This window comes from Ralstonia sp. VS2407 (assembly GCF_052950655.1).
Genome location: NZ_JBRFVG010000006.1, coordinates 171,605 through 228,489, shown reverse-complemented (window position 1 = coordinate 228,489; position 56,885 = coordinate 171,605). Strand labels below are relative to the sequence as shown.

The following is a 56,885-nucleotide window of genomic DNA, read 5'->3' as shown; positions in this document are numbered from 1 at the left end:
GTAGATGTCGGTGGAGCGCGCACCGTCCGTATAGACGTCGGACGAACGGGCGCCCTCGGTGTAGGCATCCACCGCGCTCTGCACGGCGCGGGCGCCTTCGGTGTACGGGTCGCGTGCACCGACGGACGAAGCGGCTTGCGCGCCGGCAGCGGCCACAGCGAGGGCGACAACAGCGAGGGTCTTGGCGAGATTGCGGGTCATGATCGTTTTCCTTTGAACAGTTGGGTTGGGATTGCGCGGCCTGCCGATGTCTTGCTTTGCTTTGCGCTACGTTGCGTTCGACCGGCGTCTTGGCCACGGAATGCATTTAAGGCGCCTGACGTATCCAGCACGTAGCGACCTGCTGCCCGTTTTGTCTGGGCATGTACCAGAGCCGCTACCGGATACAAACGCATACAAAACCCCGTCCATCGATGCCCATTGCTACAAAGCAATACAAATCGGCGGCATCGTGAAACCGACCGGATACATCGGAGGCGCCCAATGCTGGAAACGAGGCGAGCAAGACCCCGCCTCGTCATCCATCCTTGATCACTGGAGCCCTCATGCAACCGACTCGATTGACCGCAACCTTGCTCGTACTGGCTGGCGCCCTGGGCGCGCACAACGCGTTTGCGCAAGCCGCAGGGCTGCATCGGACAGACCTCGTCCATCACGACCTGAGCGTGCCAGGCCGTGAAGCCCTGCAAGTGCGCGTGGATTTTGATGAGCGTGCGTTTGCCCCCGCGCATGTCCACCCCGGCGAGGAAATCGCCCACGTTCTGCAAGGCACGATCGAATACCGGCTGGATGGCCAGCCCCCTGTGACGCTGCAGACCGGCGATTCGTTGTTCATTCCGGCTGGCGTTGCGCACTCAGCAAGAAACGTCGGCAGCGGCAAGGCATCGGAACTGGCGACGTATGTCGTGAAGTCCGGTGAGCCGCTGGTCAAGCTCGTTCACTAACCCCCTGCCCCAACCACCGCAAAGAGAGAACCCCCATGTCGAACCCCGTCAACCTCCGCCGTCGCCGCCTTCTGGGCACCACCATCGCCAGTATTGGTGTGCTGGATCTCGGGCTGGCCGAACTTGTGCATGCGCAACCGGCACCATCCTCCAATGCAGGCACGCTGCTGGCCGGGCAGGCCAACCCGTTCGGCACGCTGCAGCAGATCGATGCCGGCGTGCTCAACATCGGCTACGCAGACCTGGGGCCGAAGAACGGCCCCGTGATGGTCCTGCTGCATGGCTGGCCCTATGACATCTACAGCTATGCGGAGGTGGCGCCCGCGCTTGCGGCGGCAGGCTATCGCGTGCTGGTGCCGTACCTGCGCGGCTATGGCACGACGCGCATCCGCTCGGCAGACACACCGCGCAACGGGCAGCAGGCTGCGCTGGCCGCCGACATCATCGCGTTCATGGACGCGTTGAACATCAAGCAGGCGCACTTTGGCGGATACGACTGGGGCGCGCGCACGGCAGACATCGTCGCGGCGCTGTGGCCGGAACGCTGCAAGACGCTGGTGTCCGTCAGCGGCTACCTGATCGGCAGCCAGGAGGCGAACCGCAAGCCGCTGCCGCCGGCTGCGGAATTTGCGTGGTGGTACCAGTTCTATTTCACGACGGAACGCGGCGCGCGGGGCTACGCCGCCAACTGCAAGGAATTCAACCGCCTGATCTGGAAGCTGGCATCGCCCACCTGGAAATTTGACGACGCCACGTACGACCGCAGCGCCACCGCGTTCAACAACCCCGACCACGTCGACATCGTCATCCACAACTACCGCTGGCGCCTGGGGCTGGCGCAGGGCGAATCGAAGTACGACGCGCTGGAACAACGTCTGGCCACGGGCCCGGCCATCACCGTGCCGACCATCACCATGGAAGGCGACGCCAACGGCGCACCGCACCCAGAGCCGTCGGCCTATGCGAAGAAGTTCACGGGCAAGTACCAGCACCGGAACATCGGTGGCGGTATCGGACACAACCTGCCGCAGGAAGCACCGAAGGCGTTTGTGCAGGCCATGCTGGACGTTGTGCACCTCTGAACCGGCAAGCCTTTTGACGCTTCTGGCTCACAGCGCCGAGAGCAACCCTTCGGGTAATCCGCGCGTCAGGGCCAGCAGCGTCATCACGGCCGGCATGGCTGCCGCGGCCATCACCGTCTGCGCCGCGGTGATGCCTGCCATGAGCGGCGCGTCACCGCCCAGCTGGCGCGCCATGATGTACGACGAAGACGCCGTGGGCAGCGCCTGGAACAGCAGCGCCACGATCAATGCAGCATCGGTCAGGCCCAATGCGTGGCCAACGGCCAGCGTCAACGCGGGCATGGCCAGAAACTTGATGATTGACGACACGACCACCGGCTGCGCCCACGAACGCACGCCGCTGAAGTTCAGCGCAGCGCCCACACACAATAGCCCCAGCGGCATCGATGCCAGGCCGAGCGCCCGCACCGCCGGCTCGATCGCCCCAGGCATCTGCAGCCCCAAGGCCTGCATGGCAATGCCCAGCGTGCAAGCCACCACCGGCGGATTCGTCACGATCTGACGCACCAGCGCACGCCCACCGAGGCGCACCGAGCCATAGCGGGCGAAGACCAGCACGCACAGCAGATTGACTGTTGGCACGATCGCCGCGTTGCATACCGCAGCCAGCGCAATCCCCTTGGCCCCGAAGAGGCCCGTGGCGAGCGACACGCCTACGTAGTTGTTGAACCGCACTGCGCCCTGAAACACCGACGTGAACGCCGCACCGTCCACCTGCATCCATGGCCGGGCCAGCATCAGTGCGACCGCCACCAGCAATGTCGCACCGATCAACGTCAGCACCAGCGGCAGCACGGGCAAAGACTGCATGTGTGCCGTGGCCAGACCATGCATGAATAGCGACGGCAACAGAACGTAGTAGCAGAGCCGCTCGGCCTGCGGCCAGAAGCTTTCGGCGAGGAAGGCGGAGCGCTTGAGCCAGTGGCCGAGCGCAACCAGAAGGGCGACAGGCGCGAGCGCGAGCAGGATGGCAGCGGTCATGGCCGTGCTCCCGCACCATGGCGTACCCGCAATGTGGATGAGAGGCAGAGGAACGTGCGGAACGACATGAGGCGCTCGAAGAAAATCAGGAACACCGCCAAGCTATCACGCAGTCACAGCAGCAATAATTGTTATTTATCTGGCAATCAATGAGAAATTCTCATTGCAGAAGCGACGACGGCGTCGGCCAATGCCTGGGTAAAGCGCTGCGAAGCCCGCGATTGGTGTTCAAGCAGCACCACTGCCCGATGCAATTGCGGTTGCCCGAATGGCAGACGGGTAACAGGCGGCAATTGCGTCAGCTCCGAATCGGAAAGGGCCACCACGGCGGCACCCAATCCGCTGGCCACCATGCGCACGATCGTGTCCTTGTTGTCGAGCACCATCTCTTCGCGCACCTTCACGCCCAGGCGCCGCAGCTCCGAGGCAATCATGCGGCCGGCCCAGGCTTGCGCATCAAAGCGGATAAACGGCAGCTCGGTCAGCAGCGCGCGCGCATCATGCTCGGCATATTGGGCGGGGGCGAGCAGCCAGAAGCGGTCTTCATAGAGCGTCGACCAGACCAGCTCCGCCGGATGCGGCCGCACAGGGTGCGACGTGATCGCGGCATCCAGCTCGCCGTCAGCCACGCGTTGCGCAAGCTCGGCCGACATGCCGGCGGCCACGTGCACGCGCAGGCCGGGATGCGCCGTCCGCAGGGCCAGCAGCGCATTGGGCAGCGGCCCCGATAGCGCGGTCTGAATGGCGCCAATGCGCAACCGCCCGACCAGCGCACGCTCATCGCTCAGCGCGTCGGGAATGCGGTCATACAGCGCGAGGATCTGTTCAGCCTGGGCGAGCACGATGCGGCCCGCCTCTGTCAAAGCGGGCTCGCGGCGTGAGCGGTCGAACAGGCGGACGTTGAACTCCTCCTCCAGCGACTTGACCTGCAGGCTGACAGCCGACTGCGTGAGCCCGATCGCCTCGCCAGCACGCGCAAACGTGCGGTGGCGGGCGATGGCAACGAGCGTTCTCAAGGCGCGGAGAGACATGGCGGAAGCGATGGCAGATCAGGCAGATAGCGCATCGTACCTCTGGCCACACCGGCCCGCCTTCCAGGGCGGTGAGACAACCCGCCTATGCCAGCATGGCAGCCAGCGCAGGAGGCAACCCGTGGTTGGGCTTGTGCGGCGGACGCGCAAAGCTGCCTTCCGCTGCGCCGTTCGGGGCAAGCGCAATCAGGCTCTCGCAATGGCGGATGGCGCTGGAGACGCCATCCACAACGGGCACGGGAATGCGGTCCTTGAGTGTGCGCGCCAGCCCGGCAAGCGGTGCGCCGGCCACGATGATCACGTCTGCGCCGTCTTCACGCACTGCCTGCAGGCTCAGTTCTTCAAGGCGTGCCGCGTGGTCTTCCTGCACGCTGCCGATGTCGCGCAGCGGCTGCTGCAAAGATCGCACGCTCGCCAGCCGCGACGCCAGCCCATTGGCCGCTACACATTCGCGGTACCACGCCTGGATACGGCTCGAAATCGCGATGATTGAAAAGCGCTGACCAAGCAGACAGGCGCTGGCCAGCGCCGCTTCGGTCATGCCGACCACCGGCACGTTGCACAGCTCCTTGATGCCAGCCAGGCCGGGGTCTCCAAACGCCGCCACGACCACGCCGTCGAATTGACCGGCGTGTTCGGCAACGACGCACGCGGTGGCATAGCCGCCCACCAGTGCCTCAAAGCGCGTTTCGATATAGGCCACGCCAAATGGCGCTGTCGCCATCGTGAGCGTGGTACCGGGTGAAACGGAGCGACGCGCCTCGGCATGAATCAACTCCGTCACGCTCTCGGAGATATTGGGATTGACGACCAGAATACGCATGATGAAATTTTGAGAACCCAACCAGAAACGTCAGACCAGGGACGGGGCACCCGCCGGCAGGAACTGCCCCCGCCCAGGGGCCGGTTCGAGGTACTTGCCGTTTTCGACCAGCATCTCGCCGCGCGAGAAGCAATGCACCGGCCAGCCCATCACTTCAATGCCTTCATAGGGCGTGTAGTCCACCGCGTGATGCAACGCATCGTTGGTGATGCGCACGCGGCGCTCCGGATCCCACAGCGTGATGTCGGCATCGGCGCCCACGGCGATCGTGCCCTTGCGCGGATACAAACCGTACAGCCGTGCCGGGCGATACGACGTCAGTTCCACAAACTGATGCAGCGACAGCTTGCCCCGCGCGATGCCATCAAACAGCAACGGCAATCGCGTCTCGATACCGGGTACGCCGTTCGGAATATGGTCGAACGGTTGCGCCTGACCGCCAAGCTTCTTGCCTTCCGGGTCGTCATAGTTGAACGGGGCATGGTCGGAAGAGAACACGCTGAACACGCCTCCTGCAAGCGCGCGCCATACGGCCGCCTGGTTTTCCGGATCGCGCGGCGGCGGGCTGCAGACGCACTTGGCACCTTCGTAGCCATCGTCACCTTGCAGGCCCATGTCTTCGGCGGTCAGGTAGAGGTACTGCGGACACGTCTCGGCCAGGATCTGCAAGCCGCGGCTTTGTGCCCAGCGAATCTGCTCGATGGCTTCTTTGCCCGACACATGCACGATCAGGATCGGCACGTCCACCAGCTCGGCAAAGGTGATGGCACGGTGCGTGGCTTCACGCTCCACCGCTGCCGGACGCGACAGGCCGTGGAAGCGCGGCGAGATGCGGCCCTCGCCCACCAGCTTCTCGGTCAGCCACGAAATGCAGTCGGCGTTTTCCGCATGCACCATCACCAGTGCGTTGTTCTGCTTGGCGACGTTCAGCACGTCCAGCATTTCGCGGTCGGACAGTTTCAGGTCGTCATAGGTCATGTAGACCTTGAACGAGGTGTAGCCCTGGCGGATCAACTCTGGCAGTTCGTGCTTCAGTACGTGGGGCGTGGGGTCGGCCACGATCAGGTGGAAGCCATAGTCGGCCACCGCGCGGCCCTCGGCACGACGGTGGTAGTCGGCCACCGCCGCTTTCAGCGAGCCGCCCTTCTCCTGCGCCGCAAACGGGATCACCGTTGTCGTGCCGCCGCAGATGGCCGCGCGCGTGCCGGTGAAGAAGTCGTCGGCCATGCGCATGCCGTCGGGCATGGGCTGGTCGAGGTGGCAATGGCCGTCGACGCCACCGGGCAGCGCCAGCAGGCCACTGGCATCCATCTCGCGCGCGCCGCGCGGCAAGCCGTGGCCGAGCACGGCGATGCGGCCATCGCGCACACCAATGTCGCAGGTAAAGCGGTCGGATGCGGTGACCACATCCGCATTACGGATCACCAGGTCGAGTTCCGTGGACATGCTTGGCGCTCCCTCATTCCGTTAAGCAACGTCCGCGAACAGGCGACCCCAGCCGCGCAGCTCGCGCGTGTCGACACCCGCCAGCCGCAGCGATTTCCACACGACGGTCGAGATGGTGTCGTACACCGGGATGCCCGTTTCCGCTTCCAGTGCCTCCACCAGATGCGCCGCGCGCAGGTTCGTGCAGAACGTGGTGATGGCCGCCGGCTTTTTCTGTGCCACCTCGCGCACTAGGCTGCGGATCGTGTCTTCTTCCACGTCGGCAAAGCTGTGGTTGACGTGCAAGTCTAGATGACGCTCCGCCACGCAGTTGAAGCCGTGGCGCGCGTAGTTCTGCACGATGCGCTGCTGCACGTCATCCAGGTACGGCGTAACGAGGGCGAAATCGCGTGCGCCGGTCTTGGCCAGAATCTCGTTGAGCGCCAGCACAGACGTGGTGGCCGGAATGCCGGTGGCTTCCGTGATCTGGCGGCACAGCGCCTCGTCTTTCTCAAAGCCGAGCCAGCCGGACGACGTGCCGTTCCAGGCGATCACGTCGACGTGCGCGTCGGCCAGCAGCTTGGCGGCGTTCAGGATCTTCTCCAGATCGAACTGCCCCAGCGCCTGGTCGCGCAGCGAGATTTCCGTCACGGTGAAGCGCGAGAAATGCGCGCTCACGTTGGGCAAGCCGCTCACCATGGCGCTGGTAATGGGTTCCAGCGCCGTGTTGGACGATGGCGTGAGCATGCCGAGCTTGATGCGTTTTGTCATGGGAGTCTTCTTCGTGGTTTGCGCGCCCCGGCGCGCAACAGCGGCATCGGGGCCTGCTTGTTATGTTGATGAGTACGGTTGCAGCTTGTTGCCGGAAATCAGAAGCAAACGCCGCGCCGCGTGCGTAGATTTCGTTGGCCTACTCGAGAGTGCATCGCACCTCAGACCGGCAGCTTCTTGCTGTAGTCGATCAGCAGTGTCGAGCAGATGAACAGGCCGGCGCCGGCGGCAGCAAACAGCATCAGCGCCATGTCGTACGAACCCGTCGCCTGCACGATCAAGCCGACGATGATCGGCATGCCGACGCCCGCGAAGTTCCCGCCCAGGTTCATCGTGCCGCCCAGGAAACCCACACGCTTGCGCGTTCCCAGGATCGACGGAATGCACCAGAACAGGCCGCACCAGCGCAGGAAGAACAGCGTGGTCGACAACAGTGCCACCACGACCACCGGATCCTTGAAGCGCGCCACCGTGTAGATGGCAATCGTGGCCAGCACCGAAGCGACGCCAAACAGCGTCCGCAGCACCCGGGCGCGTGATGCCCCGGTAGCCATCCACTTGTCGGCAATCCAGCCGCCCACCATCTCGCCCACAAAGCCGGAGAAGAACATGGTGAAGACCGCACCGCCCATCTCCTTGATGTCGAGCCCATGCACCTTCGACAGATAGGTCGGCATCCAGGTCAGCAGCCCGTAAAACAGGGCGTTGAAGCACATCCAGCCGAAGAACATGCCCCACACCGAGCGGTACTTGAAGAAGTCGAGCACGTTGCCGCTTACGGCGGCGGGCTCTGCAGCTTGGTCGGCAGCATGAGCCTCCTCGATGTAGGAGGCTTCAGCATCATTGACGGACGGATGCTCGCGCGGGTGATTGCGGATGTACCACCACGCAAAGAGCCCCGCCACCATCGTCCCGATACCGGCCACCACGAACGACGTGCGCCACGAATTGAATTCGGCGATCAGCCCGGCGATGATGAGCGCGCCCAATGCCGCGCCCAGCGGCGCGCCGCCATCGAGCAGCGTGGCACCGCGGCCGCGTTCGTTCTGCGTCATCCAGATGGCGTTGAGCTTGCCGCCGGCGGGGTAGATGGGCGCCTCGGCCGCACCCAGGCCAAGACGCGTGATCAGCAGCGGAACCCAACCGGTACACAGCGCCGCAATGGATTGGAAGAAGCCCCAGCCCAGCGTGGCACCGGCAATCACCACGCGTGGCCCAAAGCGGTCGGCCAACATGCCGCCCGGAATCTGCATGAGCGCGTACGTCAGAAAGAACGAACTCAGCAGTAAGCCTTGCACCGCGGGGCCGATGTTGAACTCCTTAGCGATCAACGGCATCGCGACTGACAGCGATGCGCGGTCGACATAGTTGATGGATATCAGCATCAACATCATCAAGAAAATCTTCCAGCGCACAGAGCTCTTCGTCTCCGTTAGCGCCATGGCCGGGGCCGGGCTTGCGGTTTCCATTACGCGTGTCTCCTGGTAGCTCCAGAAGTCGTTTCGGAAAACGGGCTTGGGCGGCCGGTCTTGACGCCGGCCCGCTCCAACTCCGCCCACCGAAACGACCTCCTGAGTCGATTTGATTGGTTTGTGTTGCGCAACGTGGCCGAGTATAGGATACGTAATCTGTAATTACAACATCTGTAAGTTATTGATTTTATTGCCTCCCAAAAGCACAATCTCGGTGTGTGATAGCCTTTTGTGGTGCATCTTCCCCATTCTGGTGACGTCTGTGACCCAACCGCTGCTTCAATCCCCTCGCCTGCGAACGCTCGGCATGTCGGCCGAAATCGCCTCGCGCCTGCGCACCCTCATCGAAGAAGGCGAACTGCCGCCCGGTGCCCGCATCGACGAGCGTGCTTTCAGTGAAATGTTCGATGTCTCGAAGACGCCGCTGCGTGAGGCGCTCAAGGTGCTGGTGGCCGAGGGGCTGGTGCTGCATCGGCAGTACATCGGCTATCGCGTTGCACCGCTCGATCTGGATGAACTGCGCGCGACCTTCGAAACGTTGCATGGGCTGGAATTCACGGCTGGAGAATTGGCGGCGGCGCGGCTGTCCGAGGTAGCTCTGGCGCGTCTGGAGCGCAAGCACCAGGCAATGCTTGAGGCCCATGCGGCGGGCAGACGCACCGAGTACTTCCGCATCAACCAGGAAATTCACCAGCTCATCATCGACGGCACGGCCAACCCCGTGCTGGCTGGCATTTATGCGACCTTGATGAGCAAGGTGCATCGCGCGCGCGGTGCGGCCAATGCCGACACGCTGCGCTGGCAGGAATCGCACGAAGAACACGAAGCCATCATGGCCGCCCTTCGGGAGCCAGGGCGCCCGCGCCTGGCACAGGTGCTGCGCCTGCACTCGGAGAACACCGCCAAGGAAGTGCTGAGCGTCGTGGCAAACAGCCTGGCCGAGGCCGGGCGCCCTACCCGATCAACCAAGGAAGCCCCCAAGAAAGGCGCGCAATGAAACTCGTACGCGTGGGTGCGCCCGGCGCAGAACGTCCAGGCCTGATCGATACGCAAGGCCACGTGCGCGACTTGTCAGGCGTGGTTGGCGACCTGGGCCCGCAACAGTTGTCAGATGCCGCCCTCGCGCAACTCGCAGGCATAGACATCGCTGCCTTGCCCGTGGTGCAGGACACGCGGTTTGGCGTGCCATGGACGGGCATCGGCAAGATCATCGCGATCGGCCTGAACTATGCCGACCACGCAGCCGAGGCCGGCTTGCCGCCACCCGCTGAGCCCATCCTCTTCCTCAAAGCCAACAGCGCATTGAACGGCCCCAACGATGCCGTCATGCTGCCGCGCGGCTCGGCAAAGACCGACTGGGAGGTTGAACCCGGTGTAGTGATCGGCAAGACGGCGAGCGATGTTTCCCGCGAAGAAGCGCTCTCGCACGTTGCCGGCTATTGCGTGGTGAACGATGTGTCGGAGCGCGAGTTCCAGCTGGAGCGCGGCGGCACTTGGGACAAGGGCAAGGGCTGCGACACCTTCTGCCCCGTCGGCCCGTGGCTGGTCACACGCGACGAAGTGCCCGACCCGCAAGCGCTTGGCCTGTGGCTCGACGTCAATGGCGAACGTGCGCAGCGGGGCAACACAGCCACCATGGTGTTTGGCGTGGCGCATCTGGTGAGCTACGTCAGCCGCTTCATGACGCTGCACCCCGGCGACTTGATTTGCACCGGTACGCCGCCCGGTGTCGGCATGGGCGCCAAGCCGCCGCGCTATCTCAACGCGGGCGACACCATGCGATTGGGCATCGACGGCCTTGGCGTGCAGACGCAGACGGTGATTGCTTACAGCAAGGCCTAGGTACGCTTATCGCGCCTGCGCCGCCACCAGCTTGCGCATGGCATCCACCAGTTTCGGATCGACCGCGCCCAGCGTATTGGTGCGCGCACTGATGCGCCCTTCCGCGTCCAGCAGCAGGATCGTGCTCGAATGGTTGAAATCGCCATCGGCCAGACGGCGGTATTGCACGCCCAGCAAGGCCGCCACCTCACGCGTGCCGCTCGCGTCGGCACGGGCGACCTGCCAGTGCTCGCCAGCGTTGTGCGCGGCGGCGGTCTTCTTGAGCGCCGCAACGGAATCGCGCTCCGGATCGACCGTCACCATCAGCACCCGCACGCCGTCGTGCGCGGGCTTACCGCCCTTGGCCAGCGTCGCACGAATGGTCTCGAAGATCATCGGGCAGACCATCTGGCACGACGAATAGAACATGCTTACCAGCACCGGCTCGCCGCGCAGGTCTGCCAGATGAAAGACGCGGCCGTTCTGGTCGGTCAACGCCACGTCAGATTGATACAGCGAGCCCGAAGCGACGGGCCCGGCGGCAAGCGCGCCTGCGGCGGCCCCCGCCAGCACACATGCCACGAAGGCACGGCAAAGTTGCTTAAGAAGCGTCATGGACGTTCTCCATTGAGGGATCGGGCGCAGCGAAAGCCAAGGCTTCCCGTGGCATCGGCGCCTTCGAGTGATGACAGCAACGCCACGCGCATCAGCACGGCGTAGCTGTCGCGGCGCACGATGCTGATGGCACCGGCGCCGCAAAACTTCTGCTTGTCGGGGTCGCCCTGCGTGCGGCTGTCCCCGGCAATGAACAACGCGTTGAAATCGTCGACCCATTCCCAGATCAGGCCGTGCAGATCGCGCACGCCATGGACATCCGCTGGGCCGCCAACGGGCGGCAACACACGCGTGGCGGGACGTTCGTACCAGCCGAGAATGCGTTGCGCCCATTGCGGGTCGTCGCGGGCGTCTGCGCGGGTGGCGTCGGCCGCAGCGGCGGATTCCCACTCGAGCCACGTCGGCAGCCGCGCGCCTTCGCTTTCGCAATAGGCACGGGCGGCAAACCAGGTCACGCCAGTCACCGGCGCTTGCGGCGACGCCTGCGGATCGGCATGCGTCGCATCGGCCCAGTCGGCAAGGTAGGCCTTGCCGGCAAAGACCTGCGGCACACGGCCACGCTGCCAGGCCTCGTGGCGTTGCACGAAGGTCTGGAATTCGCCAATGGTGACGGGCGTGGAGCGCAACTCAAACGGTTCGATGCGCACCCGCTGCGGCTGCCCCGGTGCGTTCTGGGGCAGCACGCTGTCGAAGTCGCCGCCGGGCAACCGCACATAGGTGGCGCCCTGCGCTGCGGCGCCGGCCAGCGCCATCAACATGGCAGCAAGGTGCAAGGTCAGGCGGGACATGGTCGTGCGGATCCGGTCAATGTTCGGCCACAGCCTTGGCGGGCGCCGGCTGGGCACGCACCTTCTTGACCTCGTCTGCGCTCACGCGGCCGCCGGGGTTGTCCCAGCTGTTGAGCACGTAGGTCAGGATGTTGGCGACCTCGTCGTCATTGAGCTGCGTCATCGGCGGCATGACGGAGTCATATTCCTGTCCGTTGACCTTGATCTTGCCGTTCAGGCCATGCAACACGATGTTCATGGCGCGCTTCGGATCTGCTGCCAGGAAATCCGACTTGGCAAGCGGCGGGAACACGCCCGGCAACCCGGCGCCATTGCCCTGGTGGCACACCGAGCAGGTACCCGCAAACAGCGCGCGGCCAGCCTGCACCTGATCCTGCACGGTCAGCGTGCCGCTTACCGACGCCTGGGTCGCCTTGGTGACGGCGCTCATATTGGGTGCCGCACGATCGCCCAGGTACACCGAATCCAGCTCCTTGCCAGAGTAGACGAGCTTGTTCTCCGGGCCATCCACCTTGAGGATCGCCATGGCGCCCTTGTTGAAGGCGCGGAAGATCGAGTGGTCGACCAGCACATAGCTGCCGGGCACGCGCGCGGTAAACTTCACAACCGCCGCACCACCCGCCGGGATCAACGTGGTCTGCACGTTCTTCTGCACGTTGGTGCCGCCCTCGTAGCGCACCTGGTCGAAGATGGCGCCGATCACGTGGAAGCTTGAGACCAGGTTCGGCCCGCCGTTGCCAACAAAGATGCGGACCGTTTCACCCACCTTGGCGTGCAGCGCCTTGTCACCGGTGAGCGCACCTTCCGCACCGTTGAACAGGACGTAGCTCGGGCGTTCGTCAATGGCCTTCTCCATGTCGAACGGCTGCAGGCCCTTCTCGCGGTACTTGCCGGCGGTGTAGAAGTCGCCCTGCATGACGTAGTACTCGTGATCCACCTTGGGCAGGCCTTCGGGCGGCTCGACCAGGATCAGGCCGTACATGCCGTTGGCGATATGCATGCCCACCGGCGCGGTAGCGCAGTGGTAGACGTAGATGCCCTCGTTGAGCGCCTTGAAGGTGAACTGCGATTCATGGCCCGGTGCGGTGAAGCTCGATGCAGCGCCGCCGCCCGGTCCGGTCACGCCGTGCAGGTCGATGTTGTGCGGCATCTTGCTGCTCGGGTGGTTCTTGAGGTGGAACTCCACCGTGTCGCCCTGCCGCACGCGGATGAAGCTGCCGGGAACGGTGCCGCCGAACGTCCAGAAGGTGTAGCTGACGCCTTCGGAGATCTGCATTTCCTTCTCGACCACTTCCAGCTCCACGATGACCTTGGCTGGATAGTTCCGGTGGACCGGCGGTGGCACAAGCGGCGGGCTCGTGAGGACGGCGTGGATCGGCTCGCCGCGTGGCGGTCCGAAGTCACCGGGCAATTTGGCGCTCGCGGCGCGGGCTGCAGTGCCCGCAAGCAGTGCGCCCAGCACCACAGAAATCAAGCCCGCGCGCATCAGGCTGCGGACGGTGTGAAGACGGCTCATTTTTTCCCCCGTGTATCGGTCTGGTGTCGTCCGCTCCACGTTAGGCCCCGGCGGCCATTAGGGCTTTGATACAGCGCAAACGAAAACCGGCCCCGACCGGCACTTCCACCGCACCGCGTGGCACGCAAGCCCAGTCGTGGCGTGATTTGCCACATCAAGATACCCATAAAACAAGCATCTGATATACATCAATAACGGCGGAGATTCCGCTCACTAATATAGTTGCATCCTTAATGCATCTTTTGATGCGACACCCACAGAGGGAATCCCCATGACACAGTCCGCCTCCACCATCCAGCTCGACCTCCGCGTGCTGGCGCCGCGCGAGCGCCATCCGCTGATCTTCTCTGCCTTCGGGGAACTCGGCATCGGCCAGAGCCTGGAGCTGATCAACGATCACGATCCGCGCCCGCTGCAGTCGCAGTTTCAAGTGGAGCGCCCGGGCCAGTTTTCCTGGGACTACCTTGAGCGCGGCCCCGCCACGTGGCGCGTCGCCATCACCAAGGTGGCGTCTGCCGCCAGCGCCGGCCACTGCTGTGGTGGTTGCGGTGGTGGCGCCTGAATTTCCGATTGCATCCTGCAAGGAACCCTGTCATGAAAAACAACCAAAGGCTGTGGCGGTGGCTCGGCCTGATCTTCATCCTGTCGTTCGGGGCATTGGGCTATCTGGGCCGGCAGATCTATCTGGCAGCGCCGCCGATCCCGCATGCCGTCGTCACTTCTGTGGGCGAGGTGCTCTTCACCGGCGAACAAATCCAGCGCGGGCAAGAGGCCTGGCTGGCAGCCGGGGGCCAGCAGCTTGGCACCGTCTGGGGCCACGGCAGCTACGTTGCGCCTGACTGGTCTGCCGATTGGCTGCACCGTGAAGCCACGGCGTTGCAAGCGATTCGCGCGCATCAGCAGTTCGATACCGACGCGCCGTTGACGACCGTGCAGCAAGCCGCCGTCGACGCCAGCGTGAAGGAGGAAATGCGCCGCAATACGTACGACGCAAATCGCGACATCCTGACCGTGTCGCGTGAGCGCGCAGAGGCCATCCGCGGCGTGGCGCAGCACTTCGAGGCCCTGTTCGGCACCGATCCGTCGCTGGCAACGCTGCGCGATCAATACGCCATGGCCACGGGCGTGCTGCCGGAGTCGGCCGACCGCGAAGCGCTTGCGGCGTTCTTCTTCTGGACGTCGTGGGCCGCCGCTGCCGACCGCCCGGGCGAGACCGACATCTCGTACACGAGCAACTGGCCGCATGAACCCCTGGTTGGCAACACCATGACCGGCGGCGCCGCCATGTGGTCGATGGTCAGCATCGTGCTGCTGCTCGGCGGTATTGCCGCCATGTTGTGGCTGCACGGCAGCAGCAAGCACGAAGAGGAGGCTGCGCCGCTGCCGGCCGACCCGTTCCTCAACGTGGTTGCCACGCCGTCGATGAAGGCCACGCGCAAGTACTTCTTTGCCGTGATCGGCCTGATGCTGGTGCAGATCGGCATGGGCGCCATCACCGCGCACTATGCGGTGGAAGGTGAATCGTTCTTCGGGATTCCGCTGGCGCAGGTGCTGCCGTACGTGATCAGCCGGACCGTGCACACGCAGCTTGGCGTGCTGTGGATTGCCACGGCGTGGCTGGCTACGGGCCTCTACATTGCGCCGCTGCTGTCGGGCCGTGAACCGAAGTTCCAGAAGCTGGGCGTTGACCTGCTGTTCTGGGCGCTGATCTTTATCGTGGTGGGCTCCATCGCCACCGGCTGGCTCGGCACGCTGCAACATCGTGGTGCGGACTTCGGTTTCTGGGTCGGCAACCAGGGGCTGGAATACACCAGCATGGGCCGCGTGTGGCAAATCCTGCTGTTCGTCGGCCTGCTGTTCTGGGTCGTGCTGCTGGGCCGCGCACTATGGCCGGCACTGAAGACGCCGTCGGAATCGCGCGGACTGATCGCCATGGTGTTCCTGTCGGCCACGTGCATCGGCGGCTTCTATTCGACCTCGCTGGTGTGGGGCCAACACACGCACTATTCGATGATCGAGTACTGGCGCTGGTGGCTCGTCCACCTGTGGGTCGAGGGCTTCTTTGAAGTGTTCGCCACCGCCGTCATCGCGCTCATCTTCACGCGCCTGGGCCTGATTCGCGCCAGCAGCGCCAACCGCGCCATCGTGGCCGAGACGATCGTGTTCCTGTTCGGCGGCATTCTGGGCACGCTGCATCACCTGTACTTCACGGGTACGCCCACGTCGATCATCTCGGTGGGTGCGGTGTTCTCTGCGCTGGAAGTGGTGCCGCTTACGCTGATCGGGCTCGAAGCGCTGCAGAACTATCGCCGCACGCAAGGCACGCCGTGGCTCAACGCCTACAAGTGGCCCGTGCTGTGCTTCGTGGCCGTAGGCTTCTGGAACACCGTCGGCGCCGGCCTGCTCGGCTTTGCCATCAACCCGCCGGCTTCGCTGTACTACGTACAAGGTCTGAACATGACGGCCGCCCACGGGCACGCCGCACTGTTCGGGGTGTACGGCATGCTCGGTATCGGCCTGATGCTGTTCTGCCTGCGCGGCCTGTATGCCCGCAGCCTGCATGCCGACCGCCTGCTCAAGCCCGCGTTCTGGGGCCTGAATATCGGCTTGGCCATGATGGTGTTCATGTCGCTGCTGCCGGCCGGTATCTACCAGGCCTGGGCCAGCGTCACCAAGGGCATGTGGTACGCCCGCTCGCCGGAGGTGGTGCACTCGAAAGTGATGGAAACGCTGGTCTGGCTGCGCGTGCCGGGTGACATCGTGTTCGCCATCGGTGCACTTGTGCTGGCCTGGTATGCGCTGCGGCTGCTGCGCCGTCCGAAGGCACAACAGACTGAGCCGCTGCCGGCTTCGGCTCGCGCCACGCGTTAATTCTTAACTCAGCAGTTCTCTCAAAAACCCGCAGGGCCCGTGTCGATTCGACCGGGCCCTGCGGGTTTTCCTGTAATGCCAGCCGCTCGCAAGCTCCCTACAATGACAAATCATATAGATGAATAGTTGACCACTTCAGATACCTAATGCCCGCCGATCTCCGCCTGCCCCGCTATCAGCAATTGCGCGACGATCTGGCCGCGCAGATCGCCCAACAGCACTGGCGCCCGGGCGACGCCATCCCCACCGAAGCCGAGCTTGCCAAGACGTACAACGTGGCAGTCGGCACGGTCCGCAAAGCCGTGGATGTGCTGGTGGCCGAGGGCCTCCTGGAGCGCTTCCAGGGCCGCGGCACCTTTGTGCGCCGGGCAAGCTTTGCCAGCTCCTTGTTCCGCTTCTTCCGCTTCCAGAGTGAAAGCGGCGAGCGACGCATTCCTGAGAGCCGCATTCTCAAGCGCGATGTGCTGGATGCGCCGTCTGCCCCCGCAGCTGGCTTGCAGATCGAAACAGGCTCACCGGTCATTCGCCTGACCCGGCTGCGCCTGCTGGATGGCGCACCCATGCTGGCCGAAGAAATCTGGCTGCCGTACGACCGTTTCGCCCCGCTCGCCACGCTGGAACTCGACGCGTTTGGCGACCTGCTGTATCCGCTGTACGAATCCCACTGCGGCCAGATCATCGCCAGCGCTGAAGAAACGCTTACCGCCGAGGCCGTCAACGCAACGTACGCGCGGCTGTTGCGCATCCAGCCCGGCGATCCGGTGATGGTCATCGAACGCGTTGCGCGCGGCTACGACCGGGTGCCGCTTGAATGGCGGCGCTCGCGGGGCGCGGCGGCGCACTTCCGGTACCACGTGGATATCCGGTAACGCCCTCCCACGCTGCCACCCGACCCGACAAAAACACACACAGGAGACAACATCATGCAGGCCAACTCATCGACCGCGCCGCCGCTGCTGGACGTGCGCGGCGTCACGCTGCAGTACAAGACACGCCAGCATCTGGTGACGGCCACCTACCGCGTCGACTTTCAGGTCTACCCCGGCGAGCGCTACATCTTGTTGGGCCCATCGGGCTGCGGCAAATCGACATTGCTCAAGGCCATCGGCGGCTACCTCACGCCCACCGAAGGCGAGATCCGCCTGAAGGGCCAGCCCGTGACCAAGCCCGGCCCGGATCGCATGATGGTGTTCCAGGAGTTCGACCAGCTCCTGCCGTGGAAGACCGTGAAGGAGAACGTGCTGTTCCCGCTGCTCTCCACGGGCAAGCTGGGCGCGCGTGAGGCCGAAGAACGCGCCCTGCACTACATCAACAAGGTCAATCTCACCAAATTTGCCGACCACCACCCGCACATGCTGTCGGGCGGGATGAAGCAACGCGTGGCCATCGCACGCGGCATGGCCATGGAGCCCGACGTGCTGCTGATGGACGAGCCCTTCGCCGCGCTCGATGCGCTCACGCGCCGCAAGATGCAGGACGAGCTGCTGCAACTGTGGGATGAAACGCGCTTCACCGTGCTGTTCGTCACGCACTCGATTCCGGAGGCGATCCGCTGCGGCAGCCGCATCCTGATCCTTTCGCCGCATCCGGGCCAAGTCCGCGCCGAACTGCCGAGCCTTGCGCGCGGCGATGATGACCCCGAGCGCTTCAAGGCGCTGGAAGCCGAGATCCACGACATGCTATTCGCCCGCACGGTGGAGGAAACCCATGCAGACTGAAACCCTTTCCATGCCGGCCACCACCGACATCAGCAACCGCGCGCCCGTCTACAGCACGCCCGTGGCGTTCGAGCGCATCGGCGTGGTGGAAAAACCGCTCTCCATTGCCGAGCGCCTGTACGAGCAGGCATGGTTGCGCAAGCTCGTCATCCTCGTCGTGCTGGCACTCGTGTGGGAAGGCGGAGCGCGCTGGCTCGACAACCCGCTGCTGATGCCGACCTTCTCCGACACCGTGCAGGCGCTGTGGGCAGGGCTGGCCAGCGGCACACTGTTCGCTCGCATCGGCACGTCAATGCAAACGCTGCTTGCGGGCTACGCGCTTGGGCTGGCCCTGTCGTGCGCATTGGTGGTACTGGGCATCAGCAACCGGCTCGGGCAGGACTTCCTGGAAACGCTCACGGCCATGTTCAACCCGCTGCCCGCCATTGCGCTGCTGCCTATCGCACTCGTGTGGTTTGGTCTCGGCAACGGCAGCCTGATCTTCGTGATCGTGCATTCCGTGGTGTGGGCGGTGTCGCTCAACACGCATGCCGGCTTTCTGTCGGTATCGAACACGCTGCGCATGGTGGGCCGCAACTACGGGCTATCCGGCATGGGGTACCTGACCAAGATCCTGATCCCAGCCGCGTTCCCCTCCATCCTCACCGGCCTGAAGATCGGCTGGGCATTCGCATGGCGCACGTTGATCGCATCGGAACTGGTGTTTGGCGTGAGTTCCGGCCAGGGCGGCCTCGGCTGGTACATCTACGAGAACAAGAACCAGCTGCAGATTCCCGAAGTCTTTGCGGGTCTGTTGACGGTGATCATCATCGGCCTGCTGGTAGAGAACCTGGTATTCCGCACGCTTGAAGCCCGGACCGTCAAACGCTGGGGCATGCAGAACTAAGGGCGCGCTTGACTACCGAAACCGTCCAGGCGCTCACAGTCGCCCCTCGACGGTTTGGCCGTACCCTGCCCTATGCGGCGCCTTGAATTTTTGTGAGCGGGCGGAAAAAGGAAGGAGGCTTGTCTGAGCAAAGCGAGTTTGCCTCCTTCCCCGCACGGTCACAGAAATTCAAGGGGAATTCGCCGCATCGGGCGCGCCTTTCTTTGCTTGCTTTCCTTGGCAAGACAAAGAAAGTGAGTCGCCCCCGGCAGGGGGTGAAACAGGGAATACACCACCAACAAACATAAAGACCAACAGAGCAACAAGGAGACAACACATGCACAAACCCCGCCGTAACGTCCTCCGCCTGACCATGGCCGCCACGCTGGCCGCATCGCTCCTGGGCGGCACCATCAGCACCGCCCACGCAGAAGCCACCGAAGTCCGCATCTCCCACGGCTACGGCATCCTCTACCTCCCCATCATGGTGATGGCCAGCGAGCACCTGCTGGAGAAGCAAGCCAAGGCCGCCGGCCTGGGCGACGTGAAGGTCAACTACCGCATCCTCGATGGCGGCAACGTCATCAACGACGCCATGCTCTCGGGCGCGCTGGACATCGCCTCGCTGGGCGTGCCGGGCTTCCTCACGCTGTGGGACAAGACCCGCGGCAGCGCGATGGAAGTGCGCGGGCTGTCGTCGCTCAGCTCATCGTCGATGTACCTGATGACGCGCAACCCGAACGTGAAGACGCTGGCCGATTTCTCCGACAAGGACCGCATTGCCGTGCCCGGCATCAAGACCTCGCTGCCGGCCGTGGTGCTTCAGATGGCTGCCGCCAAGACCTTCGGCGACAAGCAATTCAACAAGCTTGACCCGATCACCGTGCCGCTGCCGCACCCAGACGCCACCGCCGTCATGCTGGCCGGCGGCAGCCAGATCAACAGCCACATGGCCTCGCCGCCGTTCTCGTACACCGAGGCGGCAGCCCCCGGCCTGCACCGCGTGTTCAACACGGTTGACGTGCTCGGCAACATCACGCTGGACATGACCTACACCAGCAAGAAGTTCTACGAGGCCAACCCGAAGCTGTCGGCGGCATTCGTGGCGGCGCTGGATGAAGCCAACGCCCTCATCGCCAAGGACAAGACCAAGGCCGCGCAGATCTACATTGCGCAATCGAAGGTGAAGAGTTCGCCGGAAGACGTGAAGAAGATCCTGGACGATCCGGATTCGCGCTTCACGACCACGCCGGTGGGCGTCGCGCACTATGCTGAATTCATGCAGCGCGTGGGCACGCTCAAGAACAAGCCCGCGTCGTGGAAGGATGTGTTTTTCCCGACGGTGCAGAACCGGCCGGGTTCGTAACACGAAACGCCTGAGCACATCGAGCAGCACGCAGCATCCGCACGGAGGTATTTTCATGGCACTACGCATCGTCCGGCTCGGCGAGCCGCGTCACCCCGGTGAGGGCTTGCGCATCGGCACCGTGCGGCGCCCACCGCGCGGTGTGCCGAAGGAAGAATTCGCCAGCCGCGATTTCTACGACGTGTGGATGCCGCTGCTCTCGCCCACGCCCGAACTGGTCAAGCAGGCGCAGGCCGCGCAAACCGCGCACGACAAGGATCAGCAAGACAAGGGCTGGCAAACCTTCGTACGCCACTTCCGCACCGAAATGCGCGACGGTGATGCAGCGCGCCTGCTCGACATGCTGGCCGCGCTATCGCACCAGACCAACCTGTCGGTCGGCTGCTATTGCGAGGATGAAGCGCATTGCCATCGGTCAGTACTGCGCGCGTTGTTGAAGGAGCGTGGCGCGAAGCTGGACGACTGACGGAAGGCACGGTAACGAACCGCGTACCCCACGCGGGTGACGACGCGCCGCTGCGGCAAACCTATAACGAACGTACGCGCGACCACACTCTCATCGCGTCGTGCCGTCGTCATTCGTCATTCCAGGAGCACCGCCATGGGCCGCCGCTACATCGATTGCCGCGCCTTCCCCAGCGAGACCAACTGCTCGGTCGCCATCAGCGCCGACAGCGATGCCGAACTGCTGGAGGCGGCCGTGCAGCATGCCGTTTCCGTGCACAAGCACACCGATTCGCCCGAGTTGCGGGCGCAACTGCAAACCCTTTTCCAGGACGGCACCCCTGCCGTGGCGCCACCAAAGATGGCCACTGCCTGATCAAAACGCGACCGCCGCTACCGACGCGCAGACAGCGCCAGCATCAGCCGCACCACATCGCACTGGCTGTGCGTGTTGGTCTTGCGATAGACGTGCTTGAGGTGCGTGCGCACCGTGTCGAGTGAAATGCCCAGCGTGCGGGCAATGCAGGCTGGGTCCGAGCCGCTTGCGAGCAGATCGGCCACATCGGCTTCGCGGCGCGTCAGGTGGAATGCATCGGTCAACCACAGGCTGGCCGGCTGCGCAGGCGAGAAGCCTGTGCGTGCAGCAACGCGTTGCCAGCACAACGGCAGTGCTTGCGCAAAGTGCGGCAGCAAGGCTTGTGGCGCCGCACCATGCTGCAGGTGTTGCGGCACGCCCGACTTGCGGTAATCGAGCCACACCACGCCGCGCACTTCGGCATCGGCCACGGGCCAGGTCTCCACACCATCACCGCGCACCGCATGCAGCAGCACGTCGGCCGAGCATGCGCCGCGTGACGCCGCCCAGTGCCACCTTCCATCGACGCGCCATCGGATCAGGGCCGCTGCATGGTTTGCGCCGCACGCATCGCGCAGCACGTTCATCACGCCCGTAGCATCGCCCGCGCACGCCGCCACGTAGCACTGGCGCAGCACGGTTGCCGAGGCATGCGATGAGGCAACAGAAAGATGCGGCATGAAGGAATACGGGCGCCGCGGCTTGCGACCGCGGCGCCCGTCTTGGAAGGGGACTTCATTATAGGAAGCGCATCACCTCCCGCACTGCCCCTTTTGCCCTAAGCCCATCGGGGATCAGGCCAGCGCTCGGCGCGACATCAAGCGCGCGCGCACGTGGTCATACGCAAGGTTGAAGAAGAACGTGTACGGCAGAAACAGCAGCATGATGCCGATGTCGAGCACAAACGCTTCCCACAGACCCACGTCGAGCCACCAGGCAGCCAGCGGCACCAGCATCAAGACTAACCCGCCCTCGAACAGGCACGCATGCACCACCCGCAGGACCACGGTACGCGAGAGCTTGTAGCGACGCTCCACGCGCTCGAAGATGGCGTTGAACACCATGTTCCACACCATCGCCACCGCCGCAAACATGAGCGTCATCACGCCCATTTCGGCCAACGGCAGATCCATCAGCCAGCTAAACAGCGGGGCACAGATCAGCATGGCAACCAACTCGAACGTCAGCGCATGGACAAGGCGCTCGGCTGGCGTTTTTTGTATGACTTGCATTGCACTTACCTCCAAAGAACAGCGCCATTTTCATCGGTATTAGCCGCATGATCCAGTTCATTAGCATCGGTTTTTCCGATATATTGAGCGCTATCTCGCCGTCCGGAGTACTGAATGCGTCATTCGCCCGAAGCCTTGCTGGCCTTTGCCGAAGCCGCCACGCTCGGTTCCTTTTCCGCCGCAGCCCGCAAATTGGGCAAGCGGCAGTCCACGGTCAGCGAGGCGATCGCCAATCTTGAAATCGACCTGGGCCTGACGCTCTTCGACCGCAGCACGCGCCAGCCCACGTTGACCGAAGCGGGCCACGCGATGCTCACCCAGGTGCGCCGCGTGCTCGACGCCAGCGCGCAGATGGACCGACTGGCGGCGCAAATGGCCGGTGGCCTGGAGGCGCGCCTGACGCTCGTCGTGTCGGACACCTATCAGTCGGACCGGTATGAGCAGACGCTCGCCACGCTAGAGCAGCGTTACCCCGACCTCGAACTCGAATGCCTGATCGCCGAACACGAAGACGTGGTCGATATCATCCAGCTGGGCCGTGCCCAGATCGGCCTGGTAGCGGCGCAGGCCGCATATCCGGCCGATATCGGCTGGGCCACCATTGCAGAGCAATCGGAGATCGGACTGTTCGTGGGGCTGCAGCACCCGCTCGCCCGATACGGTGAAGAGGAAGTGCCGCACGCCATACTGCGCGAGGCGCGCGAGCTACGGTTGAACACCTTCGTCGATCCGACGGGGCCGCGCACCGACGCGGTGCCCGTGCGCAGCCTGCGCCGCTGGTCTGCGCCGAGCTACCTGATGCTGCTGGAAATGGCCGTGCTGGGCTTCGGATGGACGGAGCTGCCGCGCTGGCTGGTAGACCACTTTGCGGCAGACCGATTGCATGAAGTGCGTGCACGGGGCTGGCCGCGCCTCGTGCCGGTCGACGCCGTATGGTCACGCAATCGCACGCTGGGGCAGGCCGGCGCCTGGCTGCTGGAAACGATGCTGGCGGGCTAGGCGCTCAAGCGTTTTCGTCGAGCCGATCGATGATCAGGTGCGAAAGCTGCGCCGTCTGCTCCTTCGACAATGAAAACTCCATGCCGAACGACGGAAACGCAGATGCAGGCGCCCCCAGCGCGGGCGACCCGCTCGCCACGCGGCCCGTCAGGGAGAACGACTCCAGCTGACCATCCACGTAGGCACTGAAATCGACAGACAGCCTGTCGCCGGGCTGAAATGCCGCGCTGGCACTTTGCACAAGCGCGCCATTCAGGCAGATATCGCGGATCACCGCCACGCGATCTGCCGCGGAAGCCGCCTGCCCTTCGGGGCGCAAGCGGGCACCGATCCGGACCTGCACACGCTTGGCGCGGCGCAGCGGCATTTTCTGCATCTTGATCGGCGCAGACAGCACGAGGTACGGCGAAGGAAATTGCCCCACCGACACCACGCTGCACATCATGGTAACGACCGCGCGGCCGGAAAATCCGCGCAGCAAGAGGATGTCCCGAACCTCCGGGCGCAGCGTGCGCTTGCCGTCGGCCGGCTGCGTGACGAACACCGCCTCACCTTCGATGTAGCCGATCAGGCGGCACGGCAGCAGGCCGCGCATCGGTGCGGATTTCTCCTGCACCTGCAGGACGGTACCCACGCTCAGACCGCTCGACGCGAGGCGGGGCTTGGCTTCACCGGGCGCCGCAGGTGCAGCAACCTCAACGCCCTCGCCTTCATCCAATGCCAGCACCGGGCCGTGATGAAACAGGAGGCGGACGTCTTCGGCATCCGGAACCACGGCGCCGGCGGGCAGCAGCAGGTGGCCCCCGCTATCGGCCAGTGGGAACGGCAGCGGCTGGCCGACCGGCACATCTTCCTGGGTGAGTTGCCGCGTTTTTTGCAGGGTCATGGGGGCGAGGGATCGGTGCGTCTTGGTCGGGCATGTGCCTCGGCAGGCATGCCTTCCATTCTGCAACAATGGCGGCCAAACGGCGGGAGATCAACTCGCGCGAACCCCACCCGCCTGACGCACATCAAGCGCAAGCGTTTGCATCCCCCGCCAGTGCCGTCGCTTCGATTTCCACTGCCAGACCGTAGTGCAGCGTCGGCACCGGCACCACGGCGCGCGCCGGGCGGAGGTCACCGATCCACGCGCGGTAGAGCGCATCGAACGCGGGCCAGTGCGTCTCCATGTCAGTCACGTACACGCGCACCTGCACCAGACGCGAGCGGTCGGTGCCGGCAGCGGCAAGCACGGCGTCCAGGTTGGAGAGGACCTGCCGCACCTGTGTCTCGAATGGCGCATCGACGAGATTTTCGCCGGTGGGCGTCACGGGAATCTGTCCGGCGACGAACACGAAGCCATTGGCACACACCGCGTGCGAGTAGTGCCCTGCCGGCGGCCGCAATGCCGGCGCGTTCAGATAGTGTGCGCCGCTCATCTGGCTGCCTCGGCTCCCAGCACCAGCTTGGCGAAGAGTTGCAAGTCCACATTGCCGCCCGACAGGATCACGCCGACGCGCTTGCCGCGCACATCGACCTTGCCGTTCAGCGCCGCAGCGGCGGCCAGGCAGCCGGTGGGCTCGACCACTGCCTTCATGCGCGAGGCGAAGAACTGCATGGCGCTGACGAGTTCGGCATCGCTCACGGTGATGATGTCGTCGACCAGTTCGCGAATCACGGCAAACGTGTAGTTGCCCAGGTGTTGCGTCTGCGCGCCGTCGGCCAGCGTCTTGGGGGTGTCGATATGGACGATTTCGCCTTTGCGAAAGCTCTGCTGGCCGTCGTTGCCGGCCTCGGGCTCCACGCCGAATATCTTGCACGCGGGGTTCAGCGCGCGCGCTGCCGTGGCGCAACCGGAGAGCAACCCGCCGCCGCCCAACGGGGCCAGCAGCACGTCCAGCGGGCCAACCTCTTCGATCAGTTCCTTGGCCGCCGTGCCCTGCCCGGCCATCACGTGCGGATGGTCGTACGGCGGAATCAGCGTGAGACTCTGCTCTTCGGCCAGCTTGCGGCCGATGGCTTCGCGGTCTTCGGTGTAGCGGTCGAAGAACACCACCTCGCCGCCGTAGCCGCGCGTGGCTTCCACCTTCACGACCGGTGCGTCCTTCGGCATGACGATGACGGCACGCATGCCGAGCAACTTTGCCGACAGCGCAATCGCCTGCGCGTGGTTACCAGACGAAAACGTGATGACGCCCGCCTTGCGCTGCTCCGGCGTGAATTGCGACAGCGCGTTGTACGCGCCGCGAAACTTGAACGCACCCATGCGCTGAAAGCTCTCAGCCTTGAAGAACAGCTCGGCGCCGGTCATGGCATTGGCGGTTGCTGACGTCAGCACGGGCGTCTTGTGGGCAACGCCCTGCAGGCGCGCGTGCGCGGCAACAACGTCGTCGTAGGAAATGGGCAGGCTCATGCAAGGTCCTCGGGAAGGTAGGTGTAGACGGTGGAGCGCGCCACGCCGAGTGTCTGAGCGACTTCGGTCAGTGCGCGGCGCAAGTTCAGCAGGCCGCTGGCGGCGAGTTCGCGCATGGCTTCGCGGCGCTGGTCGAGCGTCATGGCCATGGGCGTGGTGTTGCGGGCGGCGGCAAACTGTTCGAGTGCAATGCGCACGTCTTCCACGCGGCGGGAGCCCAGCGACTCGGGCACCGGCGGCGCGGCAACATCGATGCGCATCAACTTCGTGAGGCTCGCCGTCATGGCGCCGAGCATCGATACATCCATGTTCAGGCAGATGGCCGCCACGTAATCGCCACGGCTGTTCTTCAGGCCGATCGAGGTGCTCTTGGCCGGGCGCCCGTCGGGAAACCGGTTGGCGTAGTTTTCGATGACTTCCGGGAAGTCCGGATCGGCCAGGCGTGCAAGGCCCAGCTCCGTCACGGCGTCGCCCACCTGGCGGCCGGACAGATTGTTGGCGATGGCGACGACGGAATGATCGGGATCGGTCAGGTCGTGCAGGACGACTTCCACCAGCGGCGCCAGCGTGTTGCCCAGCGCCTCGACGATCTTGCGGCCTTCGCGCAGCAGAAGGCGGTTTTCTTCGATGGGTTTCATGGGCACTGACGATACGTCAATTAATGACATTTCGTCAATGACACGGGAGACGCCATGACAGTGTGCGACTCCCAAGGAGAAAAAACGCCTGCCCGAAGGTCGAGAGAGAACGGAGGTAACTAGGGCAGGCTGGGAAAGATTATTCGGGCACCAGCGGGCCTGGGGGCTGCGCCGCTTCGTGCGATGTGGGCTGCGCCTCGGCCGCGTTGCCAGGCCGGATCCTGAACCAGATCGAGTACATCGCCGGCAGGAACACCAGGGTCAGGATTGTGCCCGCGAGCGTTCCGCCGATCAGCGTGTACGCCAGCGCGCCCCAGAACACCGAATGCGTGAGCGGGATGAAGGCCAGGACGGCGGCCAGCGCCGTGAGAATCACCGGGCGGGCACGTTGGACCGTCGCTTCCACCACGGCCCGGAACGGGTCCAATCCCTCGTCCTTGTTGTGCTGGATCTGCCCGATGAGGATGAGCGTGTTGCGCATCAAGATGCCCGACAACGCAATCAGGCCAACCAACGCGTTGATGCCGAACGGCTGCCCAAACAGGATCAGGGTCGGGACCACACCAATCAACCCCAGCGGGCTGGTCAGGAACACCATGACCATCGCTGGAATGGAGCGCACCTGGAAGATGAGGATCAGCAAGGTCACCGCCAGCATGATCGGGAACAGCGGCAGCATGGCCTTCGTCGCCTTGCCCGACTCTTCGATGGAGCCCGCTTGCTCAATGCGGTATCCGCTCGGCAGCTTCTCGATGATCGGGGAAAGCTGCTTGCTGATGGCGGTCGACACATCGGGCGGTTGCAGACCGTCGGCAATATCGCCGCGCACCGTGATGGTCGGCATGCGGTCGCGCCGGCGCATGACGGGCTCTTCCATGCGCACCTCGATCTTGCCGATTTGCGAGAGGGGGATGCGCTGCCCGCTGGCACCGGCCAGTGTGAAGTCTCCGATCTTGGCCGGGTCGAGCCGCACGTTGCCGGCCGAGCGCGCGGTCACCTGCACGGTGCGGATGTCCTCGCGCACCGCCGTCACCGGAACGCCGTTGAGCAGGAATTGCAGTTGCTGCGCAACGGCGCTGGAAGTCAGGCCCACGGCCTGGAGACGGTCTTGCTGCAAGGTGAAGTGCAGCGTCGGTACACGCATGCCCCAGTCCGTGTTCACCGTGCGCATCATCGGACTGGCGTCCATGACCTGCCGCACATCGGCGGCGATGCGGCGCAATGTCTCCGCATCCGGGCCGGTCACGCGGTAAGCCACCGGGAACGGCGAATACGGGCCGAACACGAGCTGCGTAACACGCACGCGCGCCTCGGGGGCGAGGCCATCCGCAACGGCCTGACGCAGACGCTGCTTCAGCGCATCACGCTCTTCCTGGCTATCGGTGCGGATCACGATCTTGGCGAACGACGGGTCGGGCAACTCTGGCCCCATTGCCAGATAGAAGCGTGGCGCGCCCTGGCCGATATATGCCGTCACGATCTTGGCTTCCTTCTGCTTGGCGAGCCAGGCTTCGATCTTTGCGGTCGCCGCGTCGGTCTGGTTGATCGACGTGCCATAAGGCATCTGCACCTCGACCAGCACTTCCGGGCGATCCGAGATTGGGAAGAATTGCTTCTTAACCACCGCCATGCCCGCTATGGCCGAGGCGAAGAGGCCCACCACCGCGCCCGCGACTAGCCATTTGCGCGCAATCACGCGCCCGAGCAGCACACGGAAGCGGTTGTAGCGCGGGGTGTCGTAAATCGCATCGTGGCCGCCTTCGACCTTCTTGAAATCGGGCAGCATCTTCACGCCCAGGTACGGCGTGAACACCACCGCGACCACCCAGGATGCAATCAGCGCAATGCCGACAATCCAGAACATGTTGCTGGTGTATTCACCCGCCGTGGATCGCGCAAAGCCGTTGGGCATGAAGCCGACGGCCGTGACCAGCGTGCCCGACAGCATGGGCGCGGCGGTGTGGCTCCACGCATAGGCCGAAGCAGCCACGCGGCTGTAGCCCTCTTCCATTTTCACCACCATCATTTCGATGGCGATGATCGCGTCGTCCACCAACAGGCCCAATGCCAGAATCAACGACCCCAACGTGATGCGATCGAAGTTCTTGCCTGTAGCGGCCATCACCACAAACACCACGGCCAGCGTCAGTGGCACGGCTGCGGCCACCACAAGGCCTGCGCGCCAGCCCATGCTGATAAAGCTCACCAGCATCACCACCAGAAGCGCAGCAAAGAACTTGAGCATGAACTCGTCGACCGCACCGGCGATGTTGACGGCTTGGTCCGTCACCTTGGTCAGACTCATGCCGAGCGGCATGTCCGCATTGATGGCGCCGACTTCCTTGTCGAGTGCCTTGCCCAGATCGAGCCCGTTCCATCCATCGCGCATGACGACGCCCAACAGCAACGCGGGCTGCCCGCCATTGCGCACCATGAATGTGGCGGGGTCTTCATAACCGCGCTTGACAGTGGCGATGTCGGAGAGCTTTAACGTGCGGCCCTGCGAGACCACCGGCGTATCGCGAATCTTCTGTAGTTCATCGAATGCGCCATCCAGGCGGATGAACACCTGTGGCCCTTTCGTTTCGACCGAGCCGGCGGCCGTCAGCGCATTCTGGCTGTTGAGCGCGGCAAACACGTCTTGCGGGCTCACGCCGAGCGTCGCCAGCCGGTCATGTGAGAACTCGACGTAGATGCGCTCGGACTGTTCGCCGATGATGTTCACCTTCTTCACGCCGGGCACATGCAGCAGGCGCTGGCGCAGAGTCTCCGCATCGCGCACGAGCGCACGTTGCGGCTCGCCTTGTGCCTTGAGTGCAAACAATGCAAAGGTCACGTCCGAATATTCGTCATTGACGATCGGCCCGATCACGCCGGACGGCAGGTTGCCCACCTCGTCGCCGACCTTCTTGCGCGCTTGATAAAACTCTTCTTGCACCTCCGACGGCGGGGTGCTGTCGAGCAAAGTCAGCGTGGTGAACGCCAAACCGGGGCGGGTGTACGTTTCGGTGCGGTCGTACCAGCGCAATTCCTGCATGCGCTTTTCGATCTTCTCAGCCACCTGGTCCTGCATTTCCTGCGCGGTGGCGCCGGGCCACACGGTGACGACGTTCATCACCTTGACCGTAAACGCCGGGTCTTCCGCGCGACCCAGCTTGAAGAAGGAAATCAGCCCCGCCAGCGAGATCAGGCAGATGAGGAACAGCGTGACGGCACGCTCGCGCACCGCCAGGGCCGAGAGGTTGAAACGACCTTGGCTCACGGGCGCACCTCCGCATTTGCAGCAACTGCGGTACTGGCCTGCTGACCCGCTACGCGCACTTGCTGTCCTTCGCGTAGCAGTTGTGCGCCGAGCGCGACGATGCGATCTCCCTGTTTAACCTGGCCTGCAACGCGAGCGCTTTCGTCGCCCAGGCGCAGGAGCGCGATGGAGCGCCACGAGACCTTCGCTGGATCACCCTGGATGACCCACACGCCTGGGCCCTTGCCCGCATCAAACACGGCACCGAGGGGTATCTGCAGATCGGCCCCCTGACGATCGCCTTGCGCCGTTGCTGGCCGATCGGGAATCTGAATCGTGACGGTGGCGCCCAGCGGCGCGTTGGCTAGATCGCCGTCGAGCACATAACGCGCTTCATACGTGCGGGTAAGCCGGTCCGCAGCATCCGACAGTTGCCGCAGCTTGGCAGGCGTGCCGTCGCCATCCCTCCCGAACAATGTGGCCAGCGCTACCGAGCCGATGGCGGGGCGCAAGGTTTCCGGCAGCTGGACTACCGCTTCACGGCGGCCAGCATGCGCTAGGCGCACGACCACCTGCCCCGCGTTGACGACTTGGCCGGGCTCGGCCAGCGTTTCCATGACCACGCCGTCGCCGTCAGCAACGAGTTCTGCGTAACGGCTGGCGTTGCGCGCAACATCGGCTTGCGCTTCTGCGGCGTTCAATTGCGCTTTTGCCGCGTCCGCCGCAGCCTTCGCCTGGTCGTAAGCGGAGGCGGAAATCGCCCCCGTGCCGCGCAAGTCGCGGTAGCGCGCTTCGTCTTCCGACGTCTGTTGCGCGCGTGCCCGGGCGGCGACGACGGCTTCCAACTGCGCATGCGCGGCAAGCTTCAGATCTGCCGGATCGATGCGCATGAGCGGCTGGCCCCGCTTGACGGTTTGCCCTGCGTCCACGAGTCGTTCCAGCACCTTGCCGGGCACGCGGAATCCGAGGTCGCTCTGCACCCTGGCAGCCACGACGCCTGTGAACGAGCGCGATGCAGACGCCACGGGCCGAACAAACGCGGCGCGCACCAGAGGCGCCTCGGTGCGCGGGTCGGCGGGGGCTTTTTCGCCGCAAGCGATCAACGCCAGCGGCAACGCGAGAGCAGCGGTAGCGGAAACAAAGCGACGCGAAAGCATGAAAACCCCATCGACAAGATGATCTGGGCTTTCATTCTTGTTCTTGTGACTAATTTAGTCAATAGTCACAAAGAAAAAATCTTCGTGTCAGGGGGAGAGACTCCGCAGCACAAGACTGGAAAGCAGTCCGGGCGCCGTCTCCGTGTAATCAAAGCTGTACTGCAGAAGCAACGGATTCATGTAGGGACGCATGACCAGGGAGATGGCCGCGGTGGTTTCGTCCAGCGGCGTCTTGCGCTCGAAATCTCCGGTCTCCCGGCCCTCCTGCAGCACGTCGCGCAGCAGTTGCTGGATGCGGCCCTCGTAGGCAATCACCGACTGCCACCGCTCGGTCGCAGCCGAGGCAGCGATTTCGTACAGCTTACGGTCGCGGGAAAACAGCCGAAGGCTGGATTCCGTCAAGGCTTTGAACATGCGGCGCAGCTTCTCGGGCGGGGAATCCGCCTCCGCCAGGGCGGCATTCACGTCGGCCTCGATCTCGCGCAGGCAGTTGGCGCAAATCATCTCGCCAATGGCCTGCTTGGACTCGAAGAACTTGTAGATGTAGGCCTTGGAAAAACCGATGGCCTTGGCCAGATCGGACACAGCGGTCTTCTCGTAGCCGTACCGACTGAAGTGCTCGGTGGCGGCGGCGACGATCTGATCTCGTACATCGTGGTCCGCCGGGCCACGGGCGGAGACGGGGTAGGAAGGGGTCTTCATGGGCGTCAGCTTACGCGAGTCGCTATAGTTGAACAACTTGTGACCAATTTGTACTATAGTCACTAAAAATTTCGATGGACCTCACCATGTTGCCAAAACAAGCCTCTGCGGCCCTCCTCCTTGCAGGTCTAGTGGCCGGATGTGCGGTCGGCCCCGACTATGTGAAGCCCGATGCACCGGTTCCGGAACGATTCCAAGGCCAGACGGCGGTCGAGCAACGCACGGCCAATGCAACAGCGGATCTATCCACATGGTGGGCAGGTTTCGGCGATCCGCTACTCATCAGATTGGTGCAGCTCGCACTGGAACAGAACCTGGACCTTGCCCAGGCGTTCGCCCGCGTTACGCAAGCTCGCGCTGGCCTAGGTGCCGCAAATGCCGCGTTGCTGCCCTCGGGCAATCTCACGGGCCAGGCCGCGCGTGCGTACCAGTCTGTCGAAACGCCCTTAGGCCGCGTGTTGAATTCAAGACCCGGCTTCGACCGCTACGGCAACGCGTTTGAGGCCGATGCCAACGCAAGCTGGGAGTTGGATGTATTCGGCGGCCTGCGCCGTGGCCGAGAGGCAGCATTGGCCGACTATGAGGCCTCCCAGGCAGGCGCAGTCGCGACACGGCTGGCAGTGGCCGCGCAGACCGCTGATATCTACATCACCATTCGTGGCTTGCAAACGCGCCTGAAGGTGGCCCGCCACCAGGTGCAAACACAAGAGGAATTGCTCTCCACCATCAACCTGCTATACGGCAAGGGGCTGGCAGCCGAGCTTCAGGTCAGGCAGGCCGAAGGCGCGCTCGCGCAGGTGCGCGCCTCCATTCCGCAACTTGAGGCGGGCGTTGATGCTTCGATGAATGCGCTGGACGTGATGCTCGGGTCAGTCCCGGGCACGCACCGCGCGGAGCTGATGGAAGACAAAGACATCCCGGCCGCTCCGCAAATTGCCATCAGCGGATCCCCAGGCGAACTGCTGCGGCGCCGCCCCGACCTCATCGTTGCTGAACGCCGCCTCGCTGCTTCCAACGCGCGCATCGGCGTCGCCATCGCGGAGTACTACCCGAAGCTCTCGCTCAGCGGCCTGCTCGGCAGCGCCACATCGATAGGCGCTGGAAGTCTGTTCGGCAGCGGTGCCAGCCAATTTGCGGGCGTGCTCGGCCTGCGCTGGCGCTTGTTCGACTTCGGCCGCATCAACGCGCAGATCGATCAAGCCAAGGGGCAAGAGGCGGAGATGCTGGCTGCGTACCGGCTCGCGGTGTTGCGCGCCACGCAAGATGTGGAGGACGCCTTCTCCGGCCTCGTCAAACGCGAGGAGCAAGCCACGGTGCTCGCGCAAGGCGTGGATTCGCTGAGCCGCGCGCGGAATGCTTCATTTGCGGCGTACCAAAAAGGCGTCGTCAGCCTGATCGAAGTCCTGCAGGCAGACGAGAGCCTCTTGCGTGCCTCGGACGCACGCGCCCAAGCCCAAACGGAATCCGCGCGTGCCGCTGTAGCGGCATTCAAGGCGCTGGGCGGTGGCTGGCAGCCCGATACCCCGACCGCTGTCGCCAGCAAATAGACCGCTGGCAAAACCCGATTTATCGCAGCTCCCATTCACCCATACACAAAGAAACTGCCATGTCGAATTCCAAAGTTGTTGTCATTACCGGCGTGTCCTCCGGCATCGGCCGTGCCACCGCCGCAAAGTTTGCCCTGCGCGGGTGCCGCGTATTCGGCACCGTGCGCAACATCGCTCGCACTCAACCGATCGCCGGTGTTGAACTGATCCAGATGGATATCCGTGATGAAGCCTCTGTCCAGCGTGGAATCGAGACGATCATCGCGCAGGCCAAGCGCATCGATGTGCTCGTCAACAGCGCCGGCGTGGCTCTGCTCGGCGCGACAGAAGAAACGTCGGTTGCCGAAGCCCAGACGCTATTCGATACCAACGTGTTCGGCATCTTGCGCACCACGCAAGCCGTATTGCCGCACATGCGCGCGCAACGCTCGGGGCGCATCGTCAACATCAGCTCGGTGCTCGGCTTCCTGCCAGCGCCCTACATGGGCCTGTATTCGGCATCCAAGCACGCGGTGGAAGGAATGTCCGAGACGCTGGATCACGAAGTGCGCAAGTTCGGAATCCGTGTGGTGCTTGTCGAGCCGTCATTCACCAAGACCAGCCTGGATGTCAACGCGCCTCAAGCGGTTTCCAAGGTCTCCGCCTACGACGCGGAGCGCGGCATCGTTTCTCAGGCGATTCAAAAAAGCGTCCAAAAGGCGCCGGACCCCGATGGTGTCGCAAGCACCATCGTCGATGCTGCACTGGGGGCATGGAAGATGCGCCGCACACCAAAAGGCGAGGCATCTCTTCTGAGCAAGCTGCGCCGTTTCATGCCGGCTGGCCCCGTTGACTCGAGCCTGAGAAAAACGTTCGGACTCTCCTAAAGCGCGTTGCCACGGGTGCGCTCACTCCCACCCCGAATCTCAACAATGTTCACCGTGAGTCCGGAACCTCGGACGTGCGGCCCGAAAACATCTTGAAAAAACCTCATCAAATCTGCCCCGCCATGGAAGCTTGACGACGCATCCTGTCAGGCATCGCGGCACGGTACGTCTCTGCCCCCAAAGCCGCGCATGGCATGGTTCCTGCACACCGCGTTGCGCCGTACCACCAAAAAAATTCGGGGGACTTGCGTGATGAAGGGGCAGTACACACGGGAATTTCGCTCACCAAGAGAGATGTGCGCAGGGGCTCACGCCAGGCAGCGGCGCGGTGTTTTTCAGCGCCGCTATCGAGCCGCAGCCGCGCCCGCCAGGGTGCCCGCAGACCCCACTGCCTGATCTGTTCAGGATGTGCTCGAAGTGCCGCTGCGCCGCGTGCATCAGTGCCATGCGGCCATTTAAAGCCTTCGCATGCGCTGCGGCGCAGGCCTGCCTGCCGCCGCGCACGGGTCGCACATGGCATAGGGTGCGGCTGCTCGGTCTTGCCGCGCTGTTCGCTGTGCAGTGCGCCCACGCTGCACCGCAAGACACATGGGATTTCTCCATTGAGCGAGCGCCCTTGGAGCGCGTGTTGATGGAAATCGCTCGCGTGAGCGGACAGCCCATGTCGTTTCCCTCCGGCCTTGCGAAAGACCTGTTCGCTGGTCCGGTTCGCGGCACCATGTCGGCCCAGCAGGCGGCGGAGCAGGCTCTAAAAAACAGTGGGCTGCAACTGACCACGCTGACCGACAACACGTTGACCATCGTGGGTGCCCCCGAGGCGCCGCGCGACATCGGGACCCTGCCGCCCGCCGAGGTACGCGCGAGGACGGGCAGCGATTTTGCCGCGTTCACAACCGGCTTCGCCACGCACATCGAGACGCCCATCACGAGCGTGCCCCATGCCGTCAGCGCGCTCACGAGAAACCTGCTCGCAAGCCAGAATGCGCCGTCGATTGGAGATGCCCTGGCGCTGGCCGGTGTCTCGTCCATGTCGCTCGATCCCACGGCCGCCCCCCGCTACGCCACCCGGGGTTTCATGACAGGACAGATCACGGTCGATGGGCAGCCCGACAAGATGGCTTCGCTGCGACCTGTCGAGGCGGTCGAAGATGTTTCGGTGATCAAGGGCGCGCATGCCGACATCGGTGGCACCCCGACAGCCGTTGGCGCCATCAATGCCAACCTCAGGGCACCCGCGGTCATGCCGCAGCGAACGGTGACCGCGGAAATCGGCTCGCATGCCGAGCGCAAGGCCGTGGTGGATCTGGCCGGCCCCATCGGATCGACCGACCTGTCTTACCGGACAGTGGCGTTGCAGGACACGACGGCTAACAGTGATTCGGGATACGCCGGTCGCCGCAAGAGCTACGGGCTGGCGGCGCTCGGCTGGCGAGATGCCGCAACGGAAGTCTCGGTCGGGCTCGAATCCGCAACCAGCCGTCAGCCCATGCCGCCGGCCACGTTTGCGCTGAATGGCGCACCGGTCCGGCTGGCCCTGCAAAGCCCGCTGGGCAATGCCGACGACAACGTGCAGTCCCGCGCGAGCCGCGGCTACTACAAGGTGTCGCGCACCCTCTCCGACGATTGGTCGTTGCACTCACGCGGCACGTACGAAGCGCTCAGCCAACAATCCGTGCTGTGGCATTTGGCCCCGGTGATCAACAACACCGCGCCCTCGCTGACGTTCAATCTGGGCGACCGCAGCGACAACACTGCGTGGGCCATCTCAAATGAGTTGACGGGCAAGTTCGCACACGGGCTGTTCGAGCACGCGTTGACGCTGGGTTGGGACGAGTTCCACGAGCGGCAGGACATGGCCTTTGCGTCAACTCCCGCGCTCATGCCCCAGAATCCGTTTGCGCCGGTCGCACTGCCGCCGGCCACCTTCGTGCCGGGCCTGCAGGTTTCGCAGTCGGTGCGGCAGTCGGTGTTTCGCGTGCGCGACCAGATTGCCATTGGCGAGCGTTGGGAGCTGTCCGGCGCCCTGTACGTGAATGACTACGTCGCCAAACTGCCGCGCGCGCAGCTTCAGGGCACCGCCTGGACACCGTCGCTGGGCCTGCTCTACAAGCTCACGCCGCATACCGCCTGGTTTGCCGATTACTCGCGCGGTTTCCGTCTCAACACCAGCTACTTCGACCCATACCAAGCCTTGTTGCCTGAGCGAAGTCGCCAGCTGGAAACCGGTCTGCGCTGGGCAGATGCCAACCGTGGGCTGACGACGCAGGCTGCGCTGTATCGCATCGATGCGCACAACGTGAGACTCGTGGATGTGGCACCCGCCGGCTACGACACGCAAATCGCCCAACAGAGCAGCGAAGGGCTGGAAGTCTCGATGCAAGGTGCCGTCACCAAGGGCTTGGACACTTCGCTGTGGGTCGCACTATCTCGCGTATCGGGCACGCTGACCACGGGATACCTGCCGCAAGCGCCATTCCTGAGCGGCGCGGTTTGGACGACGTACACCATGCAGGCAGGCCCATTGAAAGGCGCAGGCGCGGGGATTGGCGTTACCGGGCAACGCGGCGCCCCGTGTTACGGCGACACCCCGTTTCGCATGCCCGGTTTCGTGCGCGTCGACACCAGCCTCTTCTGGCACCAGAAATCCTGGAGCGTCGATCTCTTCGCGCGCAACCTCTTCAATATCCGCGCTTACGGCAACGCGCAGTCCGGAAACTTCATCCCCGTTCAGCCCGGCCGCACGCTGACACTGCGCGTGACCCACAACTTCTGACGTTGGCCGGCCAAGCCGAATCGGGCACACGCGCCAAGGGATGGGCTTAAAGCTGGCTCATGCCGCCGTCGGCAACGATCTCCGTGCCAACAATGAAGGCCGATTCCGGCGCCGACAGATGCAGCACGGTCGATGCAATCTCTTCCGGCTGGCCGAAGCGGCCCAGCGGTACCTGGCCCTGGATCTGCGCGGCGGTGGCGGCCAGCGTGTCGGCATCCAGCCCGAGCTTGCCGTACAGCGGCGTTGTCACCGGACCGGGGCTGACCACATTCACGCGGATGCCCGAGCCGACCAGCTCACCCGACAGCGTCTTCGCCAGCGAGATCAGCGCTGCCTTGCTCGCCGCATAGACCGATGAATTCGGCATGCCGATGTGCGCGTTGATGGAGCCGTTCAGCACGATCGACGTGCCCTTGTTGAGGATCGGCAGCAGCGCCTGGATCTGGAAGAACGCGCCCTTCACATTGGCGTTGAAGGTGGCATCCCACAGGGCTTCGTCCACGTCCGGCACGGCGGCAAACTTGGCCATGCCGGCATTGATGAACACGGCGTCCAGACGCACGCCCGCCTCCTGCAGTTGCCGGGTCAGCTCGCGTGCGGCGGCCACGGTGCCGGTTTCATTGCGGATGGCGATGGCGTTGTGACCGAGCGCGGCGCGCGCCGTTTCCAGCGCGGCGGCGTCCCGGCCAGTGATCACCACGCGGGCGCCTTCGCGTACAAATGCCTGGGCGGCTGCCAGGCCAATACCGCTGTTGCCGCCAGTGACCAGAACGGTCTTGCCTTCGAAGCGATTCATGATGTCCTCCAGTAGGAAAGTTGAACTTGAACAATCGCGTGACTGCAGTGTGGACGCGGGCAAGCGGTTTGCCATACGATCCGGACGATGAACATGTTCGAAGGAATTGCACATGTTGACGGACGAAGAATTGGCCCTGCTTGAGGCCATCCGGCAAACGGGCAGCCTGTCGCGTGCGGCGGCGCAACTGGGCAAGGCGCCGTCGACCGTGTCGTATGCCGCGCGACAGTTGGAGCAGCGCTTCGACGCCCTGCTGTTTGATCGGCGCCGCTACCGGCTGCAACTCACGCGCGCCGGGCTGCTACTGACCGAAGAAGCCGCACGGCTGGCGCAGGATGTGTCGCGCGTGACGCAGCGCGTGCGTCAGGTGGCCAACGGTTGGGAAGACCGCCTGTGGATCGTGACGGACGAGCTGCTGGAGTTCGAATCGCTCATGCCCGTGATGCACGCGTTCGATGCGCTGCAATCGGGCGTGGCGCTACGCGTGACGCACGAGGTGCTGGCCGGCACTTGGGAGGCGCTGCGCGATGGCCGAGCCGATCTCGTCATCGGGGCCACGAATGAGCCGCCGTCCATCCCGAACCTCGGGTGGTTCGAGCTGGGCGTGGTGGAGTGGGTGTTTGCCATGTCGCCACGGCATCCGCTCGCAGCCATCGACGTGCCACTTACGCGCGAGGAAATCGCCCGGCATCGCGCCGTGGTGGTGGCCGATTCGGCGCGAACCACCGCCGGCCGCGCCTACGGCATGCTCAGCGGGCAACCTACGCTGGCCGTGCCCAGCATGCGTGCCAAGACGCTGGCCCAACGCGACGGCCTGGGCGTCGGTTGGCTGCCGAGACACCGCGTGTCGTCATTGCTCGCGCGTGGCGAACTGGTAGAAAAGCGCACCACCGATCCGCGCGAGCCCAACCTGCTCTACGTCGGCTGGCGCAGCGGCAAAGGTGAACGCAACGGCGACGGAGAAGGCCGCGCACTGCAATGGTGGCTCGAACAGCTACGGCAGCCCCGCCTAGCCAAGCGGCTGGTCCAGGGGATCGACGCATTCGCCTGAAACTTCGCCGGGCCACGTGATCTTGCCTATGCTGGGATGGCGCCGGCGCCGCATCGCCCGTCGGCGCAACACAAGCGATGCCGACTGTTGCGGAATGATCAGCGCCGCTACGTTTGTCTTCTGACAAACCCTCGGGTGGGTCAACGCGCGCTGTCGGCCAGCGTTAATCGATCACGCACGTATCTCCGTGCCTCGTTGAGGGTCTCGTTATGAAACTGTCTGCGTTGATGTTTTCAATGGGTGCGCTGGTGATGGGCTCGGCGTTTGCGCAGGGCACCGCCGCGCCCGCCACCGCACCGGCAGCGGCCCCGGCGGCCGTCCACGCGGTCTGCAAGGATGGCACGCCGTATAGCGGCGCGACGCTCAAGGGCGCTTGCCGCGGCCATGGTGGCGTCGACAAGAAAGCCAGCGCAGGCGGTGCACCTGCTGCCGCGCCCGCAGCACCGGCTCCGGCCAAACCTGCAGCCGCAGCGCCTGCTGCACCTGCCGCTGCTCCGGCTCCGGCTCCGGCGCCTGCCGCCAAACCCGCAGCCGCAATGCCTGCCAAGCCTGCGGCCGCCGCAGGCACCGTTGCCCCCGGCGGCGGCCCCGACAAGGTATGGGCCAATGCCAGTACCAAGGTCTATCACTGCCCGGGCGATCACTATTACGGCAAGACCAAGCAGGGGGAATACATGACCGAAGCCGACGCAAAGGCCGCCGGCATGCGCCCGAGCCGCGGCAAGGCCTGTACCAAGTAAGACACGCCTGACGCAAACCCGCACGCCGCGGCCCACCCGGGTCGCGGCGTCGTCCATTTCAGCCTGATCACCGCATCGCATGCCCCCCAGCAACGAACATCCCGCCGCCGCACTGCAACACCCAGAGGGCTTTGCCCCGCTGGATGCACCGCCACAACCGCCACAGCAGCGCGTGGTGCGCGACGTGATCGCCGGGTTCTCGATTGCGGGCCTGTTGCTGCCCGAAGCCGTTGCCTACGCAGGCATCGCCAGCCTGCCGCCGCAGGCCGGGCTGATCGCATTGCTGTGCGGGCTTGTGGTCTATTCGCTGGTCGGCACGAGCCGCTTTGCCATTGTCTCGGCGACGTCGTCATCCGCCGCCGTGCTGTTTGCGACGGTGCTATCGGAGCCTAGCGGTAACGGCGCGACGGCGCTCACGATGGCGGCGGCGCTCATCATCGCAACGGGCGTACTGTTCATCCTTGCCGGCGCGGCGCGGCTGGGCGGCATGTCGGATTTCATCGCGCGGCCGGTGCTGCGCGGCTTCACATTCGGGCTGGCGCTGACGATTGCCGTCAAGCAGTTGCCCAAGATCCTCGACGTGACGGTGCACCACAGCGACACGCCACGCATCGCGCTGGACCTCATCACCAGTGCGGCCGGTACGAACCCGTACAGCACGACATTGGGAGCCGTCTCACTCGCGCTGCTCTTCGGCCTTGGGCGCTGGGGGCGCATTCCGGCCACGCTGGTCGTCATCGTGCTGGCCATCGCGGCCGGCTACTGGATCGACTGGCACAGCTACGGCATTGCCGTGGTCGGCCATATCGACCTGCAGAACATCAGCTTCGGCGTGCCTGCACTGAACCGGGTGCAATGGATGGAAAGCGCTGAACTGGGCTTTGCGCTCATGCTGATCCTCTATGCCGAGTCCTACGGCTCGATCCGCAACTTCGCGCTCAAACACGGCGATGGCATCTCCGCCAACCGTGACCTCGTCGCGCTGGGCTGCGCGAATCTGCTCTCGGGCCTGCTGCACGGCATGCCCGTCGGCGCAGGGTATTCAGCCACGTCCGCCAACGAAGCCGCGGGCGCGCAATCCCGTCTGGCCGGGCTGTGCGCAGCAGCCGTGGTGGCGCTGATCGTGTGGTTGTTCCTGCCGCAGCTCGCGCGGATTCCCGAGCCGGTGCTGGCGGCCATCGTGATCTTTGCGGTGAGCCATTCGCTGCATCCGGCTGTGTTCAAGCCTTACTGGACCTGGCGCCGCGATCGGCTGGTGGTGATTGCCGCGTTGCTGGCCGTACTGGTTCTGGGCGTGCTGCATGGGCTGCTGGCGGCCATTGGCGTGAGCTTGCTGCTGACGCTGCGCCAGCTCTCGGAGCCTAACGTGAGCGTGCTGGGGCGCCTGCGCGAAAGCCACGATTTTGTCGATGTGTCTCTGCACCCGGAAGCCAAGGCCGTCCCTGGCGTGTTGATCGTCCGGCCGGAAGTGCCGCTGTTCTTCGCCAACACCGAACGCGTGCTCGGCACGGTGCGCGCAATGCTGCAACAGCCGCACGAGCCTGCGCTGCGCACCGTCATGATCAGCCTGGAAGAAACACCGGACGTCGACGGCTCGGCCATCGAGGCGCTGCGCATCTTTGCCGCCGAATGTGCGGCGCGCGGCCTGCAACTGATGCTGGTGCGGCTCAAGCCGCGCGCGCTCACAGTGTTGCAGCGCGCCGCCAATGACACGCTGCGTCCGGAGATGCTGCACGAGTTGAGCGTGGACGAATGCGTGCAATCGCTCGCGACAGCGCCCAGCACACCGGCCGGTCCCCTGCTCGACAACGCCGGGGCATAACACGCTGCGCGAGGCGCGGCAGCCCCGGAACCGGCGAATCAGCGCGGGGCGTTGCCCGATGCACGCGCGCCTTCCAGGATGATGCGCGCCAGCTTGGCGTAATCGCCATCAAAGTGATGGCCGCCTGGCAGCTTCACGAGCTGCACCTGCTTCGGGTCCAGGCCTGGGCAGTTGGTGTCTGTCTCTTCCTTGCCGTAGATGCACATGCCCAGGCCCGCCGGCAGCTTCTGCACCTCGGGCAGGATCAGCAGGCCAGACGCGCTGCTCGACACCCAGTTGGTCATGTGGAACTCAAAATCGGCACGCTTGCCCAGGCCCATCATCACGGCCAGCGCAACATGCTCGCGTGATGCCGTCGGCAGCCGGTTGACGATGAAGGGCAGCACGTCTGCGCCCTGCGAATAGCCGATCAGCAAAGCCTTCTGCTTCTTCCAGCGCGCCGCGTAAAAGCGCACGAGGCGATCCATATCGGCGGCGGCGGAGGCTGGCGTACGCGGCGTCCAGAAGTAGCGCAGCGAATCGATGCCCACCACGGGCACGCCGGACTTGGACAGCGCAGCCGCGACCTCCTTGTCGAGCCCGGCCCAACCGCCGTCACCCGAGAGCAGCACTGCGAACAGCTCGGATGATGTACCGGGCTGCGCGGGCACTTCGATGATCGGCAAGTCGGATACCGCTGCGGGCGGCGGCGGGGGCGGCGGTTTGCGTTGGGCGACAAGCTTGGCGAAAGCAGTCTTGAAAGGCTCGCTGGCTGTCACCGGCGGTGCATTGGCAGCCGACGCGGCGGCCGGCAACGCCACCGATTGCGCCCCCGAAATCGTATCGATGAAGGCTTGCGTGGCACGCGCTTCGCACAGCGGACCGGAGCGGTGTGCAAACGACGTCGGCGTGGCCGATTGCAGTACCACCCACGGCGCAGACAATTTCGTGGCCGGCAGCAGCACCACCCCGGCGTTCTCGGGCGGCTTGACGCGCTTGGCCGTGGTGCGACTCTCGCTCATGCGGCGGCTGAAGTGCACGCCCTCGCCCTTGCATAGCGGCTTGCGAAGTTCCAGCACGGGGCAGAATTCCATCGACATGGCCGCGGCAAAGATATTCGGGCGCGCCTGGGCAATCATGGCGTAGGCCAGCGCCCCGCCTTCGTTGTCGCCCACGAGAATGGGCGGGTAATAGCCCGGCACCTTCTCGTAGGCCTGCAGGAAACGGCTGAAGTTTTCGAGGTCGCCATCGGGGAAGGCGCAATCGCCCAGGTCAGCCTCCAGGCTCGCGAACAGCGCGGGCGTGGACAGACCGGCCACCAATGCTCCCTGCTGTGCGAGGCTTTCTGCCATGCGCGATGCGGCGGGCGTCCAGCCAAGGTCACCCGAGAGCATCAGCACGACGGAGCGGATTTCACCCTTCGGCTTGTAGACCGGCACATCGCGAAAACGCCCATGCGTGACGAACTCGACGGCGCCGGGCGCCGCCGCGGCCGTGGCGGGCGCCACCACCGGCAGCGACAGCACGCCGCCATTGGCAGCCTTGTTGGCGGTGACGGCTGCGGCGCTCATCTGCAGGCGAGGCGGCATGTCGCCGCGCGGCGGCGCAGCCACAACCCCGCTGGCGCCCGTCATGCCGACGGGCGGCACCAGCACCGGACCTTGCACGGGCGTAGGCTTGGCTGCTGCCGGAGCATCGGCAGCGATGGCCCAGGACGCGGCCAGCACCATGCCGACCGCACTCAAATGCCCAGCCCAACGCAAGCCTTTGCGTAGTACTCCCCGATGCCGCGCCTCTTGCGTGCGCGGTGCTTGCCAACTCATTTGGAGATCACTCCCTTCAAGCCGCCGCCGATCAGCGCGGCAACGTCCGTCAATGTGAACAGCGGCGCAATCCCGCCACGCGCGAGCAGGTAGCGGGCTTCCCACACCGGCTCGAACTTGTCCTTGAAATTGCGCAGCCCTCTGAAATTGTAGAAGCGCGCGCCATGCCGGAACATCATCCGTCCGAAGCGGTGCCAGCGCGGCGCAAGCTGATGCTCAACCATGCCCGACATCGGCGCCATCCCCAGACCGAAACGCTGATACCCCTGCGCCTGGAAGTGCAGGATGACCTTGCCGAACAGGAAATCCATCGTGCCCGGCGGCACATTGCTGCGATAGCGCATCAGGTCGACGCTCGCCTCGATGCGCAGCACGTCTGGACACATCAGCGTGGCAAACGCCAGGATGACGCCCTCACGGCGCACCACGGCCACGGGCTGGCTACAGATGTAGCGGTCGTCAAATGCGCCGAGCGAAAAGCCTTTTTCGCGCGCGTTCTGGTTGCGCAGCCATTCATCGGAGATGGTGCGCAATTCGTCCAGCACGGTCGGCACCTCTGCCGTGGGGACGATCTCGAACGACAGGCCTTCGCGCTCGCCGCGCGTGACGCCGTGGCGCAGGTTGGCGCGGCGCGAGCCCTTCAGGCTGAACTCGGGCAGCGACACATACGCCTCTTCGCCCAGCTTGTAGGCGCGCAGCCCCGCGTCGAGATACAGCGACAGCGTCTGCGGGCGCGTCTTGTAGAACGCGGCGCGCCCGCCATGCGCATCCGCCATTTCGATAAAGCGCCAGATCAGCTCGGGCCATTCCTGCTGCGCGCCCACGGGGTCGGACAGCGCCACCCACGAGCGCCCCTGCTTGGCATACATGATGAACGCGTTGCCCGACGGCGAGAACAGCAGGCTCTTGTCGCCCATCAGCGCGAGCGTGGCATCGGCAGCAGGCTGCTTGCGGATGATCTCCGCCGCGCGGGCGAGTTCTTCGTCGCTCGGGAAGGTCGTAACGCCGGGCTCCTTGCGAAAGAGCTGGCGCATGCCGAACCCGAGGCCGGTCACGGCCACCGCCATCAGCGCGCGGATGGAGCGCGGCGCATCACCGTCGAACGTAAATTGCCACCAGAGCTGGTTGGCGTAGGCGACCTCGCGGTAGGCGAAGAAGAGGATCCACACGCACGCCGCGAACACGCAAAGCATGGCGAGCAGCCACCCCGCCTCCAGCCGTTGCGAGAACAGCGACGAGGGCCGATCAAACTGCCGGCGCGAGATGACGAGCAGCACCGCCAGCGTCACCAATACCGCCATCTCCGACACGGCAATGCCCTTGGGCAGCGCCAGCACGCCGGTCAGCAGCGACAGCACCAGCGCCGCCCACCACGCGGCATCCAGCCGGTGCAGCAGCCCGCGCGCGACAAACAGCATGATGAGGCCCGCCACGCTGCCGATCATGTGCGAGGCTTCCACCACGAACAGCGGCACGTGCATGCGCAGGAGGTCTTCGGCCTCGTCGGTGGCGGGGGTGACGCCCGAGACGAGCAGCATCACGCCTGCCACCATCGTCAGCGCGGCCAACAGCCCCGGCGACAGCTTGACCGCTGCGCGGCCAAACGGTGCCCCGGCGCCGGAGCGCAACTCGAACACGCCGAGCATGGCGGCAGCCACGACCAGCGGCAGCAGGAAATAGATGGCACGGTAGAACAGCAGCGCGGCCAGAACCTCTGCCGGCGGCGCCTGGCCGCTGCAGCCCAACAGAATGACGGCTTCAAACACGCCCAAACCGCCCGGGCTCTGGCTCAGCACGCCCAGCGTGACCGCCAGCGCGTAGAACGCGACAAACGTGGGCAGATCGACGGCGCCTGCCGGCATCAATACCCACAGCGCGGCCGCGGCCGCACTCATATCCGCCGCAGAGATCGCGAACTGCCGCGCTGCCAGCCCAGCCGGCGGCAGGCGGATCGCCCAACGGCCGAACAGCGTCACGTGGCGCCGCCGCATGCACAGCACCAACAACGCCACGACGCCGGCCAGCACCAGCAACGCCACGACTTCAAGCAACGCCGCCGGCAAATGCGCAATGGCCGCGATGTGCGGGGCGCCCCACAACAGCCCGACCGCCCCGAAGGCCGTGGTGGACACGCCCAGCGCGCCCGCATCAAAGGCCACCGCCTCTGTCACTCGCGCCGGGTCAAGCCCTGCCGCTGTATACAGGCGCGTGCGCACCGCCCCCGCCGTCAGCGAACCGAGGCCGACGGTATTGCCCAGCGCATAGGCAATGAACGAGGTCGTGGCCACCGTGGCGGGTGCGACATGTGCAGCCGCATAGCGCAGGCCGGACGCGTCGTAGCCGGTCAGGGCGACGTAACTCAGCGCCGTGGCCAGCATGGCCAGCAACAGGTGCGAGCGCGGCGTGGCCTGCAGCGCGGCAACCATGTCTGCGTAGTGCACATGGTCGAGCAGCGCATACAGGCTGTCGAACACCAGCGCGCCAAGCACGAGCACAACACCGATCACCATCCAGCCAGCAACGCCAAAGCTGGAGTCGGACGGCGCGGGCGTGGCGGGCGCGTCATGCGCAGTGCGGGCCGGTGATCGGCGTGATGTTGGACTGGCGTCGTTGGACGCGGCGTCAGGCATGGTGAAAAACGAAATCCTGCTGGCTTGGCGGAGTGCCGGGTGGAGGCGATATACGAATCCAGGCACGCAAAGGCGGGAGAGCGCGGCAAGCCAAACCGCCCAAGCCCACGCTCGGCGCGGTGTCGACGTCTTGATTGGACCCTGACCTACCGGCACGCGCATGTCGCGCACACCGGTTTTCTCGCGACCCGCGCTTCAAACGGCGCGTGTGCTGGATTCGCACGTTGTTTGTGGCCTACGTAATACGGCTGAAGCGGCCGATGCGTTGACACACGGTCTGCATTTTACGGTTTGGGCGCACTCCCCGGCGCCTTTGGCGGCACATCGGGCTTGCCGGCATCGACGGAAACCGGGTCGCTGGCAGGAAAGGTTTCTTCAATGCCCTCGTCGAGCAGGGCTTCCTCGTGCGTATCGGCCACGGGCGGATGCGGGTTGGCGGGCGCCGGGGTGGGTGAGGCGCGATCGTCTGGCTCTGGCATGGCGTTCTCCAAGGATGCTTACCCAGAATAGGCAAAGCCGGCCTGACACGATTGCACGGAGGTGCGATGGGCATATGTCGGGCGGGCAGCGTGCCCGGCGCCACGGGTGCGGCACTCAGGCAATGCTCAGCAAGCCGCACACCTGCGCCCACAAAAACGTTGCACAAACGGACTGGATCGGCATTAGCAAACGTTTTCTTTCCAGAAAACGTCTTAGATAGTATTGCGTAGGAAGGTAGGGTCCGGTACACAATCGAGACTGTCGTTTTCAATATTTTCACAATTCTGCGCATGCCTTTAGAGCGCGCCACCGGCGCATTCCTGCGACGCCCCTCCCTGCTGATCATCGGCGCGTCGGTGCTGTCACTGGTGCTGGCCGCGTTCACCGCGCTCTCGCTCTGGGAAATGCGTACGGACGCGCTGGCCCGCGCGCGCGATGCTGCCGACAACCTGTCGCTGATCCTGCAACGCGACATTGCCCGCAACATCGAGGTGTACGACCTGTCGCTGCAGGCCGTGATCGACGGCGTGCGCGACCCCGCCATGCTGGCGCTGCCGCCCAACGTCCGCCAGCTCGTGCTGTTCGACCGCTCGACCAACGCGCAGGACCTGGGCTCCCTGCTGGTGACCAACAAGGTTGGCGACGTGGTCTTCGATTCCCGTTCGGTGCCGCCGCGGCATATTCACCTGGGCGACCGCGACTACTTCCAGGTGCATCGGGGCTCCGCAAATGTCGGGCTGTACATCAGCGAGCCCTTTACGCCGCGCGTGACCGGCCTGGACACGTCGCTCGGCCTGAGCCGGCGCTTGAACGGCCCGCATGGCGAGTTCAACGGCATCGTGGTCGGCACGCTGCGCCTGAACTACTTCCGTCGGCTATTCGATGGCATCAACCTGGGGCCCCACGCAACCGTCACGCTGATACGCACGGACGGTACGCTGCTCATGCGGCGACCGTACAGCGAAAAACTCATCGGCCGCAGCCTGGCCGATGCCGTTGCCTTCCAGAAGCGCCTGCTCACGCCGCAAGGCTCGTACGTAGACGTCGCCAGCCTCGACGGCATCGAGCGCTTGTTCAGCTTCCGCCATATCGGCGACCACCCGCTGATTGTCACCGTTGGCCTCGCCACCGAAGACATCTACGCAGAATGGCGGCAGCGCGCATGGGTGATCAGCGGCACCGTGCTGATGCTCGACGCTGTATTCATGGCGCTGTCGTTGCTTTTCGCGCAGCAACTACGCAAGCGGCTCGAGATGGAGCAGCAATTGCACCTGCTGGCCAATACCGACAGCCTGACCGGGCTCGGCACGCGTCGCGCGCTGGACTCTGCACTGGACGTGGAATGGCGCCGCGCCAATCGCCACCACGCCCCGATGTCTGTACTGATGATCGACGTGGACGACTTCAAACCCTACAACGACAAGTATGGCCATGCCGCCGGCGATATCGCGCTACGCACGGTGGCACGCTGCATCAACGACAGCATCAAGCGCCCGGGCGATTTTGCCGGCCGCTATGGCGGCGAAGAGTTCTGCGCCGTGCTGCCCAATACAGACCTCAGTGGCGCCTTGCGCGTGGCCGAGAGCATCCGCACCGCCGTGCTGCGCGCCGCCGAACCCAACGCGGGAAGCGCATACGGCACGCTGACGGTCAGCATTGGGGTGGCTTCCCACTCTGGCCTCGCTGCGGCCGACGATACCGTTCAAGACCTGATCCACCTGGCCGACGGGCGCCTGTATGAAGCCAAGGCCGCGGGCCGCAACGTGGTCATCCCCAGACAGGAGCGACCGAAGTTGGCGGTCGTTTAGGCTAGCCCCCTCGGGCACCCCACTTTGGGGGCATGCCATCGTGAGCCACCGCTTCTGCACAATGCACGGGCCTTTCAGGAAACCACCGTGAGCAAACCTCCGCATTCCCACTTCGATACGTCTGCGCTGCCGCGCGAGCATCAATTTGCGGCGTGGCGGGATGCCATCAACGTGCTGTTCGACACGCGCTCCGCCGCGCCGCAGTCGCATGGCTTTCAGGCCAGCGTTGACGCGTATCTGTGCGGCGAGACCGGTGTGGGCATGATCAGCGCGCAGGCACAGCACTATGATCGGTCCCGCTCCAAGCTCGGGCGCGACGGCATGGATGTCTACGTGCTCCAGTACTACCTGGAAGGCAGTTGCGGACAGCGTGACGGCGCCACCGGCACCGCCACGCGCCCCGGCGATCTGTTCATCGTCGATGCTGCACAGCCGCTCGCCACCAGCACGACCGACAGCCGATTCCTGAGCCTGGCGGTGCCACGGCGGCTGCTGGCGCCGCTGCTGCGCGCACCGGACGAACTCAGTATGCGCGTGCTGCGCGGCGATGCGCCGATGGTCGGGCTGCTGCGCGATCACCTGTGCTCGCTCTATCAATCGGTCGGGAAATTGAGCGAGGCCGAGGCGCAGGCCGTCATGCCGGGCACGCTGCAACTGGCGGCGGCCGCCATCAACTGCCAGGTGACCGAAGCCAGTGCGCCGGCCGTCAGGGAAAGCCTGTTTGCGTCGATCTGCCGGCACGTACAACAGAACCTGCCCGATCTCACACTTTCGCCCGAGGGGGTTGCCGTGCAGTTCGGCATCTCGCGTGCCACGCTGTACCGGCTGTTCGAGCGCGAAGGCGGCTTCTTCAACTACCTGCGCATGCAGCGCCTGCGGCAATGCCACGCGATCCTGGCAGACCGCTCGCAGACGCACCGGTCGGTGGCCGAAATCGCGCAGACCTACGGTTTTTCCGACGCATCGAACTTCACGCGCGCGTACCGCCGCGCCTCGGGCATGTCACCGCGTGAGACACGCATGCTCGCCATCGAAGGTCGTGCCACCGCCATGCGCTTCGTTCAGCAAAAAGACTGGCGCACCTGGGTCATGCAGATGCGCTGAAGCGCGCGCGGTACCCCTGCCGCGCTCCCGTTTTCCTCCCGCCGCCCCCGCTCAGCCACCCCAAAGGCTGAGACGCGCTGACAGGTTCGCGCGACTGCCGAACCGGTTCGCGGGCACAGCCGCTTTCGCCGTTGAATCCCCACTGGCGTGCATGCGAGCATCCGGCCCGACCTGATGAGCGCCCACGCTCTCGCGGCGGGCACGTGCGACGTGCCCTCTCTTCGTCGAACAGGTCGAAGCGGTGCGGACATCCCGCGCTTTGCACAACACACAACGACAAAACGGGGGTCTCGTGAAAGACATTACGGGAAAAACGCTTGCCTTGACGCTGTTCGCCACCGTGGCCCTGGCCGCGTGCGGCGGCGCAGACTCAGGTAGCAATACGGCCAGCAACGGCGGCAACACCGGGGGCAACACGCCGCCCGCATCCACCTGCGCGGAAACCGGCGTCGATGCCAAGTACGCGTGCCAGACCGGCAGCACCGAGCCGCTGTACGCCTACCAATGGGCGCTCAAGCAGGCGACCAGCTTCTTCGCTGCATTCGGCCTGGTGGCCAACGGCACGACCGACATCGACGTGGAAGACGCGCACAAGGCCGGCATCAAGGGCCAGGGCGTGAACGTGCTCGTGCTCGATGACGGCATCGACGTGCACAACGAAGACCTGTTCGCCAATGCCAACTCGGACATGACGCACAACTTCGACGATGGTTCGAACGATCCGACACCGGCAGACACTCCCGCGAACATCAAAGACGCGCACGGCACCAACGTGGCCGGCATCATCGCCGCGGCACAGAACGGCAAGGGCGTCATGGGGATTGCTCCGCGCGCGACGCTGGGCGGGGCGCGCTTTATCGGCGCAGCGAATCCGGACACGACCGCGGCCTACGGCGGCGCCGACTGGTCGAAGAACGGCCACATCATCAATGCCTCGTACGGCGCGAACCCGCAGGCACCGCTGGAATACGACACGTCCACCTCGACACAGGCAGCGGTGCGCGCCTTCCCGAACCTGCGTGGCGGCCGCGGGCTGGTCATGCTCAAGGCGTCGGGCAATGAATACGAATACATCAACGACGGCGTCAGCGTTCCGCCGCGCACATGCCCGACCGTCGGTAGCACCGCCGGCATGATCGGCTGCGAGAATCCCGCCAATGATCCAGAAGCGCTGGAGCCCGGCGTGATCGTGGTCGGCGCGGCAAACGCGAAGGGCATCAAGTCGAGCTACTCCAACGCCGGATCGGTCAACTGGATCACAGGCCTGGGCGGCGAGTACGGCGACGGCGGCAAATATGGGGAAACCGGCAGCGGCCCAAAGATTTTCTCCACCGACCTCAGCGGCTGCGCACGCGGCTACAGCCGGACCAATCCGGACGACACCAACGACTTTGCGATTGCTGGCACCGCCACCAACCTGAAAGACAACGCGAAGTGCGATTACTCCAGCATGAACGGCACGTCGGCGGCTACGCCCACGCTGTCCGGCGTGGTCGCGCTGATGCTGGCGGCCAACCCGAATCTGACGTGGCGCGATGTTCGCGAAATCCTGCGCGCAACTGCCCGCCAGATCGACACCGATTACGGCAGCCGTGACGGCCGTAACGCGCGAATCGACCTGCTCACCGGTGCCGCCACGGGCGATACCAGCGCCGCGCTGACTGACGGCGCGACCACCGCACGGCTGGACTACGGCTGGCAGACCAATGCCGCCGGCTATGCATATTCCACGTGGTACGGCTTCGGGCTGGTCGATGCGTCAGCGGCGGTGAAAATGGCCAAGGCCACTGTCACCTACAAGCCGGCCGCTCTGACAGTGCCGGACTTCGCGGCGGCCTTTGCCAACGTGAACCAGTTGAACTACGGCGCGGTGCAAAAGCTCGGCCAGTTCAACGTGTCGGGCACCGACAAGGTCGACGCCCTGCAATTGCGCGTGTCGGGCTCGGTGTGCGTGGGCAGTGTCGGCTTCTTTGTGAAGTCGCCCTCGGGGACGGTGTCGGCGTTGTCCCTGCCCTACAACGGCTATTACAACAACGGCGTCGATACCGTGAACAAGTACGGCCTGGGCAGTTACGCCTTCTATGGCGAGAACGCAGCCGGCACGTGGGAGGTCTACGCCGTCAGCGGCGTGCCGACCAATGCCTGTTCGACATACCAGCCCCAGGGCGGTACCCACAGCGTGACCCTTGCCACGCCGCTGGCCGTGGAGTACCGCGTGATTGCTGCCAAGTGAGCCTGTTCGGAGACCATTCAACATGATCAATACAACCCTGATGAAGACCGTGGCGCTGGCGGCGCTGCTCTCGATGGCTTCGGCGTGCCAGGCAGCCGACCTGACGGTGGGCAAGCACCTGAGCACGCAGGAGCTGACGCAATACGCAAGCGCACCGACAGTGCAGATCGAATCGCAGTCGTTCAAGGTGCTCTCCAGCGGCACGCGAACCAAGGCGGCGGGTGCGGCATCCTCCGCCGTCACGCAGGTCGTCAATGAACGCGGCGTGGTGGGCGAGAGCCGCAACGAGGTGGTCGTCTCGCAGGTGTCGGTCGACAGCGTGCGCCAGGCGGTGAGCAACCTGCCCGCAACGCCCGTATCGGCGGAGTACTACGGGCACCTGAACATCAGCACCCTGCGCTTTGCTACGTTCCAGGATGCCGTGAATGCGCGTGCGCAGCTCAAGAAAACGCTGCCGCAGGCGCGGGTGGACGTTCCGATCCAGTACGCCAAACCCGTGGCGCGCTGATCAGCCTCCGTCCGGTCACACAAGACGCCCCGCCTCCGTGCGGGGCGTTTTTCATGGAGCGGCGTATCATCCCGGCCTTTTCCCCAGTCAGGACAACACCATGACCAAGGCCACCGGCAGCTTCGAAGCGCTGGCCGCACGCGAAGGCGGCCTGCAGCACCGTCTCTCATCTGCGCAACTCGCCATGATCGCCATCGGCAGCGCGATCGGCACCGGTCTGTTCCTGGGCAGCGGTGCGGCCATTCAACTGGCCGGCCCAGGCGTGATTGCAAGCTATGCCATTGGCGCAATCATTGCGCTGCTGCTCATGGGCTGCCTGGCCGAGATGGTGGTGGCCCACCCGACCACCGGCTCTTTTGGCGCCTATGCCGAGCATTACGTTAGCCCGCTCGCCGGCTTCCTGGTGCGTTATGCGTATTGGGCGGCGGTCGTCTTCGTGATTGGTGCAGAGGTGACGGCGGTGGCGGTTTACATGGCTTACTGGTTTCCGGGCGTGCCAGCGTGGGTATGGATCGTGGGGTTCTCTGCCGTGCTCGTGTGGATCAACGCCAGCAGCGTCGAGGTATTCGGCGTGGCCGAATATTGGTGCTCGATGATCAAGGTGGTGGCCATCGTCGCGTTTCTGGCGGTGGCGAGCTATGCCATTCATCGTGCGCCCGAAGGCGCATCGATCGGCTTTCACAACTACGTGGACATGGGCGGCTTTCTGCCGAACGGCTGGCATGGCGTGTGGTTCGGCGCGGTGGTCAGCATCTTCAGCTTCTTCGGTATCGAGCTGATTGCCGTGGCCGCCGGTGAAGCGCGCGAGCCCGAAGCGGCCGCCACGCGCGCATTCCGCTCCACGCTGTTCCGGCTGGTGTTCTTCTACCTCTGCACACTTGCGCTGATGCTGGCCGTGGTGCCGTGGCAGCAAGCCGGCACAGGCAAGAGCCCCTTCGTGCGGGTGATGGAGATCCTGGGCATTGCAGGCGGCGCGGGGGTGATGAACTTCGTGGTGCTCACCGCCGCCTTGTCGTCGATGAACGCGCAGTTGTATGTGTCCACGCGCATGCTGTTCAGCCTGGCACGCGGCGGGCAGGCGCCCAGGGCGCTCGGTGTGGTGAGCCAACGCGGCGTGCCCTTGCGCGCGCTCGCTGTGTCCAGTTCTGGGGCTGCGCTGGCGGCCGTACTCAGCGTCGTGCTTCCGGGCCATTCGTTCTTGCTGATGATGGCGCTTGCGATGTTCGGCGCGCTCTTTACGTGGCTCGTCATCTTCATCACGCACCTGCGCTTTCGCCGGGCAGCGGAACGCGAAGGTCGCACGCTGCGGTTCCGCATGTGGGGCTTTCCGGCGCTGACCGTCATCGGCGCCGTCGCGATGGCGGTCATCATCGTCAGTACGGCGTGGATGGCGGATTTCCGCATGACGCTGGTGGTAGGTGTGCCGTTCTTGCTGGTGATGGCGCTGGTATTCCGGCAGGCGCGGCTGGGGGAGTCGCCTGCGCGTCAGCCCTCTGCGCGCAACTGATCCTCCACCAGCGCCACCCAGCATGCCGCCCCAATGGGGATCAGCTTGTCATTGAAATCGTAGCCGTCGTTGTGCAGCGAGCAGCCGACCCACTGGCCGCCCAAGCCGTTGCCCAGCGCGAAGTAGCAGCCTGGGCGTTTTTCCAGCATCCAGGCAAAGTCTTCACTGCCCATCTGCGAAGACGGCGGCACCTGGATGACGCGCTCCTCGCCCAGCACGCTCGCCACGGCACGGCGCGCGATAGCGGTCTGCTCGGGTGTATTGCAGATGGCCGGCACCAACCGCTCGTAGACGATCTCCGCGCACACGCCATAGGATGCGGCCTGGTGCGTAATGACCTCGCGGATGCGCGTCTCCAGCAGCTCGCGCACCTCCGGCTTGGTCGCGCGCACGCTCAACTTGAGCATGGCCGTTTCGGGGATGATGTTGTGCGTCGTCCCGGCCTGCATCTGCCCAACGCTGATGACCGCCGCATCCACGGGCGCGACATTGCGCGAGACGATGCCCTGCAACGCCACCACCGTCGATGCCAGAGCCAGCGTCGGGTCCACCGCCAGGTTTGGCATGGCGCCATGGCCGCCGCGCCCGCTGAAAGTCACCGTTACACGATCTGACGAACCGCCCAGCGGGCCGCTCTGCACGACGGCCACGCCCAGCGGTAAGCCGGGCGCGTTGTGGAAAGCGTAGATGCCATCGCAGGGGAAGCGCTCGAACAGGCCATCGTCCATCATGGCCACGGCGCCGGTCAGGCCCTCTTCATCGGGCTGGAAGATGAGGTTCAGGGTGCCGTTGAAGTTGCGCGTGGCCGCCAGGTGCTCGGCGGCCGCAAGCAACGTGGCGGTATGGCCATCGTGGCCGCACGCATGCATGCGGCCGGCCACCTGGCTGGCGTAGGGCAAGCCTGTGCGCTCCTGCATGGGCAGCGCGTCCATGTCGGCGCGCAGGCCGATCGTGCGCGTGCCGTTGCCCACCTTCAATTGCCCCACCAGGCCGTGGCCGCCGACGCTGTGCACGTCATAGCCCCATTCACGCAGCAGACCGGCGACGAGCTGGGAAGTGTGCGGCACGTCGGCACCCAATTCCGGGTTGGCATGGATGCGGTGACGCAGTTCGGCAAAGCGGTCGGCGCCCACGTGCAGGGCCTGGGGGATGCTGGGTGAATTCGGATCGAGGTACATGGTGCGAGGTCAGAGGCGAACTAGGTAAAGGCAATGATGGCGCGGCATCAATCTCAATCGCGGCCGGGATACGTCGGGAACAGCGTGAGCGCGCCCAGGCTGATTGCACTGCTGGCCAGCAGATACCAGGCCGGTGCCATCGGGTTGCCGGTTACGCCCAGCAACCACGTAACGATGAGCGGCGCAAAGCCGCCGAACACGGTCACCCCCAGGCTGTACATCACCGACATGCCGGTTGCGCGATGCTGGCGCGGGAAGGCCTCCATCAGCAGCGCCGCGCCTGCGCCATTGCTGACCGCCATGATCGTCACGCCCAGCACGATCAACCCCATAGTGAGTGCCAACCCCGCACCGGAAGACAGCAGCACGAAGCCCGGGTACGTGCACGACAAGCTCACCGCAGACGCGACATACAGCATCGGCTTGCGCGTCGGCAAGCGGTCAGCAATCAGACCAAACAGCGGCGACATGACCAGCATGGTGAACCCCGCCACGCACGCCGTGAGAAATGCCGTGACCGGCGGCATGTGCAACGAGTGGATCAGGTACGTGGGCATGTAGAAGATCAGGATGTACATGGACGCAGTGGCCCCCGTCATCAGCAGCATGCCCAGCACCAGCGTGCGTGCATGCTGGCGAAGCACGTCGACCACGCTGCCGTGGGGGGCGGCCTCGTGCGCCTCCTTCAGATGCCGGCGGATATACATGCCAACCGGCGCGATCAACAAGCCCAGCAAGAACGGCAGCCGCCATCCCCAGCTCTGTAGAGCCTCGGGGCTAAGCACGGCGCTCACACCGGCCGCGGACAATGCGCCGAGCAGTGCCGCCGCACCCTGCGTGGCAGCCTGCCAACTTACCAGGAAGCAACGCCGGCCCTTGCTGGCCGATTCCAGCAGCAGTGCCGACGCCGCGCCGATTTCCCCGCCGGCCGACAGCCCCTGCAGCAAGCGCCCGAGTACCACCAGCACCGTTGCCGTCACGCCGATCGCCGCGTGGCTGGGTGTGAAGGCGATCAGCGCGGTGCCCGCCGTCATCAATGCAATTGTCAGTGTGAGTGCTGCCTTGCGGCCACGCCGATCGGCCATGTTGCCGATCAGCACGGCGCCCAGCGGCCGCATGACAAAGCCCGCACCAAACGTGGCGAATGACAACAGCAACGAGGCCAGCGGGCTGCTCGACGGAAAGAACAATCGCCCGATGGTGGCGGCAAAGAAGCTATAGACCGTGAAGTCGTACATTTCGAGCCCGTTGCCGATGGCGGCGGCAACGACAGCGCGGCTCGAATGCGGGGTCACGGCGGTGGTGCCTTGGCGCGGGGCGCCAGCGGGCACGGCGATCTGGGCATCCATCTTTGATGTCTCCTCCAGTCGGGCGGGCTTCTATGAGCGTCCCGCAATGCGCTGGATTGAAGGGCAATAGTAGGAGCGGTCGGGCCGATTCCGCCTCTCGCTTTTTTTCATGGCTATAGCTGTTGGCTATGGCGGGAGCGCGCATCCGAGTCTGCCCGGCTAGTCCAACCGCCGCCCCGGGAGGATTCCGCAGTACAGTTGCTGGCTGGCGGTGCGGCATGCCAGCTCCGCCGCGCCGTGTATCAAGGACACCTATGAAGCTCAACCAGCTACGCGCACTGGTCACTGTTGCCGAGACGGGCAGCATCCAGGAGGCTTCACGCCTGCTTCACATCACGCAGCCAGCACTCAGCAAGGCCATCAAGGAGCTGGAAACCAGCGTGGGCGCAACGCTGTTCGTACGCTCCAGCAAGGGCATCCGGCTTACGCCGTATGGCCAGCGCCTGGTCGGGCATGCACGCTTGATCAATGAAAGCGTCAAGCGCGCACGAGAAGACCTGGAAGACATGAAAGGGGCGGTGACGAGCGAACTGACGGTGGGCGTCACCCCTGTCACCGCGCTCATCGGGCCGGTGGCTGACTGCCTCGTGACCTTCCGGCGGGAGTTTCCCAATGCGCGTTTGCGCATCCTGGAGGCACGTCCGGGCCAATTACTGGAACTGCTGCGCGAGGGCGCCATCGATTTTGCGCTGACGTCTCAGTTGCAGACGGGCGAACGCGGGTTCGACCACACCGTGGTCTGCCGCGCGCAGACGCTGATCGGCGTACGCAAGGGCCACCCGTTGCGCGGCCATCAGCCCCTGCATGCGTTGCAGCAAGAAGAGTGGCTTGCCCCCGATTCGCTTGCTGACGAGCACTCGCCGCTGTACCGACTGTTTGCCGACGCCGGTCTCGCCCCGCCCGAACGCGTGGTCGAATGCAACTCGATGACCCTGCTGCTCGAACTGTGCTGGAAATCGGACGCCCTGCTCCTGCTGTCGAGCGAATCGACGCGCTCGCCCATCATCCGTCAGACGATCGACTTTATCGAGACCGATCAGCCAATGCCCGAGCGCGTCATCTCGCTGCTCACGCGGGACCGCCACGTCCTGACAGCGCTCGGCGCGCGCTTGCATGACGCGCTGGCACAGGCGCTGCGGCAGGCGTATCCGGAGCGGCCGGCGCAGCCGTGAACCAGTGCGGTTCTGCGCGCGATCAGGCCAACGCCAGCGCCTGATCCAGATCGGCGAGCAGGTCGTCGATATGCTCGATGCCGATCGACAACCGGATCGTCTCCTGCCGCACGCCAGCCTTGACCAGTTCGGTTTCTGACAACTGCCGATGCGTGGTCGATGCCGGATGCGTGGCCAGCGACTTGGCGTCGCCAATGTTCACCAGCCGCGTGAACAATTGCAGCGCATCCTGAAAACGCGCCCCGGCGGCAAAGCCACCCTTCACGCCAA

At 64.7% G+C, this 56,885-nt stretch carries 51 protein-coding genes (2 of these 51 running past the window's edge); 25 read left to right on the top strand and 26 right to left on the bottom strand.

The features are described 5' to 3' along the window. Window positions 1-201: the 5' portion of a hypothetical protein gene (locus ACU8YE_RS12785; RefSeq protein WP_027679343.1), read on the bottom strand. It extends 51 nt beyond the left edge of the window; only the first 201 of its 252 coding nucleotides appear in the window; its start codon is at window positions 199-201; the stop codon falls past the left edge of the window. 344 nt (window positions 202-545) lie between these two features. On the opposite strand from ACU8YE_RS12785, the gene ACU8YE_RS12780 reads away from it, so the two are divergent. Continuing rightward, window positions 546-944 carry a cupin domain-containing protein gene (locus ACU8YE_RS12780; protein WP_260801389.1) on the top strand — a complete coding sequence of 133 codons (399 nt, stop codon included), beginning with the start codon at window positions 546-548 and terminating at the stop codon, window positions 942-944. A gap of 35 nt (window positions 945-979) precedes the next feature. After that, window positions 980-2,026, top strand: coding sequence for an alpha/beta fold hydrolase (locus ACU8YE_RS12775; protein WP_446928865.1), 1,047 nt, complete (start codon window positions 980-982; stop codon window positions 2,024-2,026). A gap of 27 nt (window positions 2,027-2,053) precedes the next feature. Here ACU8YE_RS12775 and ACU8YE_RS12770 read toward each other — a convergent pair whose 3' ends face one another. From ACU8YE_RS12770 to ACU8YE_RS12745, 6 genes are all read right to left on the bottom strand, one after another. Beyond that, the gene (locus tag ACU8YE_RS12770) at window positions 2,054-3,007 is read right to left on the bottom strand and encodes an AEC family transporter (RefSeq protein ID WP_446928864.1); all 954 of its coding nucleotides are present in this window, start codon (window positions 3,005-3,007) and stop codon (window positions 2,054-2,056) included. A gap of 146 nt (window positions 3,008-3,153) precedes the next feature. Beyond that, on the bottom strand, window positions 3,154-4,038 hold the full coding sequence (locus ACU8YE_RS12765; protein WP_260801386.1) for a LysR family transcriptional regulator: 885 nt from the start codon (window positions 4,036-4,038) through the stop codon (window positions 3,154-3,156). An 85-nt stretch (window positions 4,039-4,123) separates the two neighbouring features. Continuing rightward, window positions 4,124-4,861: an aspartate/glutamate racemase family protein gene (locus ACU8YE_RS12760; protein WP_260801385.1), complete on the bottom strand. Its 738-nt coding sequence runs from the start codon at window positions 4,859-4,861 to the stop codon at window positions 4,124-4,126. 30 nt (window positions 4,862-4,891) lie between these two features. Further along, window positions 4,892-6,307 carry a dihydropyrimidinase gene (hydA, locus tag ACU8YE_RS12755; protein WP_446928863.1) on the bottom strand — a complete coding sequence of 472 codons (1,416 nt, stop codon included), beginning with the start codon at window positions 6,305-6,307 and terminating at the stop codon, window positions 4,892-4,894. Window positions 6,308-6,328: 21 nt separating this feature from the next. After that, window positions 6,329-7,057 carry a maleate cis-trans isomerase family protein gene (locus tag ACU8YE_RS12750; RefSeq protein ID WP_322017811.1) on the bottom strand — a complete coding sequence of 243 codons (729 nt, stop codon included), beginning with the start codon at window positions 7,055-7,057 and terminating at the stop codon, window positions 6,329-6,331. A 161-nt stretch (window positions 7,058-7,218) separates the two neighbouring features. Next, a complete protein-coding gene (locus ACU8YE_RS12745; RefSeq protein ID WP_260801383.1) occupies window positions 7,219-8,526 on the bottom strand; it encodes an MFS transporter in 1,308 nt (435 codons plus the stop codon). Window positions 8,527-8,743: 217 nt separating this feature from the next. Between ACU8YE_RS12745 and ACU8YE_RS12740 the strand changes: the two genes are divergently transcribed. Further along, complete coding sequence (locus tag ACU8YE_RS12740) at window positions 8,744-9,526, top strand: GntR family transcriptional regulator (RefSeq protein WP_260801382.1); 783 nt, start codon at window positions 8,744-8,746, stop codon at window positions 9,524-9,526. Next, window positions 9,523-10,371, top strand: a complete 849-nt coding sequence (locus ACU8YE_RS12735; RefSeq protein ID WP_446928862.1) for a fumarylacetoacetate hydrolase family protein — start codon at window positions 9,523-9,525, stop codon at window positions 10,369-10,371. Before ACU8YE_RS12740 ends, ACU8YE_RS12735 begins: the two co-directional genes overlap by 4 nt. A 6-nt stretch (window positions 10,372-10,377) precedes the next feature. On the opposite strand, the gene ACU8YE_RS12730 is transcribed toward ACU8YE_RS12735, so the two are convergent. From ACU8YE_RS12730 to nirK, 3 genes are read right to left on the bottom strand one after another with little or no spacing between them, the layout of a single operon-like run. Further along, the gene (locus ACU8YE_RS12730; RefSeq protein WP_414561700.1) at window positions 10,378-10,965 is read right to left on the bottom strand and encodes an SCO family protein; all 588 of its coding nucleotides are present in this window, start codon (window positions 10,963-10,965) and stop codon (window positions 10,378-10,380) included. Next, the gene (locus ACU8YE_RS12725; protein WP_373407699.1) at window positions 10,962-11,753 is read right to left on the bottom strand and encodes a formylglycine-generating enzyme family protein; all 792 of its coding nucleotides are present in this window, start codon (window positions 11,751-11,753) and stop codon (window positions 10,962-10,964) included. The genes ACU8YE_RS12730 and ACU8YE_RS12725 overlap by 4 nt, the downstream gene beginning before the upstream one ends. A gap of 16 nt (window positions 11,754-11,769) precedes the next feature. Continuing rightward, a complete protein-coding gene (nirK, locus tag ACU8YE_RS12720) occupies window positions 11,770-13,269 on the bottom strand; it encodes a copper-containing nitrite reductase (protein ID WP_232039972.1) in 1,500 nt (499 codons plus the stop codon). A gap of 271 nt (window positions 13,270-13,540) precedes the next feature. On the opposite strand from nirK, the gene ACU8YE_RS12715 reads away from it, so the two are divergent. From ACU8YE_RS12715 to ACU8YE_RS12680, 8 genes are all read left to right on the top strand, one after another. After that, on the top strand, window positions 13,541-13,831 hold the full coding sequence (locus ACU8YE_RS12715) for a DUF2249 domain-containing protein (RefSeq protein ID WP_024978368.1): 291 nt from the start codon (window positions 13,541-13,543) through the stop codon (window positions 13,829-13,831). Between the two features lie 32 nt (window positions 13,832-13,863). Then, window positions 13,864-16,140 carry a nitric-oxide reductase large subunit gene (locus ACU8YE_RS12710; RefSeq protein WP_316879142.1) on the top strand — a complete coding sequence of 759 codons (2,277 nt, stop codon included), beginning with the start codon at window positions 13,864-13,866 and terminating at the stop codon, window positions 16,138-16,140. Window positions 16,141-16,286: 146 nt separating this feature from the next. Then, a complete protein-coding gene (locus ACU8YE_RS12705; protein WP_024978366.1) occupies window positions 16,287-17,009 on the top strand; it encodes a GntR family transcriptional regulator in 723 nt (240 codons plus the stop codon). Between the two features lie 54 nt (window positions 17,010-17,063). After that, the gene (locus ACU8YE_RS12700) at window positions 17,064-17,858 is read left to right on the top strand and encodes an ABC transporter ATP-binding protein (protein ID WP_232039974.1); all 795 of its coding nucleotides are present in this window, start codon (window positions 17,064-17,066) and stop codon (window positions 17,856-17,858) included. Next, window positions 17,848-18,744, top strand: coding sequence for an ABC transporter permease (locus tag ACU8YE_RS12695; RefSeq protein WP_024978364.1), 897 nt, complete (start codon window positions 17,848-17,850; stop codon window positions 18,742-18,744). The genes ACU8YE_RS12700 and ACU8YE_RS12695 overlap by 11 nt, the downstream gene beginning before the upstream one ends. Before the next feature lie 316 nt (window positions 18,745-19,060). After that, complete coding sequence (locus ACU8YE_RS12690; protein ID WP_322017816.1) at window positions 19,061-20,089, top strand: ABC transporter substrate-binding protein; 1,029 nt, start codon at window positions 19,061-19,063, stop codon at window positions 20,087-20,089. Window positions 20,090-20,144: 55 nt separating this feature from the next. Continuing rightward, on the top strand, window positions 20,145-20,555 hold the full coding sequence (locus ACU8YE_RS12685) for a DUF488 domain-containing protein (protein WP_260801375.1): 411 nt from the start codon (window positions 20,145-20,147) through the stop codon (window positions 20,553-20,555). A 135-nt stretch (window positions 20,556-20,690) separates the two neighbouring features. Then, window positions 20,691-20,909 carry a DUF1059 domain-containing protein gene (locus tag ACU8YE_RS12680; RefSeq protein ID WP_206273118.1) on the top strand — a complete coding sequence of 73 codons (219 nt, stop codon included), beginning with the start codon at window positions 20,691-20,693 and terminating at the stop codon, window positions 20,907-20,909. Window positions 20,910-20,926: 17 nt separating this feature from the next. Here the strand turns inward: ACU8YE_RS12680 and ACU8YE_RS12675 are convergent, their stop codons facing one another. Further along, window positions 20,927-21,568 (bottom strand): response regulator transcription factor, encoded by a 642-nt coding sequence (locus ACU8YE_RS12675; protein ID WP_446928861.1) that lies wholly within the window; start codon window positions 21,566-21,568, stop codon window positions 20,927-20,929. 114 nt (window positions 21,569-21,682) lie between these two features. Then, the gene (locus ACU8YE_RS12670; RefSeq protein WP_232039978.1) at window positions 21,683-22,120 is read right to left on the bottom strand and encodes a multidrug/biocide efflux PACE transporter; all 438 of its coding nucleotides are present in this window, start codon (window positions 22,118-22,120) and stop codon (window positions 21,683-21,685) included. Between the two features lie 114 nt (window positions 22,121-22,234). Here ACU8YE_RS12670 and ACU8YE_RS12665 point away from each other — a divergent pair, with 114 nt between their 5' ends. Further along, entirely contained in the window at window positions 22,235-23,119 is an 885-nt protein-coding gene (locus ACU8YE_RS12665) for a LysR family transcriptional regulator (protein ID WP_147218562.1), read from the top strand. Window positions 23,120-23,123: 4 nt separating this feature from the next. Here the strand turns inward: ACU8YE_RS12665 and ACU8YE_RS12660 are convergent, their stop codons facing one another. The 7 genes from ACU8YE_RS12660 to ACU8YE_RS12630 form a co-directional block, all read right to left on the bottom strand. Then, window positions 23,124-24,005 carry a flagellar brake protein gene (locus tag ACU8YE_RS12660; RefSeq protein WP_446928860.1) on the bottom strand — a complete coding sequence of 294 codons (882 nt, stop codon included), beginning with the start codon at window positions 24,003-24,005 and terminating at the stop codon, window positions 23,124-23,126. A 124-nt stretch (window positions 24,006-24,129) separates the two neighbouring features. After that, window positions 24,130-24,537, bottom strand: coding sequence for a RidA family protein (locus ACU8YE_RS12655; RefSeq protein ID WP_446928859.1), 408 nt, complete (start codon window positions 24,535-24,537; stop codon window positions 24,130-24,132). After that, window positions 24,534-25,511, bottom strand: coding sequence for a threo-3-hydroxy-L-aspartate ammonia-lyase (locus ACU8YE_RS12650; protein WP_446928858.1), 978 nt, complete (start codon window positions 25,509-25,511; stop codon window positions 24,534-24,536). The genes ACU8YE_RS12655 and ACU8YE_RS12650 overlap by 4 nt, the downstream gene beginning before the upstream one ends. Continuing rightward, complete coding sequence (locus tag ACU8YE_RS12645; protein ID WP_260801369.1) at window positions 25,508-26,149, bottom strand: helix-turn-helix transcriptional regulator; 642 nt, start codon at window positions 26,147-26,149, stop codon at window positions 25,508-25,510. The genes ACU8YE_RS12650 and ACU8YE_RS12645 overlap by 4 nt, the downstream gene beginning before the upstream one ends. A 139-nt stretch (window positions 26,150-26,288) precedes the next feature. Further along, entirely contained in the window at window positions 26,289-29,411 is a 3,123-nt protein-coding gene (locus ACU8YE_RS12640; RefSeq protein ID WP_446928857.1) for an efflux RND transporter permease subunit, read from the bottom strand. After that, window positions 29,408-30,547, bottom strand: coding sequence for an efflux RND transporter periplasmic adaptor subunit (locus tag ACU8YE_RS12635; protein ID WP_446928856.1), 1,140 nt, complete (start codon window positions 30,545-30,547; stop codon window positions 29,408-29,410). Before ACU8YE_RS12635 ends, ACU8YE_RS12640 begins: the two co-directional genes overlap by 4 nt. Window positions 30,548-30,634: 87 nt before the next feature. Next, a complete protein-coding gene (locus ACU8YE_RS12630; RefSeq protein ID WP_446928855.1) occupies window positions 30,635-31,249 on the bottom strand; it encodes a TetR/AcrR family transcriptional regulator in 615 nt (204 codons plus the stop codon). A gap of 86 nt (window positions 31,250-31,335) precedes the next feature. On the opposite strand from ACU8YE_RS12630, the gene ACU8YE_RS12625 reads away from it, so the two are divergent. From ACU8YE_RS12625 to ACU8YE_RS12615, 3 genes are all read left to right on the top strand, one after another. Next, window positions 31,336-32,796: an efflux transporter outer membrane subunit gene (locus ACU8YE_RS12625; protein WP_446928854.1), complete on the top strand. Its 1,461-nt coding sequence runs from the start codon at window positions 31,336-31,338 to the stop codon at window positions 32,794-32,796. A 59-nt stretch (window positions 32,797-32,855) separates the two neighbouring features. Next, window positions 32,856-33,662 (top strand): oxidoreductase, encoded by an 807-nt coding sequence (locus ACU8YE_RS12620; protein ID WP_232039988.1) that lies wholly within the window; start codon window positions 32,856-32,858, stop codon window positions 33,660-33,662. A 661-nt stretch (window positions 33,663-34,323) separates the two neighbouring features. Continuing rightward, window positions 34,324-36,435 (top strand): TonB-dependent siderophore receptor, encoded by a 2,112-nt coding sequence (locus ACU8YE_RS12615; protein ID WP_446928853.1) that lies wholly within the window; start codon window positions 34,324-34,326, stop codon window positions 36,433-36,435. A gap of 46 nt (window positions 36,436-36,481) precedes the next feature. Here ACU8YE_RS12615 and ACU8YE_RS12610 read toward each other — a convergent pair whose 3' ends face one another. After that, window positions 36,482-37,231, bottom strand: coding sequence for an SDR family oxidoreductase (locus tag ACU8YE_RS12610; protein ID WP_433867775.1), 750 nt, complete (start codon window positions 37,229-37,231; stop codon window positions 36,482-36,484). 112 nt (window positions 37,232-37,343) lie between these two features. Between ACU8YE_RS12610 and ACU8YE_RS12605 the strand changes: the two genes are divergently transcribed. The 3 genes from ACU8YE_RS12605 to ACU8YE_RS12595 all read left to right on the top strand — a co-directional run bounded on the left by ACU8YE_RS12605 (window position 37,344) and on the right by ACU8YE_RS12595 (window position 40,844). Further along, a complete protein-coding gene (locus ACU8YE_RS12605) occupies window positions 37,344-38,282 on the top strand; it encodes a LysR family transcriptional regulator (RefSeq protein ID WP_446928852.1) in 939 nt (312 codons plus the stop codon). 209 nt (window positions 38,283-38,491) lie between these two features. Further along, window positions 38,492-39,022, top strand: coding sequence for a sunset domain-containing protein (locus ACU8YE_RS12600; protein WP_446928851.1), 531 nt, complete (start codon window positions 38,492-38,494; stop codon window positions 39,020-39,022). A gap of 79 nt (window positions 39,023-39,101) precedes the next feature. Beyond that, the gene (locus ACU8YE_RS12595) at window positions 39,102-40,844 is read left to right on the top strand and encodes a SulP family inorganic anion transporter (RefSeq protein ID WP_446928850.1); all 1,743 of its coding nucleotides are present in this window, start codon (window positions 39,102-39,104) and stop codon (window positions 40,842-40,844) included. Between the two features lie 38 nt (window positions 40,845-40,882). Here the strand turns inward: ACU8YE_RS12595 and ACU8YE_RS12590 are convergent, their stop codons facing one another. The 3 genes from ACU8YE_RS12590 to ACU8YE_RS12580 all read right to left on the bottom strand — a co-directional run bounded on the left by ACU8YE_RS12590 (window position 40,883) and on the right by ACU8YE_RS12580 (window position 45,755). Then, window positions 40,883-42,646 carry a virulence factor family protein gene (locus ACU8YE_RS12590; RefSeq protein ID WP_446928849.1) on the bottom strand — a complete coding sequence of 588 codons (1,764 nt, stop codon included), beginning with the start codon at window positions 42,644-42,646 and terminating at the stop codon, window positions 40,883-40,885. Beyond that, window positions 42,643-45,276, bottom strand: a complete 2,634-nt coding sequence (gene mprF, locus ACU8YE_RS12585) for a bifunctional lysylphosphatidylglycerol flippase/synthetase MprF (protein WP_446928848.1) — start codon at window positions 45,274-45,276, stop codon at window positions 42,643-42,645. Before mprF ends, ACU8YE_RS12590 begins: the two co-directional genes overlap by 4 nt. A gap of 284 nt (window positions 45,277-45,560) precedes the next feature. Then, window positions 45,561-45,755, bottom strand: coding sequence for a hypothetical protein (locus tag ACU8YE_RS12580; protein ID WP_253535214.1), 195 nt, complete (start codon window positions 45,753-45,755; stop codon window positions 45,561-45,563). Between the two features lie 291 nt (window positions 45,756-46,046). Here ACU8YE_RS12580 and ACU8YE_RS12575 point away from each other — a divergent pair, with 291 nt between their 5' ends. From ACU8YE_RS12575 to ACU8YE_RS12555, 5 genes are all read left to right on the top strand, one after another. Beyond that, a complete protein-coding gene (locus tag ACU8YE_RS12575) occupies window positions 46,047-47,564 on the top strand; it encodes a sensor domain-containing diguanylate cyclase (protein ID WP_446928847.1) in 1,518 nt (505 codons plus the stop codon). Window positions 47,565-47,651: 87 nt separating this feature from the next. Next, on the top strand, window positions 47,652-48,668 hold the full coding sequence (locus ACU8YE_RS12570; RefSeq protein WP_232039998.1) for a helix-turn-helix domain-containing protein: 1,017 nt from the start codon (window positions 47,652-47,654) through the stop codon (window positions 48,666-48,668). Between the two features lie 292 nt (window positions 48,669-48,960). Continuing rightward, complete coding sequence (locus ACU8YE_RS12565; RefSeq protein ID WP_446928846.1) at window positions 48,961-50,901, top strand: S8 family serine peptidase; 1,941 nt, start codon at window positions 48,961-48,963, stop codon at window positions 50,899-50,901. A gap of 22 nt (window positions 50,902-50,923) precedes the next feature. Then, a complete protein-coding gene (locus ACU8YE_RS12560; RefSeq protein ID WP_232040000.1) occupies window positions 50,924-51,409 on the top strand; it encodes a hypothetical protein in 486 nt (161 codons plus the stop codon). Between the two features lie 100 nt (window positions 51,410-51,509). After that, complete coding sequence (locus ACU8YE_RS12555) at window positions 51,510-52,916, top strand: amino acid permease (RefSeq protein WP_232040001.1); 1,407 nt, start codon at window positions 51,510-51,512, stop codon at window positions 52,914-52,916. Here the strand turns inward: ACU8YE_RS12555 and ACU8YE_RS12550 are convergent. Then, on the bottom strand, window positions 52,895-54,094 hold the full coding sequence (locus tag ACU8YE_RS12550) for an amidohydrolase (protein ID WP_433867768.1): 1,200 nt from the start codon (window positions 54,092-54,094) through the stop codon (window positions 52,895-52,897). The two genes, ACU8YE_RS12555 and ACU8YE_RS12550, sit on opposite strands and share 22 nt — an antisense overlap. Window positions 54,095-54,147: 53 nt before the next feature. After that, on the bottom strand, window positions 54,148-55,443 hold the full coding sequence (locus ACU8YE_RS12545; protein ID WP_446928845.1) for an MFS transporter: 1,296 nt from the start codon (window positions 55,441-55,443) through the stop codon (window positions 54,148-54,150). Between the two features lie 254 nt (window positions 55,444-55,697). On the opposite strand from ACU8YE_RS12545, the gene ACU8YE_RS12540 reads away from it, so the two are divergent. Next, entirely contained in the window at window positions 55,698-56,615 is a 918-nt protein-coding gene (locus tag ACU8YE_RS12540) for a LysR family transcriptional regulator (protein WP_260801349.1), read from the top strand. A 22-nt stretch (window positions 56,616-56,637) separates the two neighbouring features. Here ACU8YE_RS12540 and ACU8YE_RS12535 read toward each other — a convergent pair whose 3' ends face one another. After that, window positions 56,638-56,885, bottom strand: partial view of an O-acetylhomoserine aminocarboxypropyltransferase/cysteine synthase family protein gene (locus ACU8YE_RS12535; RefSeq protein ID WP_414561648.1) — the end only. Its footprint extends 1,057 nt past the window's final position; only the last 248 of its 1,305 coding nucleotides appear in the window; its start codon lies beyond the right edge, outside the window — the gene reads right to left on this strand; the stop codon is at window positions 56,638-56,640.

Excerpts from the sequence above, each read along its gene's own strand:
- ACU8YE_RS12780 (WP_260801389.1), top strand. The coding sequence starts at position 546 with ATGCAACCGACTCGATTGACCGCAACCTTGCTCGTACTGGCTGGCGCC.
- ACU8YE_RS12775 (WP_446928865.1), top strand. The coding sequence starts at position 980 with ATGTCGAACCCCGTCAACCTCCGCCGTCGCCGCCTTCTGGGCACCACC.
- ACU8YE_RS12770 (WP_446928864.1), bottom strand. The coding sequence starts at position 3,007 with ATGACCGCTGCCATCCTGCTCGCGCTCGCGCCTGTCGCCCTTCTGGTT.
- ACU8YE_RS12765 (WP_260801386.1), bottom strand. The coding sequence starts at position 4,038 with ATGTCTCTCCGCGCCTTGAGAACGCTCGTTGCCATCGCCCGCCACCGC.
- ACU8YE_RS12760 (WP_260801385.1), bottom strand. The coding sequence starts at position 4,861 with ATGCGTATTCTGGTCGTCAATCCCAATATCTCCGAGAGCGTGACGGAG.
- hydA (WP_446928863.1), bottom strand. The coding sequence starts at position 6,307 with ATGTCCACGGAACTCGACCTGGTGATCCGTAATGCGGATGTGGTCACC.
- ACU8YE_RS12750 (WP_322017811.1), bottom strand. The coding sequence starts at position 7,057 with ATGACAAAACGCATCAAGCTCGGCATGCTCACGCCATCGTCCAACACG.
- ACU8YE_RS12745 (WP_260801383.1), bottom strand. The coding sequence starts at position 8,526 with ATGGAAACCGCAAGCCCGGCCCCGGCCATGGCGCTAACGGAGACGAAG.
- ACU8YE_RS12735 (WP_446928862.1), top strand. The coding sequence starts at position 9,523 with ATGAAACTCGTACGCGTGGGTGCGCCCGGCGCAGAACGTCCAGGCCTG.
- ACU8YE_RS12730 (WP_414561700.1), bottom strand. The coding sequence starts at position 10,965 with ATGACGCTTCTTAAGCAACTTTGCCGTGCCTTCGTGGCATGTGTGCTG.
- ACU8YE_RS12725 (WP_373407699.1), bottom strand. The coding sequence starts at position 11,753 with ATGTCCCGCCTGACCTTGCACCTTGCTGCCATGTTGATGGCGCTGGCC.
- nirK (WP_232039972.1), bottom strand. The coding sequence starts at position 13,269 with ATGAGCCGTCTTCACACCGTCCGCAGCCTGATGCGCGCGGGCTTGATT.
- ACU8YE_RS12715 (WP_024978368.1), top strand. The coding sequence starts at position 13,541 with ATGACACAGTCCGCCTCCACCATCCAGCTCGACCTCCGCGTGCTGGCG.
- ACU8YE_RS12710 (WP_316879142.1), top strand. The coding sequence starts at position 13,864 with ATGAAAAACAACCAAAGGCTGTGGCGGTGGCTCGGCCTGATCTTCATC.
- ACU8YE_RS12705 (WP_024978366.1), top strand. The coding sequence starts at position 16,287 with ATGCCCGCCGATCTCCGCCTGCCCCGCTATCAGCAATTGCGCGACGAT.
- ACU8YE_RS12700 (WP_232039974.1), top strand. The coding sequence starts at position 17,064 with ATGCAGGCCAACTCATCGACCGCGCCGCCGCTGCTGGACGTGCGCGGC.
- ACU8YE_RS12695 (WP_024978364.1), top strand. The coding sequence starts at position 17,848 with ATGCAGACTGAAACCCTTTCCATGCCGGCCACCACCGACATCAGCAAC.
- ACU8YE_RS12690 (WP_322017816.1), top strand. The coding sequence starts at position 19,061 with ATGCACAAACCCCGCCGTAACGTCCTCCGCCTGACCATGGCCGCCACG.
- ACU8YE_RS12685 (WP_260801375.1), top strand. The coding sequence starts at position 20,145 with ATGGCACTACGCATCGTCCGGCTCGGCGAGCCGCGTCACCCCGGTGAG.
- ACU8YE_RS12680 (WP_206273118.1), top strand. The coding sequence starts at position 20,691 with ATGGGCCGCCGCTACATCGATTGCCGCGCCTTCCCCAGCGAGACCAAC.
- ACU8YE_RS12675 (WP_446928861.1), bottom strand. The coding sequence starts at position 21,568 with ATGCCGCATCTTTCTGTTGCCTCATCGCATGCCTCGGCAACCGTGCTG.
- ACU8YE_RS12670 (WP_232039978.1), bottom strand. The coding sequence starts at position 22,120 with ATGCAAGTCATACAAAAAACGCCAGCCGAGCGCCTTGTCCATGCGCTG.
- ACU8YE_RS12665 (WP_147218562.1), top strand. The coding sequence starts at position 22,235 with ATGCGTCATTCGCCCGAAGCCTTGCTGGCCTTTGCCGAAGCCGCCACG.
- ACU8YE_RS12660 (WP_446928860.1), bottom strand. The coding sequence starts at position 24,005 with ATGACCCTGCAAAAAACGCGGCAACTCACCCAGGAAGATGTGCCGGTC.
- ACU8YE_RS12655 (WP_446928859.1), bottom strand. The coding sequence starts at position 24,537 with ATGAGCGGCGCACACTATCTGAACGCGCCGGCATTGCGGCCGCCGGCA.
- ACU8YE_RS12650 (WP_446928858.1), bottom strand. The coding sequence starts at position 25,511 with ATGAGCCTGCCCATTTCCTACGACGACGTTGTTGCCGCGCACGCGCGC.
- ACU8YE_RS12645 (WP_260801369.1), bottom strand. The coding sequence starts at position 26,149 with ATGAAACCCATCGAAGAAAACCGCCTTCTGCTGCGCGAAGGCCGCAAG.
- ACU8YE_RS12635 (WP_446928856.1), bottom strand. The coding sequence starts at position 30,547 with ATGCTTTCGCGTCGCTTTGTTTCCGCTACCGCTGCTCTCGCGTTGCCG.
- ACU8YE_RS12630 (WP_446928855.1), bottom strand. The coding sequence starts at position 31,249 with ATGAAGACCCCTTCCTACCCCGTCTCCGCCCGTGGCCCGGCGGACCAC.
- ACU8YE_RS12625 (WP_446928854.1), top strand. The coding sequence starts at position 31,336 with ATGTTGCCAAAACAAGCCTCTGCGGCCCTCCTCCTTGCAGGTCTAGTG.
- ACU8YE_RS12620 (WP_232039988.1), top strand. The coding sequence starts at position 32,856 with ATGTCGAATTCCAAAGTTGTTGTCATTACCGGCGTGTCCTCCGGCATC.
- ACU8YE_RS12615 (WP_446928853.1), top strand. The coding sequence starts at position 34,324 with ATGTCGTTTCCCTCCGGCCTTGCGAAAGACCTGTTCGCTGGTCCGGTT.
- ACU8YE_RS12610 (WP_433867775.1), bottom strand. The coding sequence starts at position 37,231 with ATGAATCGCTTCGAAGGCAAGACCGTTCTGGTCACTGGCGGCAACAGC.
- ACU8YE_RS12605 (WP_446928852.1), top strand. The coding sequence starts at position 37,344 with ATGTTGACGGACGAAGAATTGGCCCTGCTTGAGGCCATCCGGCAAACG.
- ACU8YE_RS12600 (WP_446928851.1), top strand. The coding sequence starts at position 38,492 with ATGAAACTGTCTGCGTTGATGTTTTCAATGGGTGCGCTGGTGATGGGC.
- ACU8YE_RS12595 (WP_446928850.1), top strand. The coding sequence starts at position 39,102 with ATGCCCCCCAGCAACGAACATCCCGCCGCCGCACTGCAACACCCAGAG.
- ACU8YE_RS12590 (WP_446928849.1), bottom strand. The coding sequence starts at position 42,646 with ATGAGTTGGCAAGCACCGCGCACGCAAGAGGCGCGGCATCGGGGAGTA.
- mprF (WP_446928848.1), bottom strand. The coding sequence starts at position 45,276 with ATGCCTGACGCCGCGTCCAACGACGCCAGTCCAACATCACGCCGATCA.
- ACU8YE_RS12580 (WP_253535214.1), bottom strand. The coding sequence starts at position 45,755 with ATGCCAGAGCCAGACGATCGCGCCTCACCCACCCCGGCGCCCGCCAAC.
- ACU8YE_RS12575 (WP_446928847.1), top strand. The coding sequence starts at position 46,047 with ATGCCTTTAGAGCGCGCCACCGGCGCATTCCTGCGACGCCCCTCCCTG.
- ACU8YE_RS12560 (WP_232040000.1), top strand. The coding sequence starts at position 50,924 with ATGATCAATACAACCCTGATGAAGACCGTGGCGCTGGCGGCGCTGCTC.
- ACU8YE_RS12555 (WP_232040001.1), top strand. The coding sequence starts at position 51,510 with ATGACCAAGGCCACCGGCAGCTTCGAAGCGCTGGCCGCACGCGAAGGC.
- ACU8YE_RS12550 (WP_433867768.1), bottom strand. The coding sequence starts at position 54,094 with ATGTACCTCGATCCGAATTCACCCAGCATCCCCCAGGCCCTGCACGTG.
- ACU8YE_RS12545 (WP_446928845.1), bottom strand. The coding sequence starts at position 55,443 with ATGGATGCCCAGATCGCCGTGCCCGCTGGCGCCCCGCGCCAAGGCACC.
- ACU8YE_RS12540 (WP_260801349.1), top strand. The coding sequence starts at position 55,698 with ATGAAGCTCAACCAGCTACGCGCACTGGTCACTGTTGCCGAGACGGGC.